Annotated in this window: 46 protein-coding genes and 1 riboswitch; of the genes, 34 read left to right on the top strand and 12 right to left on the bottom strand. The window is 71.6% G+C overall.

Annotated elements, in window-relative coordinates; genetic code table 11:
- The first annotated feature begins 202 nt into the window (after positions 1-202).
- The 5 genes from ACIQMR_RS08230 to kdpA all read left to right on the top strand — a co-directional run bounded on the left by ACIQMR_RS08230 (position 203) and on the right by kdpA (position 5,604).
- Positions 203-649 (top strand): SAV_915 family protein, encoded by a 447-nt coding sequence (locus ACIQMR_RS08230; RefSeq protein WP_401384340.1) that lies wholly within the window; start codon positions 203-205, stop codon positions 647-649.
- Between the two features lie 141 nt (positions 650-790).
- Positions 791-880 carry a K(+)-transporting ATPase subunit F gene (kdpF, locus tag ACIQMR_RS08225; protein WP_401384336.1) on the top strand — a complete coding sequence of 30 codons (90 nt, stop codon included), beginning with the start codon at positions 791-793 and terminating at the stop codon, positions 878-880.
- On the top strand, positions 880-3,069 hold the full coding sequence (kdpB, locus tag ACIQMR_RS08220) for a potassium-transporting ATPase subunit KdpB (protein WP_401384333.1): 2,190 nt from the start codon (positions 880-882) through the stop codon (positions 3,067-3,069). The genes kdpF and kdpB overlap by 1 nt, the downstream gene beginning before the upstream one ends.
- A gap of 1 nt (position 3,070) precedes the next feature.
- Positions 3,071-3,952: a potassium-transporting ATPase subunit C gene (locus ACIQMR_RS08215; protein ID WP_401384332.1), complete on the top strand. Its 882-nt coding sequence runs from the start codon at positions 3,071-3,073 to the stop codon at positions 3,950-3,952.
- A 2-nt stretch (positions 3,953-3,954) separates the two neighbouring features.
- On the top strand, positions 3,955-5,604 hold the full coding sequence (gene kdpA, locus ACIQMR_RS08210) for a potassium-transporting ATPase subunit KdpA (protein ID WP_401384329.1): 1,650 nt from the start codon (positions 3,955-3,957) through the stop codon (positions 5,602-5,604).
- A gap of 103 nt (positions 5,605-5,707) precedes the next feature.
- Here the strand turns inward: kdpA and ACIQMR_RS08205 are convergent, their stop codons facing one another.
- Positions 5,708-7,105, bottom strand: coding sequence for a S41 family peptidase (locus tag ACIQMR_RS08205; RefSeq protein WP_401384328.1), 1,398 nt, complete (start codon positions 7,103-7,105; stop codon positions 5,708-5,710).
- Between the two features lie 275 nt (positions 7,106-7,380).
- On the opposite strand from ACIQMR_RS08205, the gene rpe reads away from it, so the two are divergent.
- The gene (rpe, locus tag ACIQMR_RS08200; RefSeq protein WP_401384326.1) at positions 7,381-8,064 is read left to right on the top strand and encodes a ribulose-phosphate 3-epimerase; all 684 of its coding nucleotides are present in this window, start codon (positions 7,381-7,383) and stop codon (positions 8,062-8,064) included.
- Positions 8,065-8,139: 75 nt separating this feature from the next.
- On the top strand, positions 8,140-9,186 hold the full coding sequence (locus tag ACIQMR_RS08195; protein WP_401384323.1) for a sugar-binding transcriptional regulator: 1,047 nt from the start codon (positions 8,140-8,142) through the stop codon (positions 9,184-9,186).
- Between the two features lie 108 nt (positions 9,187-9,294).
- Here ACIQMR_RS08195 and ACIQMR_RS08190 read toward each other — a convergent pair whose 3' ends face one another.
- Both ACIQMR_RS08190 and ACIQMR_RS08185 read right to left on the bottom strand, forming a co-directional pair.
- A complete protein-coding gene (locus tag ACIQMR_RS08190) occupies positions 9,295-10,416 on the bottom strand; it encodes an amidohydrolase family protein (RefSeq protein WP_401384320.1) in 1,122 nt (373 codons plus the stop codon).
- The gene (locus tag ACIQMR_RS08185) at positions 10,417-11,832 is read right to left on the bottom strand and encodes a glutamine synthetase (protein ID WP_401384318.1); all 1,416 of its coding nucleotides are present in this window, start codon (positions 11,830-11,832) and stop codon (positions 10,417-10,419) included.
- A 69-nt stretch (positions 11,833-11,901) separates the two neighbouring features.
- Between ACIQMR_RS08185 and ACIQMR_RS08180 the strand changes: the two genes are divergently transcribed.
- From ACIQMR_RS08180 to ACIQMR_RS08170, 3 genes are all read left to right on the top strand, one after another.
- Positions 11,902-12,366: a ribonuclease domain-containing protein gene (locus ACIQMR_RS08180; protein ID WP_401384315.1), complete on the top strand. Its 465-nt coding sequence runs from the start codon at positions 11,902-11,904 to the stop codon at positions 12,364-12,366.
- Positions 12,363-12,725 carry a barstar family protein gene (locus ACIQMR_RS08175; RefSeq protein ID WP_385472999.1) on the top strand — a complete coding sequence of 121 codons (363 nt, stop codon included), beginning with the start codon at positions 12,363-12,365 and terminating at the stop codon, positions 12,723-12,725. The genes ACIQMR_RS08180 and ACIQMR_RS08175 overlap by 4 nt, the downstream gene beginning before the upstream one ends.
- A 104-nt stretch (positions 12,726-12,829) precedes the next feature.
- The gene (locus ACIQMR_RS08170; protein WP_401384311.1) at positions 12,830-14,272 is read left to right on the top strand and encodes a GuaB1 family IMP dehydrogenase-related protein; all 1,443 of its coding nucleotides are present in this window, start codon (positions 12,830-12,832) and stop codon (positions 14,270-14,272) included.
- Between the two features lie 77 nt (positions 14,273-14,349).
- Here ACIQMR_RS08170 and ACIQMR_RS08165 read toward each other — a convergent pair whose 3' ends face one another.
- On the bottom strand, positions 14,350-15,342 hold the full coding sequence (locus tag ACIQMR_RS08165; RefSeq protein ID WP_401384309.1) for a GDSL-type esterase/lipase family protein: 993 nt from the start codon (positions 15,340-15,342) through the stop codon (positions 14,350-14,352).
- Between the two features lie 254 nt (positions 15,343-15,596).
- On the opposite strand from ACIQMR_RS08165, the gene ACIQMR_RS08160 reads away from it, so the two are divergent.
- The 7 genes from ACIQMR_RS08160 (at position 15,597) to ACIQMR_RS08130 (ending at position 23,842) form a co-directional block, all read left to right on the top strand.
- Positions 15,597-18,059, top strand: a complete 2,463-nt coding sequence (locus ACIQMR_RS08160; protein ID WP_401384306.1) for a nitrate- and nitrite sensing domain-containing protein — start codon at positions 15,597-15,599, stop codon at positions 18,057-18,059.
- On the top strand, positions 18,052-18,525 hold the full coding sequence (locus ACIQMR_RS08155; RefSeq protein ID WP_401384304.1) for a roadblock/LC7 domain-containing protein: 474 nt from the start codon (positions 18,052-18,054) through the stop codon (positions 18,523-18,525). The genes ACIQMR_RS08160 and ACIQMR_RS08155 overlap by 8 nt, the downstream gene beginning before the upstream one ends.
- Before the next feature lie 4 nt (positions 18,526-18,529).
- Entirely contained in the window at positions 18,530-18,910 is a 381-nt protein-coding gene (locus tag ACIQMR_RS08150) for a DUF742 domain-containing protein (protein WP_401384302.1), read from the top strand.
- 251 nt (positions 18,911-19,161) lie between these two features.
- The gene (locus ACIQMR_RS08145; protein WP_401384300.1) at positions 19,162-20,628 is read left to right on the top strand and encodes an amino acid permease; all 1,467 of its coding nucleotides are present in this window, start codon (positions 19,162-19,164) and stop codon (positions 20,626-20,628) included.
- 10 nt (positions 20,629-20,638) lie between these two features.
- Complete coding sequence (locus ACIQMR_RS08140; RefSeq protein WP_401384297.1) at positions 20,639-21,094, top strand: Lrp/AsnC family transcriptional regulator; 456 nt, start codon at positions 20,639-20,641, stop codon at positions 21,092-21,094.
- Positions 21,095-21,294: 200 nt separating this feature from the next.
- Positions 21,295-22,107: a carbon-nitrogen hydrolase family protein gene (locus ACIQMR_RS08135; RefSeq protein ID WP_401384295.1), complete on the top strand. Its 813-nt coding sequence runs from the start codon at positions 21,295-21,297 to the stop codon at positions 22,105-22,107.
- Between the two features lie 40 nt (positions 22,108-22,147).
- Complete coding sequence (locus ACIQMR_RS08130; protein WP_401384293.1) at positions 22,148-23,842, top strand: flavin monoamine oxidase family protein; 1,695 nt, start codon at positions 22,148-22,150, stop codon at positions 23,840-23,842.
- Between the two features lie 123 nt (positions 23,843-23,965).
- Here the strand turns inward: ACIQMR_RS08130 and ACIQMR_RS08125 are convergent, their stop codons facing one another.
- Both ACIQMR_RS08125 and ACIQMR_RS08120 read right to left on the bottom strand, forming a co-directional pair.
- Positions 23,966-24,895: an LLM class F420-dependent oxidoreductase gene (locus ACIQMR_RS08125; RefSeq protein WP_401384291.1), complete on the bottom strand. Its 930-nt coding sequence runs from the start codon at positions 24,893-24,895 to the stop codon at positions 23,966-23,968.
- Between the two features lie 24 nt (positions 24,896-24,919).
- Positions 24,920-25,624, bottom strand: a complete 705-nt coding sequence (locus ACIQMR_RS08120) for a DUF5995 family protein (RefSeq protein ID WP_401384289.1) — start codon at positions 25,622-25,624, stop codon at positions 24,920-24,922.
- A gap of 108 nt (positions 25,625-25,732) precedes the next feature.
- Between ACIQMR_RS08120 and ACIQMR_RS08115 the strand changes: the two genes are divergently transcribed.
- Complete coding sequence (locus ACIQMR_RS08115; protein ID WP_401384288.1) at positions 25,733-26,926, top strand: glycoside hydrolase family 6 protein; 1,194 nt, start codon at positions 25,733-25,735, stop codon at positions 26,924-26,926.
- On the opposite strand, the gene ACIQMR_RS08110 is transcribed toward ACIQMR_RS08115, so the two are convergent.
- Positions 26,905-28,311: a uracil-xanthine permease family protein gene (locus ACIQMR_RS08110; protein WP_401384285.1), complete on the bottom strand. Its 1,407-nt coding sequence runs from the start codon at positions 28,309-28,311 to the stop codon at positions 26,905-26,907. The two genes, ACIQMR_RS08115 and ACIQMR_RS08110, sit on opposite strands and share 22 nt — an antisense overlap.
- A 481-nt stretch (positions 28,312-28,792) precedes the next feature.
- Between ACIQMR_RS08110 and ACIQMR_RS08105 the strand changes: the two genes are divergently transcribed.
- The 3 genes from ACIQMR_RS08105 (at position 28,793) to ACIQMR_RS08095 (ending at position 36,878) form a co-directional block, all read left to right on the top strand.
- Entirely contained in the window at positions 28,793-30,127 is a 1,335-nt protein-coding gene (locus ACIQMR_RS08105; protein ID WP_401384283.1) for a beta-ketoacyl synthase N-terminal-like domain-containing protein, read from the top strand.
- A 100-nt stretch (positions 30,128-30,227) separates the two neighbouring features.
- Positions 30,228-36,638 carry an SDR family NAD(P)-dependent oxidoreductase gene (locus ACIQMR_RS08100; protein ID WP_401384281.1) on the top strand — a complete coding sequence of 2,137 codons (6,411 nt, stop codon included), beginning with the start codon at positions 30,228-30,230 and terminating at the stop codon, positions 36,636-36,638.
- 30 nt (positions 36,639-36,668) lie between these two features.
- Positions 36,669-36,878 carry a DUF5988 family protein gene (locus tag ACIQMR_RS08095; protein WP_401384279.1) on the top strand — a complete coding sequence of 70 codons (210 nt, stop codon included), beginning with the start codon at positions 36,669-36,671 and terminating at the stop codon, positions 36,876-36,878.
- Positions 36,879-37,051: 173 nt separating this feature from the next.
- Here the strand turns inward: ACIQMR_RS08095 and ACIQMR_RS08090 are convergent, their stop codons facing one another.
- Complete coding sequence (locus ACIQMR_RS08090; RefSeq protein ID WP_401384276.1) at positions 37,052-38,275, bottom strand: MFS transporter; 1,224 nt, start codon at positions 38,273-38,275, stop codon at positions 37,052-37,054.
- A gap of 109 nt (positions 38,276-38,384) precedes the next feature.
- Here ACIQMR_RS08090 and ACIQMR_RS08085 point away from each other — a divergent pair, with 109 nt between their 5' ends.
- Positions 38,385-39,560: an ROK family transcriptional regulator gene (locus ACIQMR_RS08085; protein ID WP_401384273.1), complete on the top strand. Its 1,176-nt coding sequence runs from the start codon at positions 38,385-38,387 to the stop codon at positions 39,558-39,560.
- 165 nt (positions 39,561-39,725) lie between these two features.
- On the opposite strand, the gene ACIQMR_RS08080 is transcribed toward ACIQMR_RS08085, so the two are convergent.
- Entirely contained in the window at positions 39,726-42,089 is a 2,364-nt protein-coding gene (locus ACIQMR_RS08080; protein ID WP_401384271.1) for a chitinase C-terminal domain-containing protein, read from the bottom strand.
- Positions 42,090-42,334: 245 nt separating this feature from the next.
- Positions 42,335-42,465: riboswitch (FMN riboswitch) on the top strand.
- 164 nt (positions 42,466-42,629) lie between these two features.
- Between ACIQMR_RS08080 and ribD the strand changes: the two genes are divergently transcribed.
- The 10 genes from ribD (at position 42,630) to ACIQMR_RS08030 (ending at position 51,187) form a co-directional block, all read left to right on the top strand.
- A complete protein-coding gene (gene ribD / locus ACIQMR_RS08075) occupies positions 42,630-43,706 on the top strand; it encodes a bifunctional diaminohydroxyphosphoribosylaminopyrimidine deaminase/5-amino-6-(5-phosphoribosylamino)uracil reductase RibD (RefSeq protein WP_401384268.1) in 1,077 nt (358 codons plus the stop codon).
- 2 nt (positions 43,707-43,708) lie between these two features.
- Positions 43,709-44,317, top strand: a complete 609-nt coding sequence (locus ACIQMR_RS08070) for a riboflavin synthase (protein WP_401384266.1) — start codon at positions 43,709-43,711, stop codon at positions 44,315-44,317.
- A 5-nt stretch (positions 44,318-44,322) separates the two neighbouring features.
- Positions 44,323-44,961 carry a nicotinamide riboside transporter PnuC gene (locus ACIQMR_RS08065; RefSeq protein WP_401384916.1) on the top strand — a complete coding sequence of 213 codons (639 nt, stop codon included), beginning with the start codon at positions 44,323-44,325 and terminating at the stop codon, positions 44,959-44,961.
- The gene (locus ACIQMR_RS08060; RefSeq protein WP_401384264.1) at positions 44,958-46,289 is read left to right on the top strand and encodes a bifunctional 3,4-dihydroxy-2-butanone-4-phosphate synthase/GTP cyclohydrolase II; all 1,332 of its coding nucleotides are present in this window, start codon (positions 44,958-44,960) and stop codon (positions 46,287-46,289) included. The genes ACIQMR_RS08065 and ACIQMR_RS08060 overlap by 4 nt, the downstream gene beginning before the upstream one ends.
- Before the next feature lie 73 nt (positions 46,290-46,362).
- Positions 46,363-46,848 carry a 6,7-dimethyl-8-ribityllumazine synthase gene (gene ribH, locus ACIQMR_RS08055; RefSeq protein WP_401384261.1) on the top strand — a complete coding sequence of 162 codons (486 nt, stop codon included), beginning with the start codon at positions 46,363-46,365 and terminating at the stop codon, positions 46,846-46,848.
- A gap of 33 nt (positions 46,849-46,881) precedes the next feature.
- Positions 46,882-47,154, top strand: a complete 273-nt coding sequence (locus ACIQMR_RS08050; protein WP_401384258.1) for a phosphoribosyl-ATP diphosphatase — start codon at positions 46,882-46,884, stop codon at positions 47,152-47,154.
- A gap of 77 nt (positions 47,155-47,231) precedes the next feature.
- On the top strand, positions 47,232-48,080 hold the full coding sequence (hisG, locus tag ACIQMR_RS08045) for an ATP phosphoribosyltransferase (RefSeq protein WP_401384255.1): 849 nt from the start codon (positions 47,232-47,234) through the stop codon (positions 48,078-48,080).
- 22 nt (positions 48,081-48,102) lie between these two features.
- Complete coding sequence (locus tag ACIQMR_RS08040) at positions 48,103-48,561, top strand: PH domain-containing protein (protein ID WP_401384252.1); 459 nt, start codon at positions 48,103-48,105, stop codon at positions 48,559-48,561.
- A 185-nt stretch (positions 48,562-48,746) separates the two neighbouring features.
- Positions 48,747-50,099 (top strand): hemolysin family protein, encoded by a 1,353-nt coding sequence (locus tag ACIQMR_RS08035; RefSeq protein WP_401384251.1) that lies wholly within the window; start codon positions 48,747-48,749, stop codon positions 50,097-50,099.
- The gene (locus ACIQMR_RS08030) at positions 50,096-51,187 is read left to right on the top strand and encodes a hemolysin family protein (RefSeq protein ID WP_401384249.1); all 1,092 of its coding nucleotides are present in this window, start codon (positions 50,096-50,098) and stop codon (positions 51,185-51,187) included. Before ACIQMR_RS08035 ends, ACIQMR_RS08030 begins: the two co-directional genes overlap by 4 nt.
- 142 nt (positions 51,188-51,329) lie before the next feature.
- On the opposite strand, the gene ACIQMR_RS08025 is transcribed toward ACIQMR_RS08030, so the two are convergent.
- Both ACIQMR_RS08025 and ACIQMR_RS08020 read right to left on the bottom strand, forming a co-directional pair.
- On the bottom strand, positions 51,330-53,231 hold the full coding sequence (locus tag ACIQMR_RS08025) for an AAA family ATPase (protein ID WP_401384247.1): 1,902 nt from the start codon (positions 53,229-53,231) through the stop codon (positions 51,330-51,332).
- Between the two features lie 317 nt (positions 53,232-53,548).
- Entirely contained in the window at positions 53,549-54,229 is a 681-nt protein-coding gene (locus ACIQMR_RS08020; RefSeq protein ID WP_401384244.1) for a uridine kinase, read from the bottom strand.
- A 184-nt stretch (positions 54,230-54,413) separates the two neighbouring features.
- On the opposite strand from ACIQMR_RS08020, the gene ACIQMR_RS08015 reads away from it, so the two are divergent.
- Positions 54,414-55,775 (top strand): peptidase C39 family protein, encoded by a 1,362-nt coding sequence (locus ACIQMR_RS08015; RefSeq protein WP_401384242.1) that lies wholly within the window; start codon positions 54,414-54,416, stop codon positions 55,773-55,775.
- A 153-nt stretch (positions 55,776-55,928) separates the two neighbouring features.
- Positions 55,929-56,075 (top strand): SCO1431 family membrane protein, encoded by a 147-nt coding sequence (locus tag ACIQMR_RS08010; protein ID WP_401384239.1) that lies wholly within the window; start codon positions 55,929-55,931, stop codon positions 56,073-56,075.
- Between the two features lie 64 nt (positions 56,076-56,139).
- On the opposite strand, the gene ACIQMR_RS08005 is transcribed toward ACIQMR_RS08010, so the two are convergent.
- Positions 56,140-57,417 carry a glycoside hydrolase family 18 protein gene (locus ACIQMR_RS08005; RefSeq protein ID WP_401384237.1) on the bottom strand — a complete coding sequence of 426 codons (1,278 nt, stop codon included), beginning with the start codon at positions 57,415-57,417 and terminating at the stop codon, positions 56,140-56,142.
- Positions 57,418-57,671 lie beyond the last annotated feature (254 nt).

Below are 57,671 nucleotides of genomic sequence, written 5' to 3'. Positions count from 1 at the left end.
GGCTGCCTCGCTCTGCGTGCCGTGGCGCGCCGTGGGGAGTTTGGACGTCCGCTGCCCGTAAGGGGCGCGTAAGTGGTGAGGCTCTTGCCGTCAAGCATCCGTCAGCGAGGGGGCCGGTGCGCCGACCGGTGGGCATAGCGTCGCCGGTGCACGTCCGGCCGGCCCGGCCGGGTGGCGTATTGGCCTCCCGAGGAGCGCACCCATGTCTCCAGTCGATCATTCCGAGGACCCCGAACCCTCCGAACGCGTCCCGGCCGGACCTCTCTTCGTGCCCGTCCGGCCGGGCCCCTCGGGCAGCACTGCCAGGTTTTTCCGCACTCCCCTCGGCCGCCGCACGGCCGTGGGCTTCACCTCGCAGCACAAGCTCGTCGCCACCCTGGGCGAGGACCACGCCTTCGTCCGGCTCTCCGAGCCCGCGCTGCGCGCTCTCGCCGAGCCCCTGGGAGTCACCGCCCTCACGGTCGACCCCCAGTTCTCCGCCCCGGCCCCCGCGGCCGGCCCCGGCCGTCGCGCAGCCCTCCGTGTCCCCGCTCCTCCGCGGAACCGGCGGCCCGACCGTGTGGCCCTCGTCGGCCCCCCCCGCCCGCCGTCGCGGTCCTGGACGGTCGTGCCAAGGCGCTCGTACGCCGTGAATCGCCTGCCGGCATGAGCAGCCGCGACATCGGCCTGTAGTCGCCGGGCCCCCGGACACCCCACCTCCTCGGCGGAGGCCTGCTCCTCCCGTACGCGAGCCGTGCCGCAAGCCGCCCGAAAGATCCATGAACATCCCTTATCTGAGGACGAGTTCTCGATGACCGTCGAAAACGCCGTCGGCCTGATCGCCGCCGTCGCGCTACTGGCCTACCTCGTGGTGGCCCTGACCACGCCGGAGCGATTCTGATGTCCGCTCCCACGAAGGTCCGACCCGCGCCCGTACCGGACGCCGTCCCGCCGGTACCCGAGCGCCGGCGCCGCATCGGGGCGGGCATGCTCGATCCGACGCAACTGTGGCGTGCGCTTCCGCAGGCGCTGCGCAAGCTGAACCCGGTGACCCTGTTCCGTAATCCGGTCATGTTCGTCACCGAGGTCGGTGCCGCGCTCACCACCGGCATCGCGGTCTTCCACCCCACGCTCTTCGGCTGGCTGATCACCGGCTGGCTCTGGCTCACGGTGGTCTTCGCCAACCTCGCCGAGGCCGTGGCCGAAAGCCGCGGCAAGGCGCAGGCCGACTCGCTGCGCAGGACCCGGCAGCAGACCACGGCACGCCGGCTGGCCGGCTGGGAGCCCGGCGCGGCGGCCGGCGCCTGGGTCGAAGAGGCGGTCGCCGCCGCGGAACTGCGGCGCGGCGACATCGTCTCCGTACCGGCCGGGGAACTGGTCCCGGGTGACGGCGATGTCGTCGAGGGCGCCGCGAGCGTCGACGAGTCCGCCATCACCGGTGAGTCCGCGCCGGTCATCCGGGAGTCCGGAGGCGACCGCAGCGCCGTCACCGGCGGCACCCGTGTGCTCTCCGACCGGCTCGTCGTGCGGATCACCCAGGAGCCCGGCGGGAGCTTCCTGGACCGGATGATCTCCCTGGTCGAAGGCGCCAACCGGCAGAAGACCCCCAACGAGCTGGCGCTCAACCTGCTGCTCGTCATGCTGACCTTCGTCTTCCTGGTCGCGGTCGTCACCCTGCAGCCGATGGCGATCTTCTCCAAGGACGCCATGGCGGCCGCCCCCGACACCGCGGCCCTCACCGCCGACGGCGTCACCGGCATCGTGCTGGTCTCGCTGCTGGTCTGTCTGATCCCGACGACCATCGGCGCGCTGCTCTCCGCGATCGGCATCGCCGGCATGGACCGCCTCGTCCAGCGCAACGTCCTCGCCATGTCGGGCCGGGCGGTCGAGGCCGCGGGCGACGTGAACACGCTGCTGCTCGACAAGACCGGCACGATCACCTTCGGCAACCGGCGGGCGAGCGCGTTCCTGCCGGTCGGCGCGGTGCCGGTGGAGCGCCTCGCGAAGGCCGCGCTGCTCTCCAGCCTCGCCGACGACACGCCCGAGGGCCGCTCGATCGTCGCGTACGCCTACGAGAAGCACTGGCTGACCGACCGGACCGTGGACGGCGCCGAGTGGGTGCCGTTCACCGCCGCCTCCCGGATGTCCGGCGTCGATCTGCCCGGGGAGAGACTCCGGCCGCAGGGCGGGGGAGGCAGGCAGCTGCGCAAGGGCGCCGCGGCATCGGTCGCGGCCTGGGTGCGCGAGCACGGCGGCGAGATCCCGGCGGCGCTGGACGAGACCGTCGACGAGGTCTCGGCCTCCGGCGGCACCCCCTTGGTCGTGGCGGAACGGGACGGCGACTCGGCCCAGGTGCTCGGCGTCGTCCACCTCAAGGACGTCGTCAAGCCCGGGCTGCGCGAGCGCTTCGACGAACTGCGCCGGATGGGCATCCGTACGGTGATGGTCACCGGCGACAACCCCGTGACCGCCAAGGCGATCGCCGAGGAGGCGGGCGTCGACGACTTCCTCGCCGAGGCCACCCCCGAGGACAAACTCGACCTGATCAAGCGCGAGCAGGCCGGCGGCCATCTCATCGCCATGACCGGCGACGGTACGAACGACGCCCCGGCCCTCGCCCAGGCCGACGTCGGCGTGGCCATGAACACCGGCACCTCGGCCGCCAAAGAGGCCGGCAACATGGTCGACCTCGACTCCGACCCCACGAAGATCATCGAGATCGTCGAGATCGGCAAGCAACTGCTCATCACCCGCGGCGCGTTGACGACCTTCTCGATCGCCAACGACATCGCCAAGTACTTCGCGATCCTGCCGGCGATGTTCGTCGCGGTGTACCCGGGGCTCGGCAGCCTCAACATCATGGGCCTGCACTCGCCGCTGTCCGCGATCCTGTCCGCCGTCGTCTTCAACGCGGTGGTCATCGTGGCGCTGATCCCGCTCGCCCTGCGCGGCGTGCGCTACCGGCCCAGCAGCGCCTCGGCCCTGCTCACCCGCAATCTGTGGATCTACGGACTCGGCGGCATCGTCGCGCCCTTCCTGGCCATCAAGTTCATCGACGTCGCCCTCGTCCAGTTCATCCCGGGGATCTGACATGACACGCATCCCGCACTGGCTCGCCCAGCACATCGCAGCGCTCCGGGTGGTCCTCGTCCTCACGCTGCTGACCGGTCTGGCCTATCCGCTCGCGATGACGGCCTTCGCCCAGGTGCCCGGCCTGGAGGGCAGGGCGGAGGGCTCCCGCATCACCGGAGCCGACGGCCGGCCGGCCGGCAGCTCGCTGATCGGCCAGTCCTTCACCGACGCCAAGGGCGACCCGCTCACGCGGTACTTCCAGTCCCGGCCCTCCAACGCCGGTACGGGCTACGACGCCGCGGCCTCCGCGGCCGGCAACCAGGGCCCGGAGTCCGTCGTGGACACCGCGGACAAGCCGAGCCTGCTCACCCTGGTGTGCGGGCGCAGCAAGGCGGTCGGCGACCTCGAAGGCGTCGACAGCTCGCGTCCGTACTGCACGGACGACGGCGTCGGCGCGGTCCTCGGCGTCTTCCACGACGGCGGCACGAGCGGACGCGTCACCCGCGTCGTCAGCCTCAACCAGCCCTGCCCCGCACGGCCGTTCCTCGGCTCCTACCAGGGCGTTGCCGTCGAATGCGCCAAGGACGGCGCGGACTACGGCCGCGCCATGACCGTGCCCGTACGCGGTGAGGCACCCGCGCACCCGAAGGTGCCGGCCGACGCGGTCACCGCGAGCGCGAGCGGTCTCGACCCGCACATCAGCCCGGCGTACGCCGAGCTGCAGGCGCCGCGCATCGCGCGTGAGCGGTCCGTGGACGAGGCCGCCGTCCGCGAGCTGATCGCGCGGTACACCACCGGGCGGGCGCTCGGTGTGCTCGGTGAGCCGGGCGTCAACGTCGTCGAACTCAACATCGCGCTCGACCGCACCCACCCGGTGCCGTCCCCGAAGCAGGGAGCCTGATCATGGCGGCCTGGATCCAGGCATCGCTCGTTCTCGCCGTGGTGGTGGGGCTGCACGTCCCGCTCGGCGACTACATGGCCCGCGCCCTCGACGGCGGCAAGCACGCGCGGGCGGAGAAAGCCCTCTACCGCGTCTGCGGCATCGACCCGGACAAGGAGCAGACCTGGCGGCACTATCTGACGGCGCTGCTGGCGTTCTCGTTGGTGAGCATCGCCGCGCTCTTCGCCCTCTTCACCCTCCAGGGCCGGCTGCCCTGGTCGACGGGGCACGAGGGCATGCCGTGGCGGCTCGCGCTGCACACGGCCGTCTCGTTCACGACCAACACCAGTTGGCAGAACTACGCGGGTGAGTCGACGACCGGTCACCTCGCCGTCATGGCCGGCCTGGGCGTCCAGGCGTTCGCCTCGGCGGCCGTCGGCATCTGCGCGGCCCTCGCCCTGATCCGGGGCCTGGTCCGCCGTTCGACGGGCGATCTCGGCAACTTCTGGACCGACCTGCTGCGCACGGTCTTCCGCGTCCTGGTGCCGATCGCGGTCGTCGCCGGACTGGTCCTGATGGCCGGCGGCGTGGTCCAGGGCCTCGGCGGCGGCCAGACCGTCACCACGGTCGCGGGGGGCGAGCAGACCCTGCTCGAGGGACCGGCGGCCTCGTGGGAGGGGCTCAAGCTCTTCTCCGGCGACGGCGGCGGTGTCTTCAACGCCAGCAGCGCGCACCCCTTCGAGAACCCCTCGGCGTGGACGAACGCCGTCGAGATCGTGCTGATGCTGCTCGTCCCCACCGCCTGCATCCGCATGTTCGGCCGGATGACCGGCAGCCTGAAGCACAGCTGGACGCTCCTCACGGTCGTCGGCATCCTCTTCGGCCTCCTGCTCGCCGCGGCGTCGCTCGCGCAGAGCACCCACACCGGGACGGTCACCGAGGCGGTCGGCGGTCCGTACGAGGGCACCGAGACACGCTTCGGCATCCCGGGCTCCACGCTCTTCGGCGTTGCCGCCACGGGCTCCGCCGACGGAGCGGCCAACTCCGCGTACGACAGCTTCTCCAGCCTCGGCGGAGGTGTGCTGCTGGCCGCGATGATGCTCGGCGAGATCGCCCCCGGCGGCACCGGCAGCGGCCTCTACGGCCTGATCATGGTGGTCCTGGTGGCCGTCTTCATCGGCGGTCTGATGGTCGGCCGCACGCCCGAGTACCTGCGCAAGCGGATCGGGTTCGCGGAGATGCGGTGGGTCGTCGTGTACGCGCTGATCCCGCCCACCGTGATCCTCGGGTGCGTGGGTCTCGCGCTCGCGCTGGGCCACGGCCAGACGTCGATGGGCAACCCGGGCGCGCACGGCCTGACCGAGCTCATCTACGCGTACACCAGCAACACCAACAGCAACGGCAGCGCGATGGCGGGCTTCAACGGCGCCACCGACTTCCACAACCTGCTGATGGTGGCGGCGATGCTGGCCGGCCGCTATCTGCCGATGGTCTGCGTCCTGGCGCTGGCCGGCCGCCTCGCCGGGCAGCAGCCGGGGATCGTCACCGCGGGCACCTTCCGCGCCCAGGGAGTCAACTTCGTGGTCCTGGCCACGGCGGCGTCCGTCATCCTGGCGCTGCTCAACTTCCTCCCGGCTCTCTCGCTCGGCACCGTCGCCGACGGGCTGCTCTAGCGGCGCTCCCGCCGGGAGGCGGTGACCGGAGCCCCCCGGCCCAGCCCGTCCCCGCCCCGCCCCGACACGAAGCGGGGCGGGGCGGGGCGGAGGCGGCCGTGGGTCAGCCGGACCGGGGGAGTACCTCGCGTGCGCGGTCGAACGCCGAGTCGCGGTTGCCTGCGAACTCCTCCTCCGTGAAGACCGGTTCGCTCAGGTGCGGAGGGATGCCGGGGCCGTCGAAGGTCCGGCCGTCGCGGGTCAGGAACTCCTCGTTCGGGAGGAGGAACTGCCAGCCGTTCGGGAGAGCCCTCGGCAGGACGTCGGAGAAGACGCCCTGCGTGGGCTGCCCGATGCGGATGGTCCGCCCCGGCCGTTCCATCAGCGCCTGAGTGAGGGTCTCGCCGGCGCTCACCGTCGAACCGCCGGTGAGGACCGCGACGGGACCCGTGTAGCGCGGGCCCTGCACCGGGCGGACGAGCTGGGGCTGGGGGCGGGTGAAGCGGGACGGGTCGGCCGCGTCGTTGCGGGCGCGCTTGGCGTAGGCGAAGTGGACGCGGTCGGTGAGGCGGCCGGCCAGCCGCAGGCCGAGGCTGTCGGAGCCCCCGCCGTTGATCCGCAGATCGATGATCAGGCCCGTCAGAGCGGTGGTGCGCTCCCGGGTGAAGACCGTGTCCAGGGCATCGTCCAGAGCGGCGAGGCTGTCGGCGTACGTCTCCGGCCTCGCCTCCGTATAGCCGCCGAAGCCGGTGACACGCAGATAGCCCTGCCCGCCCGGGAGATCCGCGTAGCCGATCCGGCCGCGCGCGAACTCCTGGAGCGGCCGGCCGGCCAGGTCCCGCTCCTGGATGTACGCCTTGATGGGCTTGTCCATGTCCCCGGTCGGAATCTCCGTGCCGGGACGCTTCTCGTAGAAGAAGCCCTGCTCGCCCGCGCTGATACGGACATGCGCGTCGTGCAGGGGCCGGACCATGTCGCTGAGCACCGCGAACAGCTCGGCGTCCGTCGTGCCGGCGTCGATGCGCGGGCGATGGCGGTCGCGGACCGCGCGCCAGTCGATGCCCTTGGCGGCGAAGAACGGATAGTTCTCCTCGAAGGTCTGCCAGAACGTGTCGAACACGGCGACCGGCCCCTGCGGCGCGGGTCGTGCGCACGCGGCGGGAAGCGATTCCAGGCGCCGCAGCCGGCGCTCTCCGGGCGAGCCGGCGATGCGCAGTGCGCCGGGGCGCACGGTCAGTACGGTGCCGTCCGCGGTCCGGTACGAGGCCGAACGGCCGCCGCCGCCAGAGCGCTCGGCGCTCCCGCCGGGCAGACAGCCGGCGGCGCTCGTCTGGTACTGCCGCAGCACGTCCCGGTCGACCGACAGGACCGTCCCGTAACCGTCCGTGCGCCACACCCCCTCGACCGTGTGCGGTGCGGTCGCCGCGGAGGCCGGGGCCGGAGCCACGGCCGTGCCTGCCGCGAGTGCCAGTGCCACGGCGGCCACCACGGTCCGGCGGACGGTGGTCGAACGGTGCGTCATCGTGCTCTCTCCCCGAGTGATCCGAGTGACGGGATCAGCACCACCACGATCGGGGGAGCGGGGACACGGGGACATCCGGCAGACCGGTCGGTCCGGGTGAGGGCAACCCCCGGACGACTCTACGGACAAACCCGCGGGCGGGCCGCCTTCAGACGGCCCCGAATGCCGGGAATGGGCGGACTGCGGCGCTCCGCGCGGCCCCCGGTCGCGAGCAAGGGCCCTCTTCCGTCCCCATCGAGGCCGGGAAGTGCGCGCGAGCATGGCAGTCTTGGCTCATGGCCCAGATCAACCCCAGCATCCTGTCCGCCGACTTCGCCCGGCTCGCCGAGGAGGCGAAGGCCGTCGAAGGCGCCGACTGGCTCCACGTCGATGTCATGGACAACCACTTCGTGCCCAATCTGACGCTGGGCGTCCCGGTGGTCGAATCGCTCGGTCGCGCCACGGACACCCCGCTGGACTGCCATCTGATGATCGAGGACCCGGACCGCTGGGCTCCGCAGTACGTGGAGGCCGGCGCGGGCTCCGTCACCTTCCACGTGGAGGCCGCCGCGGCCCCCGTGCGGCTGGCACGCGAGATCCGGGCCAAGGGTGCGCGCGCCTCGATGGCGCTCAAGCCCGCCACCCCCATCGAGCCGTACGAGGACCTGCTCGCCGAGCTCGACATGCTGCTGATCATGACCGTGGAGCCGGGCTTCGGCGGCCAGGCGTTCCTCGACATCATGCTCCCGAAGATCCGCCGTACCAGGGAGCTCATCACCAAGCACGGACTCGAGCTGTGGCTCCAGGTCGACGGCGGGGTCTCGGAAGCCACGATCGAACAGTGCGCCGAGGCGGGCGCGGACGTCTTCGTCGCCGGTTCCGCCGTGTACGGAGCCGAGGACCCGGCCGAGGCCGTCCGTGCGCTGCGCGAGCAGGCGGCCCGGAGGATCGCCTCGGCACCCTGGGCGTGCAACCACTGAGCCACGCTTACGTGAACGGGGCCCGACTGGGCTGATCAACATCACCCGGATCTGTCAGGATGGCGGTTCCGGAGTGTGAACAGCAGTGAGGAGATCGCGGTGTCTGCTATGTCGGCGGGACGGTCGGCCCTGCGGATGGGACCCGCGGAGCTGGTGCAGGCGGCGGCCATGGCCCGACGCTTCTACCTCGAGGGCAAGTCCAAGATCCAGATCGCGGAGGAGTTCGGCGTCAGCCGCTTCAAGGTGGCCCGGGTCCTGGAGACGGCGCTGGAGCGCGACCTCGTACGGATCGAGATCCGCGTACCCGCCGAGCTGGACGCGGAGCGCTCGGACGCGCTCCGCGCCCGCTACGGGCTGCGGCACGCGGTGGTCGTCGAGTCCCCCACGGAGGGCGAGGACGAGTCCCCCGACCCGGAGAACCTGGGCGAGGTGGCCGCGGAGCTGCTCGGCGAGCTGGTGACCGAGGGGGACGTGCTCGGGCTGGCCTGGGGCCGTTCGACGATCCATATGGCGGCGGCCCTGGACCGGCTGCCGCCGTGCACGGTCGTCCAGCTCACGGGGGTGTACGACGCCGGGACCGCGGAGCGCGGCTCGGTGGAGGCGGTGCGCCGTGCCGCGCAGGTGTCCGGTGGTGAGGCGCACCCGATCTACGCGCCGATGCTGCTGCCGGACCCGGCGACCGCGGCGGCGCTGCGCAACCAGACGGGGATCGCGCGGGCCTTCGAGTACTTCGACAAGGTCACGGTCGCGTGCGTGTCCATCGGTTCCTGGGAGCCGGGCATCTCGACGGTGCACGACATGCTGACCGACGAGGAGCGCTCGCACTACGCCTCGCTCGGCGTCGCGGCGGAGATGTCGGCGCACCTGTTCGACGCGGACGGCCGACGGGTCGGCCGGGACCTGGGCGAACGCTGCATCACGGTCGAGGCCGACCGGCTGCGCCGGATCCCGGAGGTCGTCGCCATCGCCGGCGGCCAGCGCAAGGCGGCGGCGATCGGGGCGGTGCTCAGATCCGGGCTGGTGACCAGCCTGGTGACCGACACGGCGGCGGCGGACTTCCTCCTGACGGAGTCCCGTCCCGCACCCCGCCCCGCCCTGGACCGCGCGGACCCGGACGACTGACCCCACGGCCACGGCCACGGCCACGGCCACGGCCACGGCCACGGACCTGGTCCTGGTCCCCGTTCCGGCTGCGGTTGCGGCCGGGATCCGGGCCGACCCGGCCCACCCTCACGGCTCCGCCGGGACCAGGCCGTACAGCCGGGCCGCGTTCTCCGCGGACACCATGCGGGCGACGCGGGCCGCGTCCGGTTCGGACCAGGCGCCCGACGAGGTCCAGGAGTCGGTGAGGCGGGTGAGCGCGTCCTCGAAGACGCGGGCGCCGACGACGTACAGCTCCGGGAGCCCGTACGCGTCGCTCGAGTAGAGAAGCTTGCCGAACGGGGTGAGCTCCAGCGCCTCGGCGAGGACCGCGGCGGCGCGGGCGCCCGTGTGGGAGAGCGCCAGGCCCACGTCCGCGTACACATGTGTGAACACGTTGGCGAGATAGGCCGCGTGCCGGTGGTACGGGTATCCGTGCAGCAGCACCAGCGGGCAGCCGTGGGGGGCGACCGCCCGGACGAAGTCCGTCAGCAACAGCGGATCGCAGCGGTCCAGGCGCAGATCGGGATCGCCGAAACCGGTGTGCAGCTGGAGCGGCAGCCCCGTGCGGACCGCCGACCACAGCAGATGGCGCAGCAGCACGGGGTCCGTGATCCGGCCGCCCGGAGGCCGGTCCGTCAGCCAGCGCGCCGCGGCGGCGTGCACCTCCGCGGCACCCGGCGGGTCGGGGTCGAGCCCGAGGCCGTGGCGGTACGCGGCGATCGACTTGAAGCCGGCGGCGGTGCGGGCGGCGGCCGTGACGGCGTGGTCGAACACTTCGAGGAACGACGCCGCGTCCTGGCCGGCATCCGCCGTGCGCTCCGCCAACGACTCCAGGCGAACGATCACGCCCGCCTCGCCGCCGCCGAGCCCGGCCAGCTCCCCGGGGCCCGTGAGATCGCCCGGCAGCCCCGTGTCCACCAGATACGTACCGGTACCGCTCGCCCGCAGCAGCAGCCGGGTCGACTCCTCGGCGCCCAGCTCGCCGCGACGCTCCAGATACCTCTCCGCGGGGCAGTGGGCGTCGAGGCCGAGGAGCGGCGGGCACCAGCGCAGCACCGCGAAGCCCAGCTGGGTGTCGAAGAAGCTCGTGCCGGGCGCGGCGGGGGCGTTCGACTCGGTCAGGTACGAGGCGAATCCGTCCGCGTCCACGTCGTGGCGCAGCACCCCGTGGCAGTGGTGGTCGACGAGCGGCGGCAGCGTGAGGGGCATTCAGTACCGCCCGCGCGTCGCGTCGGCGATCTGCTGCGGGGCCCTGCCCGCGAACAGGTCGTTCTCCGCGCGGCGCACCGCGAGGACCGCCTCGAACAGCGCCTCGCCGAGCGCCGCACGCAGCACGTCCGAGCGCTCGAAGTGGTCCAACGCCTCGGGCAGCGACCGCGGCAGTCGCGCGGGCGCGCCCGTGCCGCCCCGCGTGGCCTTGTCGTCCGCCGCCGTGTCGCCGGGCCGGTCGGTCGTCGTGTCGCCCGGACCGTCGGCGCCGGTCACCGCCGGGTCGCCCCGCACCGGGTCCGGCAGCCGAGCCTTCGCCGCGACGCCCGCCAGCCCCGCCGCGATCACCGCACCCGTCACCAGATACGGATTGGCCGCCGGGTCGAAGCACTTCACCTCCGCGTTCGCGCCGTCCGGATCGTCCGGTGCGCCCGTGATGAAGCGGAGGGCGGCCTCGCGGTTCTCCAGGCCCCAGCACTGGAACACACCCGCCCAGCGGGACGGCTGGAGACGGAGATAGCTCGCCGGGGTCGGTGCGCCGATGGCCAGCAGGGCCGGCAGCGCGTCGAGCACACCCGCGAGGAACGACTCGCAGTCGTCCGTCATCCCGAACGGCCCCTCGCCGTCCCGGCACAGATTGCGGCCGTCCCGCCACAGGCTCAGATGCAGATGGCCGCCGTTGCCGACGCCGCCCGCCTCCACCGCCGGGCCGAACAGGGCGGTGAGCCCGTGCCGCACGGACACCGCACGGATCGTCTCGCGGACCAGTACGGCGAGATCCGCCGCGCCGACCGGGTCCGCCGGCGCCACGGACACCTCGAACTGCCCTGCCGCGTACTCGGGATGGATCTGGAGCACCTCCACGCCCTGCGCGGCCAGCGTCCGCAGGACCTCGTTCACGTAGTCGGACAGCTCGACCACCCGGGCCATCCCGTACGCCGGCCCCGCCCACGGATACGTGCCGTCCCGCTGCACGACCCACTCCGTCTCGAAGCCCATCCGCAGCTCGATGCCCCGCTCCGCGGCCCGCCGGGCCATCCGGCGGGCGAACAGCCGCTGGCACGCCGCGTACGGCCGGCCCTGCTGGTCGTACCGGTCCACGGGAGCCCACGCCCAGCCGGGCTGAGCGGCCAGCACCGTGAGCCGCTCCAGGTCCGGTACGAGTCTCAGGTCGCCGTCCGGGCCGCCGATGTGGCGGCTGGTGGTGTACGAATCGTCCACGAGGTAGACGTCGAAGACCGGGGACATCCCGACGCCGCGCGTTGCCGCGTGGGCGAGGCGGCCGACGGGGACGGCCTTGACCCGGGTGAGTCCTGCGTTGTCCACCCAGGTCAGCGCCACCCCGTGGACGCTCTCGGCGGTGAGCCTCGCGGACTCCTGACGGGCGGCGCGCTGTGTCTCGTCACTGTGCTGCACGGGGCATTCCCTACCCGCGGGGACCGATCCTCACCGTCTTCGCCACCCGGGCGTGACAGCATCGGCGGCATGCTGAACCGGCCCTTCCGGCTCTCGTACCTGTTCCGGCTGCTGACGGCGCTGGTGGCCTGTCCACTCCTGCTGCTGGTCGGCTGTTCCACCGGCTCCGGCAGCGACTCGGGCCCGGTCCCCGGGACCCGGAGCCCCGCGTCCACGGTGTCCTCGCCGCCGGCCCCGCTCTCCGCCTCCGCCTCCGGACTCGCCACCGTCCCGGTCGCCGGTCTGCCGCCCGAGGCCAGGGCGACCCTGCGGCTGATCGACCGCGGCGGGCCGTTCCCGTACAAGAAGGACGGCTCCACCTTCGGGAACTTCGAGGGCCTGCTGCCGGACCACAAGCGCGGCTACTACCGCGAGTACACCGTGCCCACGCCCGGCGAGCGCGACCGCGGTGCCCGACGCATCGTCACGGGGCAGGAGGGGGAGGTCTACTACACCGACGACCACTACCAGACGTTCAGGGTGGTACTCCGATGAGAAACGGCCCCCTCGCGGCACTGTTCGGCGCCACCGCAGGCCGGAACATCACGGTCCTCGACCTGCACGGTGTCACGGACAAGGCGGCCTTCATGGAGCGCTGCGCGAGCGACCTGGAGCTGCCCGCCTGGTTCGGCCGGAACTGGGACGCCCTCGCCGACTGCCTCACCGACCTGCCGGGGGAGGAGGGCACACTCGTCCTCGTCCGTCGCTGGCAGGAGTACGCCGCGGCCCGCCCGCGCGACTGGCAGACCGCCCAGGACGTCTTCGCCCAGGCCGTGGACACCATGCCGGGGCAGCTCGCCGTACTGCTCGCCCTTGGAGGATCCGACGAGAGTCCTTCGCGCGGTCCTGGATGATCGGCCCGCACGGATCACCACCCGTGTCATGGGACAATGAAGTACGTGCGTTTTCCTCGGATGAAACCTCCGGGGCCCCTCCGATCGACTGGGATGTTCAGCACGTGCGTTTCCTCAATGACCTCAAGCCGCCGTACGACCTGACGTACGACGACGTGTTCATGGTGCCGAGCCGATCGGCCGTGGGCTCCCGTCAGGGCGTGGACCTCGCCTCTCCCGACGGCACGGGCACCACCATTCCGCTCGTCGTCGCCAACATGACCGCGATCGCCGGCCGCCGGATGGCCGAGACCGTCGCCCGCCGCGGCGGCCTCGTCGTCATCCCGCAGGACATCCCGATCGAGGTCGTCACCGAGGTCGTCTCCTGGGTGAAGACGCGCCACCTCGTGCTCGACACCCCGATCGTGCTCACCCCGCACCAGACGGTCGCCGACGCGCTGTCCCTGCTGCACAAGCGCGCACACGGCGCGGGCGTCGTCGTGGACGAGGAGCAGCGACCGGTCGGCGTCGTCACCGAGCACGACCTGTCCGGCGTGGACCGCTTCACCCAGCTGTCCGAGGTCATGTCCAAGGACCTGCTGCTCATCGACGCGGACATCGACCCCCGCGAGGCGTTCACCAAGCTCGACAACGCCAACCGCAAGATCGCCCCGGCCGTGGACGAGGACGGCCGGCTCGCGGGCATCCTCACCCGCAAGGGCGCCCTGCGCGCCACGCTGTACACACCGGCCACGGACGCCGACGGCAAGCTGCGGATCGCCGCCGCGGTCGGCATCAACGGCGATGTGGCGGGCAAGGCGAAGCAGCTCCTCGACGCGGGTGTGGACACCCTCGTCGTGGACACCGCGCACGGCCACCAGGAGTCCATGATCTCCGCGATCAGGGCGGTCCGCGGCCTCGATCCGCAGGTCCCCGTCGTCGCGGGCAACATCGTGGCCGCCGAGGGCGTCAAGGACCTCATCGACGCCGGGGCGGACATCATCAAGGTCGGTGTCGGGCCCGGCGCGATGTGCACCACCCGCATGATGACCGGCGTGGGCCGGCCGCAGTTCTCCGCGGTGCTGGAGTGCGCCGCCGAGGCCAGGAAGTACGGCAAGCACGTGTGGGCCGACGGCGGTGTCCGTCACCCGCGCGACGTCGCCATGGCGCTCGCCGCCGGCGCGTCCAACGTCATGGTCGGCTCCTGGTTCGCGGGGACGTACGAGTCGCCGGGCGATCTGCAGCAGACCGCCGACGGCCGGCTGTACAAGGAGTCCTTCGGCATGGCCTCGGCGCGTGCCGTCCGTAACCGTACGAGCGAGGAGTCGGCGTACGACCGGGCCCGCAAGGCGCTCTTCGAGGAGGGCATCTCCACCTCGCGGATGTTCCTCGACCCGCAGCGTCCGGGCGTCGAGGACCTGATCGACTCGATCATCGCGGGCGTCCGTTCCTCGTGCACCTACGCGGGCGCGGGGTCGCTGGAGGAGTTCGCCGAGAAGGCGATCGTCGGCATCCAGAGCGCCGCCGGCTACGCGGAGGGCAAGCCGCTGCACGCCAGCTGGAGCTGACACGTCACTCGCCTCAGGGGCCGCGCCGGAGACCGGTGCGGCCCCTGAGGCGTTCGTCGGGCGGACGGCGCCATTCGTCAGACACGACCCAGCGCCGTCACCACGGCAGCCGCGAGGCGGGCGTGGCCCGCGTCGTTCGGGTGGAGCCCGTCCGCCAGGTCGTCCGGGGTGAGCAGGTCCCTGCCCGGCAGCAACGCCAGGTGCTTGTCGCCCGCGGCGGCCAGGTCGCGGGCCGCCTCCTCCATCGCCGTACGGAGCTCGGCGAGTGTGGCGCCCAGGGCGTTGCGCGTCGATTCGGCGTCCGGGCGCAGCACCGGGGAGACCAGCAGCAGCGGTGTCGCGGGGTGGCCCTCGCGGACGAGGGTGACGAAGGCGCGCGTCGTCTCGTACAGCAGGGGGGCCGAGTACGGGACGCACGACCAGCAGTTGGTGCCGAACGCGAGCGTCAGCAGCTCGGCGGGGAGCGCCGCGAGCTGCTGGGCCGTCGGCAGCTCGCCGCGCGCCGCGCCCGCGTACCCGAGGTTCACGCAGTCGAGGCCGAGGGCCCGGCCGGCGGTCGCGGGCCAGGAGTGGGCGGGCCGGGTCGACCACCAGCCTTCCGTGATCGAGTCCCCGTGGACCAGCCATCGGGGCTGTCGCGGCGCGGGAGTCACCGTCCCGCCGAGCCCGCGCAGTCCGAGGATCACCGGGGACTGGGACTCGGGCGGATGGATGGTGAACGGGCCGGGGCCGGCCGGCAGCCCGATCGTCACCGTGGCCTCCTCGGCCGGCTCGGTGAACGACTCGTGCAGGCAGCGGTCGCCCTGCCACAGGGCGAAGCAGTGCGCGAGATCGCGCAGTGCGTCCGTCGGGCCCGGCACCCGGGCCCGGTAGCGCAGTTCGACCGCCCGCGCGCCGTCCGGCGCGGTGAACTCCAGCCGTACGCCGACGGGCAGCGCCGCGCGCTCGCACGTGTCCCAGGGCAGCCGGGCGGTGTCGCCGGGGTCGGCCCGCACCGTGCGCACGCCGTCGTGCCAGGCCACGCCGCGCAGAAACGGTGCGGGATCGAGCCAGGTCGCGTCCGGCGTCACGTGGGTCCTCCGATCGTCGGGTACGGGAACCTCACTCCTACCCCGCCGCCGCGACGTCGTGCCGTCCCCGGTGCCGGGCGGTTCCGCGGCACCGTGCAGCAGAGCTGACGAAGTGTCAATGACCAGCGCCGGCAACGGCTACGGGCGTTACCGGCGGGAGCATTGCGCCATCCATGACGGATCGCGTAGCTTGACTGCCCCTACCGGTCGGTAACCAGCCGCTGACCGCTTGTCCCGAACGTCCTGGGGAGTCCATGCGCCGGCGACGCCGTCCCACGATCCGCGGCCGGATCGTGGCCCTCACCGTCGTCCCGACCGTCGCCCTGATGACGCTGTGGAGTTTCGCCATGGTGTCGGTGACGGGGGATCTCCGGGCCCTGATCCGGCTCCAGAGCATCTACGAGGGCTTCGGCACGCCCGTCGACACGGCCGTGGGGCAGGTCCAGATCGAGCGCCGGCTCGCCGCCGCGTATCTGGGAGCCGGACAGCGCAACGGCGGCACGGCCGACGCCGCGGCGCTGCTGGACCAGCAGCGCTCGACCGATCGCGCCGTCGAGGCCATGCGCGACGCGATCGGCGACCAGGAGCGGCGCGAGGACCTCTCGGCACGGCAGCGGCAGTCGCTGGACGCCATGGACGCCGCGGCCGCGCGGCTCGACCGTCTGCGGGAGCGGGTCGTCGACCGGCGGATCTCCTGGAACGAGGCCGTCGACGCGTACACCACGATCGTCGAGCCCACCTTCGATGTGCAGTCCCAGCTCACCGCGCTGCAGGCCGGACAGCTTGCCCGGGAGGCGCAGGTCGTGGTGGAGCTGGTGCGGGTGCGGGAGTTCGTGTCCCGGGAGGACGCGCTCGTCGCCGGAGCCCGCGCCGCGGGCAACCTCACCGACAGCCAGTACGACACGCTCACCGCGACGATCGAGGACCGGCGCGTCTTCCACCGTACGTACGTCGCCGATCTGCCCGCCGACTCGCGCGAGCTGTTCACGGACTTCCAGCGCACCGCCGAGTACCGGGCGCTGACGTCGGGTGAGGACACCCTGCTGCGGGCGGGTGCGGCGAACGCGGGCGAGGCCATGGCCGCCGAGTCCTGGCGGACCACGACCGACCGCGCGGTCAAGCGGTACATGCTGCTGTGCACCGACTCCGCGCTCAACGCGGCCGAGCGCGGGCGGGCCTTCGCCTACCGCGAGATGGTCAAGGCGGCCGTCGTCGGTGTCGTCGGCCTGATCGCCGTCGGGCTGTCGATCTGGCTCTCGGTCGGCGCGGGACGGCGGATCGCGCGGCGGCTGGAGGAACTGCGGGACGCGGCGGACGTGCTCGCGACCCGCCAGCTGCCCGAGGTGATGGAACGGCTCGGCGCGGGCGAGGACGTCGACGCGGCCGCGGCGGCGCCTCCGCTGGACTTCGGTGACGGCGACCGGGAGCCGGACGAGATCGCGCAGGTCGGGCGGGCTCTGAACGCGGCCCGGCGGGCGGCCGTCGAGGCTGCCGTGAAGCAGGCGACGCTGCGGCGCGGGATCTTCGCCGTGCTGCTGAACATCGCGCGGCGCAACCAGGCGCTGGTGCACCGGCAGTCGAAGCTCGTCGACACGCTGGAGCGGCGTACGACGGACCCGGACACGCTGGAGGACCTCTTCCGGATCGACCATCTGACGACCCGGATGCGGCGCCACGCGGAGGGCCTGATCATCCTGTCGGGCGCGGCGCCCGGGCGGCGGTGGCGGGCGCCGGTGCCGCTCGTGGACGTCGTGGCCGCGGCGGTCGGCGAGATCGAGGACTACGCCCGGGTCGTGGTCCCGCCGATGCCCGCGGTGGGGGTCGGCGCGGACGCGGTGGCGGACGTGGTGCACCTCGTCGCCGAACTCGTCGAGAACGCGGCGGCGTTCTCCCCGCCGCACACCCAGGTGACGATGCGCACCGGCGCCGCGCGCAACGGCTTCGTCCTGGAGATCGACGACCGCGGCCTCGGCATGGACGCCGACGAACTCGCCGAGGCCCACCGCACCCTCGCCCGCCCCGGTGACTTCGACCCGGTCCAGGACGAGCGTCTCGGCCTGTACATCGTCGGCCGCCTCGCCGCGCGGCACGGCATCACCGTCACGCTCACGCGCTCCCCGTACGGCGGCACCACGGCGGTGGTGCTCCTGCCGAATGCGATCATCGCCCCGGCGGCACCGGACCCCGACCCGGCCCCGGGATCGGGATCGGCTCCGGCTCCGGGACCGGCACCTGCGCCTGCACCGGAGCCCACGCCGACCGCCGCTGCCGGCGCCGTCGTCCGCGCGCTGCCCGCACGAGCGGCTTCCCCGCAGGGCGGGCGCGTCGGGCCGGACAACGGGCAGTCCGTGCTCCCCACCCGCACGCGCCACCGTCCGCTCCAGGCGCAGCCGCGCGACGACGGCGGGCCCGGGCCTCGGGCCGGAGTCGAGGGCGGCGCCGAGGCGGACGTCGAGGGTGCCGCGCCCCCGCGGGACGGGGGCGACCCGGGTGTCGGCGTACGGCCGCGGGTGCTGCCCACCAGGATCCGGCAGGCCTCGCTCGCCGCGCCGCTGCGGGAGGGGCCCACGGAGCCGGAGGGACCCGAGCGAGAGGTCGGCGCGGAGGAGATGCGGGCGATCTTCGGCGCGTTTCAGCGGGGGCTCGACCGGGGACGGAAGGCCGGCCCGGCCGGGCGGGAGAGTACGAACGACGAAGGGACGGGCGACCATGGCTGAGCCGCACGACAGAGAGCCGGCGGGGACCGCCGCGAGCGATCTCGGCTGGCTGCTCGACGATCTGCTGGCCAGGACCGATCACGTGCGGCAGGCCGTGCTGCTGACCGCGGACGGCCTGGTCACCTGCGCCTCCCGGGGCATGCCCGCACGGGACGTCGAGCATCTCTCCGCCGTGTGCGCGGGCTTCCACAGCCTCGCCAAGGAAGCCGGTTCCCGATTCGCGGCCGGGAAGGTCCGGCAGACCATGGTCATGCTCGACGGGGCGTATCTCTTCATCACCCCCGCCGGGGACGGCAGCCGCCTCGCGGTGCTCAGCGACGTCCGGACGGACGTCGGACAGCTCGCCCACGAGATGACGCTCCTGGTCAAGCGGGTCGGCCGGCACATGACGGTCCCCTCGCGCGCCGTCACCGGGCCCACCGGATCCACCGAGTCCACCGAGGCCGTCGACGCCACCGGCGCATAGACCCGTGAACGATCACTGGTACGAGGACGAGACCGGTTCGATGGTGCGGCCCTACACCGTGACCCGGGGCCGGACCCGTCCCGCCGCGGACCATCACTTCGATCTGATGTCGCTGGTCACGGCCGTGGAACGGGACGGCGCCGACGAACGGCCCGAGCCAGGGCTCGACCACGCCCGCAGTGCGCTGCTGCGACTGGTCCGCCGCGCGCCGCGGCCGGTCGCCGAGGTCGCGGCGGACGCCGACCTGCCGCTCACGGTCGTCCGCGTCCTGCTCGCCGACCTGGTCGAGGCGGGTCTGGTCCGGGTCTGCGCCCCGACCGCCCCGCAGGGCACGCACGACCCGTCCCTGCTGCGCGAGATCGCCGACCGTCTCCGCGAGATCTGAAGACTTTTGCGCGGCCGTGCAACGTTCCCCCGCCGAGGCCCCCAGCACGCAATGATCTTGCGCAGGTGCGCAAAGCTCATGCATTACGGTTGGGAACGCGAACCTCGTAAGGTCCTCGCTTAGTACGTGGAGTGGCGGGGACCGTCTGCTCGGCGATCCCCCCGCGCTTCGCGCTGCGCTCAGCCGCGCCCGCGCCCAGGGACGCCTCCGGTCGCCGCCTCACCGACAGGCAGCGATAAGGAGCCTCCCCAGTGTTGGACGCAGCGCCCCCCGTCACCCCCCAGCGGGACCCCGGCGGCCCCGCTCTCGGGCTCGGAGCCCGGCTGATGCGGCGCAAGCCCGTAGAGCAGCTCGTCGCCGAGGGCGGGCAGGGCGAGGGCGGCACCCTCCGCCGCTCGCTCACCATGTGGCAGCTGACGATGATCAGCATCGGTGCCACCCTCGGCACCGGCATCTTCGTCGTCCTCGGCGAGGCCACCCCGCTGGCCGGTCCCGCGGTGGCGATCTCCTTCGTCGTCGCGGGCCTGACCGCGCTGTTCTCGGCCCTGTCGTACGCGGAACTGGCCGGAGCCGTCCCCGTCTCCGGCTCCTCGTACTCGTACTCCTACGCCACCATGGGCGAGCTCGTCGCCTGGGTCTGCGGCTGGTGCCTGGTGCTGGAGTACGGCGTCTCCGTCGCGGCCGTCGCCGTCGGCTGGGGCGAGTACCTCAACGAACTGCTCGACGGCACGATAGGCGTGACGATCCCGAGCGCGGTGTCGGCGCCGCTCGGCGAGGGCGGTTTCATCAACCTCCCCGCGCTCGTCGTGGTGCTGCTCGCCATGGTGTTCCTGATGGGCGGCGCCAAGGAGAGCGCCCGCGTCAACACAATCATGGTCATGGTCAAGATCGTGACGCTGGTGCTCTTCATCGGCATCGGCTTCATGGGCATCAAGGCCGGCAACTACGCCCCGCTCGCCCCGCTCGGCGTCACCGGTATCAGCGCCGCCGCGGCCACCCTGTTCTTCTCGTACATCGGCTTCGACGCCGCCTCCACCGCCGGTGAAGAGGCCAAGAACCCGAAGAAGGACCTGCCGCGCGCGATCATGCTGTCGCTGCTCATCGTCACCGTCCTCTACTGCCTGGTCGCGCTCGTCGCCGTCGGCGCCATGCCGTGGCAGGACTTCGAGGGCACGGAGGCGGCGCTCGCCCAGATCATGAAGGACGTCACCGGCCAGAGCTTCTGGGGCGTCGTGCTCGCCGCGGGCGCGGTCGTCGCCATCGCCAGCGTCGTCTTCGCCGTGCTCTACGGCCAGACGCGCATCCTCTTCGCGATGTCCCGCGACGGGCTCGTGCCCAAGGTGTTCGCCAAGGTGAACGAGAAGACCGGCGCCCCGCGCGCCAACACCGTGATCGTCTCGCTCTTCTGCGGCGTCCTCGCGGCCTTCATCCCGCTGGGCGAGCTGGCCAACGCCACCAGCATCGGGACGCTCTTCGCGTTCGCGCTGGTCAACGTCGCCGTGATCATCCTGCGCTACAAGCGGCCCGAGATGAACCGGACCTTCAAGGTGATGCTGTTCCCGGTCACCCCGATCCTCGGCTTCGGTTTCTGCGCCTACATGATGTTCAGCCTCCCGGCCATCACCTGGGTGTGGTTCGGTGGCTGGATGGTCGCCGGGCTCGTGTTCTACTTCCTGTACGGCCTCGGCCGCTCCCGGTTGGCAACAGCAGAGAAGTGATCCACCCCCTGTGCGACTGAACGATCTCGACGAACGCATCGTCCACGCCCTCGCCGAGGACGCCCGCCGTTCCTACGCCGACATCGGATCGCTCGTCGGCCTGTCCGCGCCCGCCGTGAAGCGGCGCGTGGACAGGCTCCGGGCGGAGGGAGCCATCACCGGCTTCACCGTCCGGGTCGACCCGGCCGCCATGGGCTGGGAGACCGAGGGCTACATCGAGATCTACTGCCGCAGCAACACCTCGCCCGAGTCCATCAAGCGTGGCCTCGCGCGGTATCCGGAAGTCGCGTCCGCCTCCACCGTCACCGGGGAGGCGGACGCGATCGTCCAGGTCTTCGCCGCCGACATGCGCCACTTCGAGCGCGTGCTGGAGCGCATCGCCGGCGAGCCCTTCGTGGAACGGACCAAGTCCGTGCTGGTGCTGTCCCCGCTGCTCAGGCGGTTCTCCTCCGGCGCCCCGGCGTAGTCTCCCGGACGGCACACAGGACCCCGTCCGGCCGGAGCGGCCTCCCGCCGGGGATGCGCAACGAATCGCCGCCCGAGGGGGAAATCGCGCAACGGATCGAGTCTCGGAACGCAACGGTCCCGCCTTGTCCCGGCCAACGGCCGGAACGTACCGTTTTGACGTCGTCCTGACACCCACCACACCCCTTCCGAGGTAGGTCCATGCCGCCGCTGCGCACCGCCCTGCTCCAGAGCTCCGGGACACCCGGCGACATCGCGAAGAACCTCGAGATCCTCGACACCCGCGCCGCACAGGCCGCGGCGGGCGGCGCCGGCCTCCTCGTCTGCCCGGAGATGTTCCTCACCGGCTACGCGATCGGCGCCGACGTACCCCGCCTCGCGGAGCCCGCCGACGGCCCCTCGGCCGAGGCCGTCGCCGAGATCGCCGTGCGTCACACGATCGCCGTCCTCTACGGCTATCCCGAGCGCGGCACCGGCGCCGACGAGGAGCGGGTGTACAACGCGGCGCAGCTGATCGGCCCCGACGGCGCCCGCCTCGCGAACTACCGCAAGACCCACCTCTTCGGCTGCTTCGAGCAGGAGTGGTTCACGCCCGGTGACGAGCCCGTCGTCCAGGCCGATCTCGGTGGCCTCCGCATCGGCCTGCTGATCTGCTACGACGTCGAGTTCCCGGAGAACGTGCGCGCCCACGCGCTCGCCGGCACCGACCTGCTGGCGGTGCCGACCGCGCTGATGAACCCCTTCCGGTTCGTCGCCGAGAAGCTCCTTCCGGCCCGCGCCTTCGAGAGCCAGATGTACGTGGCGTACGCCAACCGGACCGGCCCCGAGGGCGAGTTCGACTTCGCCGGGCTCAGCTGCCTCGCCGGCCCCGACGGCGTCACCAGGGCCCGGGCCGGCTACGGCGAGGAGCTGGTGACCGGCGACGCCGACCCGGCCCTGCTGGCCGCCTCCCGCGCCGACAACCCGTACCTGCGCGACCGCCGCCCCGGCCTGTACGCGTCGCTCACCCGCTGAGACCTCTCGACCCGCCCCGCCAGACCAGGAGCAACACCCCATGACGTCCACGGTGCCCACCGCCGTCCCGCACACCGACGCGCAGCCGCCCATCACCATGTTCGGGCCGGACTTCCCGTACGCGTACGACGACTTCCTCGCCCACCCGGCGGGCCTCGGCCAGATACCGGCGACCGAGCACGGCACCGAGATCGCCGTCATCGGCGGTGGGCTCTCCGGCATCATCGCCGCCTACGAGCTGATGAAGATGGGCCTCAAGCCCGTCGTCTACGAGGCGGACCAGATCGGCGGACGGCTGCGCACGGTCGGCTTCGACGGCTGCGACCCGTCGCTGACCGCCGAGATGGGCGCCATGCGCTTCCCGCCGTCCTCGACGGCGCTGCAGCACTACATCGACCTGGTGGGCCTGGAGACCAAGGCGTTCCCCAACCCCCTGGCCGAGTCGACCCCTTCGACGGTGGTCGACCTCAAGGGCGAGTCGCACTACGCCGAGACGATCGACGACCTGCCGCAGGTCTACCGCGACGTCATGAACGCGTGGAACGCCTGTCTGGACGAGGGCGCGGACTTCTCCGACATGAACCGCGCCATGCGCGAGCGGGACGTCCCGCGCATCCGCGAGATCTGGGCGAAGCTCGTCGAGAAGCTCGACAACCAGACCTTCTACGGCTTCCTCTGCGACTCCGAGGCCTTCAAGTCCTTCCGGCACCGCGAGATCTTCGGCCAGGTCGGCTTCGGCACCGGCGGCTGGGACACCGACTTCCCCAACTCCATCCTGGAGATCCTCCGCGTCGTCTACACCGAGGCCGACGACCACCACCGCGGCATCGTCGGTGGCTCCCAGCAGCTGCCGCTGCGGCTCTGGGAGCGCTCGCCGGAGAAGATCACGCACTGGGCGTACGGCACCTCGCTCGCGACGCTGCACGTCGACGGCGAGCCGCGGCCCGCCGTGACCCGGCTGCACCGCACCGCCGGCAACCGCATCACCGTCACCGACGCGTCCGGCGACATCCGCACCTACCAGGCGGCGATCTTCACCGCCCAGTCCTGGATGCTGCTCTCCAAGATCGCGTGCGACGACTCGCTGTTCCCCATCGACCACTGGACGGCGATGGAGCGGACCCACTACATGGAGTCCTCCAAGCTGTTCGTCCCCGTCGACCGGCCGTTCTGGCTGGACAAGGATGAGCAGACCGGCCGTGACGTCATGTCGATGACGCTCACCGACCGCATGACCCGCGGCACCTACCTCCTGGACGAGGGCCCCGACAAGCCGGCCGTCATCTGCCTCTCGTACACGTGGTGCGACGACAGCCTCAAGTGGCTGCCGCTGTCCGCGAACGAGCGCATGGAGGTCATGCTCAAGTCGCTCGGCGAGATCTACCCGAACGTCGACATCCGCAAGCACATCATCGGCAACCCGGTGACCGTGTCCTGGGAGAACGAGCCCTACTTCATGGGCGCGTTCAAGGCCAACCTGCCGGGCCACTACCGCTACCAGCGGCGTCTGTTCACCCACTTCATGCAGGACCGGCTGCCCTCCGACAAGCGCGGCATCTTCCTCGCCGGCGACGACATCTCCTGGACGGCCGGCTGGGCCGAGGGTGCGGTGCAGACCGCCCTCAACGCCGTGTGGGGCGTGATGCACCACCTCGGCGGCACCACCGACACCACCAACCCCGGACCGGGCGACGTCTTCGACGAGATCGCCCCGGTCGAGCTCCCGGAGGACTGAGCCGCTCCGGGCACCCATGAACGAGCCCCCGCCGCCGACCGTGATCCGGCCGGCCCCGGGAGGTCACGCCGGCCGCCGTCGTCCGGAAACCCCGGCCGACGGCGGCTCGCGTGTTCCGGCAGGTCAGATGCCCGCGGCCCGAGCGCACTCGTACACCGCCGCCGCGACGTCCTTCAGCTCCTCGGCGTCGCGCGTGGTGGTCTGAAGATCGATGTGGAAGTCGTCGAGGCCGGGCGCGACATGCGCCGCCAGGTCCTCGACGATCTGGTCCACGCTCCCGTGGAACGGCTTCCGGTCGTCACCGTCGAGCGGCTTCGCGCGGTACCTCGCGTTGGCGCGCACCGACACCTGCAGGGGCCGCTCACGGCCGCGCTCGGCCGCCAGGTCCTGCAGCCGTCGCCATTCGCCGGCCAGCTTCCGCGCCCCCATCGCCACCGGCAGCCAGCCGTCGGCCCGGTCCACCACGCGCCGCGCGGCCTTCGCGCTGTTCGCCGGCAGCAGCACGGGGATCGGCCGGGCGGGCTTGGGCCCGACGACGGACGGGGCGATGGTCGTCAGTTCCCCCTCGTACGCGACCGGGTCCGGGCCCCACACCGCCCGCAGCACGTCCAGCGTCTCGTCCAGGACCGCTCCGCGCCGCTCGAACGGGGCGACGCCGGCCGCGGCGTACTCGTCGAGGGCCCAGCCCGTGCCGAGACCGGCCACGACCCGGCCGCCGCTCGCCGCGTCGAGGGTGGCGAGCGTACGCGCCAGCTGGAAGGGAATGTGCAGCGGCGCGATCAGCACGCTGGTGCCGAGCCGCGCCCGCCCGGTCACGGCCGCCGCGAGCGAGAGCGACACCGTCGGCTCGGCGACGTTCCGGTACTGGTCGGGCCAGGGAAGGCCGGGAATCCCGTACAGCCCCTGGGTCGCGGGCTCGGGGAAGATCACCCGCTCGAACACCCACAGGCTGTCGTAGCCGGTCTCCTCGGCCGCCGCGGCGACCGCGGGGATGTCGCGGCCGATGTCGTACTGCCTCATCTGCGGGAGGCCGAGTCCGAGCCGGATCGGCATGTCCACTCCTTCACGTCGGGTGCGTCAGGACCAGGGGGTGAGCAGACAGCGCCCGACGAGCCCGACACCCGTGTCCAGCCTCTCGGTGAACTCGTCGGCCATTCCCGGGAGTTCCTGGAGCCCCCACAGCAGCCGCGCCGCCGACCATGCGCCGTCGCGGGCCCGCTCCAGGCTCCACGAGCCCAGCAGATGCGTGAGCGGATCGGCGACCTCCAGCACATCGGGGCCGGGCATCAGATCCTCGCGGATGCGCTCCTCCAGCATCATGAGGAGATCGCCCACACGGTCGAACTCCCCCTCCAGGTCCGGTGGTTCGCAGCCGAGCGTACGGCAGGTGTCCACGACGGCCAGCGCGAGATCATGCCCGATGTGCGCATTGATTCCCGCCAGCGCGAACTGCAGCGGGCGTACGCCGGGATGCCTGCGGTACTGGAACAACGGACGCCAGCAGGCGGGCGGCCGGCGCCCCGCGGCGGCCGCGTCGACCGCCGAGAGATAGCGCTCGGCGAAGAGAACGCCCAGCGTGGCGGCGGCGCGGCGGTCCGGGAAGGCGCCTGCGTCGACGCACCGGTCGAGCTCCTCCGTGACCGTCAGATACACGCGGTTGAAGACCGCAACCCCGTCGCCCGCCGGCCAGTCGGACCGGAACCCCCGCATCCGGGTCATCACCGCGTCGACCGAGGGCGGGCGGGTACCGGTACCGGCCGCGGACTGTGCGATCTGCGCCATGGGGGCAGCGTCCCAGCCATAGGCTCGCCCCGGCGCCGCCCGGCCGGACGCGTCCCCGGAACGGGGGAACGCGACGGCCTCGGGCGGCCGGAAGAGGGGGATCGGCACGTGTCAGGCGTACGTACCCGGCGTCGCGCGGTACGCGGCGAGCGGCGCCGTGCCGTACGCCGTGGGGTCATGGCCGCGGCCGCCTCGGCGGTCGTCGTCGTGGGCACGGTCACCGGGCTGGTGTCCGCGAGCGGGGGTGAGGACGGCGACGACGGGGCGCGGCCCGTCGTCACGAGTTCATCCGTGCCCCTTCCGCTGCCCGGCCGGCCCCGTGCCGCCCGGACGACGCCGGCCGAGCCCGCGCCGTCCTCGCCGGCGCCCGGCGTCCATGCCTCGCCCACGGTCCGGCCGCCGGCGACGCGGGTGTCCCCGCTCCGACAGGCGCCGGCCGCCGGTGCCTCGCTGTACCGGCATCCGCGGTCGCAGGTCCTCGACTGGGTACGGGACCACCACGACGACCCGCGCCGGCCGCTCATCGAGTCACGGATCGCCGCCCGGCCCGCCGCGGTCTGGTTCCCCGGTCACGACCCCGCCGGGATCACCGGCGAGGTCCGCTCGGTGACCTCCGGGGCGGCGGCAGCGGGCCGCGTCCCGGTCCTCGTGCCGTACGCCATCCCGGACCGCGACTGCGGAGGCGCCTCACGAGGCGGCGCGCCCGACCTCGCCGCGTACGACACCTGGATACGGGAGTTCGCCGCCGGTCTCGGCGACGGACCCGTCATCGTGATCCTCGAACCCGACTCGATCGCGCTCTCGGACTGTCTCTCCGACGCCGGGCGGTCCGCCCGCTACGCCTCCCTGGCCCGGGCCGGTCGCACCCTGAAGGCCGCCGACCCACGGGCGAAGGTGTACTTCGACGCCGGTCACTCCGGCTGGCACCCGGCCGCGAAGCAGGCCGCGCAACTGCGCGCCGCGGGCGTGGCGACCAGTGGCGACGGCATCTTCACCAACGTGTCGAACTTCCATCGCACCGCCGACGAGGCGCGGTACGCGCGCCGGGTGCTCGACGCCCTCGGCGGCCCCGGCCACCTCGGCGCCGTCATCGACACCAGCCGCAACGGCAACGGCGCACCGGCGCCGGGCACCTGGTGCGACCCCGCCGGTCGCGCGCTCGGCAGGCCACCGACCACCGCGACCGGGGAGGCCCGGATCGACGCGTATCTGTGGGTGAAGCTGCCGGGGGAGTCGGACGGGTGCAAGGGCGCGGCGGGCACCTTCACACCCGACTACGCCTACGACCTGGCGACCGGCTGACCGCCGCCCTCACCCTCGTCGTCGTACGTGGAGGTACCCGCGTCCAGCAGGGGCCCCTGCGGCTTCATGTGCGCGGGCGCGAAGGCCCGCAGGACGTGGTAGCCGGTGATGACGACGATCGTGCCGAGCGCGATCCCGCCGAGCTCGAAGGTGTCGGTGAACTTCAGGCTGACGCCGCCGACCCCGATGATGATGCCCGCGGCCGCGGGGACGAGGTTCAGCGGATTGCGCAGATCCACCTCGGCGTTGATCCAGATCTGCGCACCCAGGAGGCCGATCATTCCGTACAGGATGACGGTGATCCCGCCGAGAACCCCGCCGGGGATCGCGGCGACGACGGCGCCGAACTTGGGGCAGAGCCCGAAGAGGAGCGCGAAGAACGCGGCGGCCCAGTAGGCGGCCGTGGAGTAGACGCGGGTGGCGGCCATGACGCCGATGTTCTCGGAGTACGTGGTGTTGGGCGGGCCGCCCACGGCGGTCGACAGCATCGACGCGGCGCCGTCCGCGGCGATCGCGGTACCCAGTTCGTCGTCCAGCGGGTCGCCGGTCATCTCGCCGACCGCCTTGACGTGGCCCGCGTTCTCGGCGATGAGGGCGATCACGACGGGCAGGGCGACCAGGATCGCCGACCACTCGAAGCTGGGCGCGTGAAAGCTGGGCAGCCCGATCCAGTCGGCGGTGCCCACGCCGGACAGGTCCAGCCGCCAGTGGTCCACGGCCTCGGCGCCGCCGGCCGGTGAGTGGATCCTGCCGAAGATCCGGTCGAAGACCCAGGAGATGCCGTAGCCGAAGATCAGCCCGAGGAAGATGGCGATGCGTGACCAGAAGCCGCGCAGGCACACCACGGCCCAGCCGGTGAACAGCATCACGAACAGCGCCGTCCACTGGTCCTGCGGCCAGTACGTCGAGGCCGTCACCGGCGCCAGGTTGAAGCCGATGAGCATGACGACGGCGCCCGTGACGATCGGCGGCATCGCGGCATGGATGATCCGCGCGCCGAAGCGCCGCACGGCGAGGCCCGCGAGGAACAGCGCGGCGCCGACGACCAGGACCGCGCCGGTGACGGTGGCGCTGTCGCCGCCGGTGGCGCGGATCGTCGCGGCCACGCCGACGAAGGACAGTGAACAGCCCAAGTAGCTGGGGATCCGGCCGCGGGTCGCGAGCAGGAAGATCATGGTCGCGACACCGGACATCATGATCGCGAGGTTCGGGTCGAGGCCCATGAGCACCGGCGCGACGAACGAGGCGCCGAACATGGCCACGACGTGCTGGGCGCCGAGGCCCGCCGTACGTGGCCACGAGAGGCGTTCGTCGGGCCGTACGACGGCTCCGGGAGCGGGTGTTCGTCCGTCGCCGTGCAGGCTCCAGCGCACGCCGAGGTTCATACGGGCTCCAGTTCGCGGGGGGTCGTGCTGATCAGCGCAATGGTACGGGGAGCCTCCCGTTCCGGACCGTCGGCTTCTCGGAGAGTGCGGATCCCGCGGGGCCGGTGCGTGGGGAATGGCCGAGGTGGAAATGCTTGTAGTATTGACGGTTTATAGGATTCGGCATGGCCCGTGGAATACGCCGGTGGAATATCGGCGCACGGTTGTCCCGCTCAGTGCTTTCGAGCGCCGGGAGCGGAGGCCTATCGGTGACTGACCGTAAGGCCCTAACGTGAATACGGCTCTACCAGGGTAAACGCGTTGGTGTTGTCCGCTTCTTCGAGAGGCGGAGGCTCGCACGCGCCGCCATGTTGCTCCCGTGCCGGGGCGGTTCTGAAGCCCGAGTCGCGAGGTCATTCAATCAGCCGGCCCTTGATGGCCGGCGGCACACCCCTGCGTAGGTACCAAATCGGCATGGCCGTTTCCCGTAGGAGGTACAGACATGGGCAGTGAGGGAAAGAGCGCGAATTCGGGGGCCCGGGACGCCGTGGTCACCGGAATGGGATTCTGCTTACCGGGTGAGGGACAACCTGCCTTCAGCGCGGAGGACGTGTGGGACGTCGTCTCACACGGTCGTACGTGCCTCATGCGCGACGGTGTCTACCACGGACCCGTGTACCTCTCGGATGCGATGTTCGAGGCACGGATGCCCGAGTTCCCGGGGGTCTTCGCCCGCCACCTGACGTCGGCACACCGGTTCGGCCTGGTCTCGCTCGCGGAGGCCTGCCTCGACGCCGAACTGGACCTGGCCGCGGGCGATCTGACGAGCGCGGCGATCCTGGCCGGCCGAGGGGGCGTCGATGCCCAGGTCGTCAGCTATCAGTCGGTCATGCAGGCCGACCCCGTGACGATCAGCCCGTTACAGGCCATGGACCTCTTCATCGGCACCGAACTGGCCGTCTCTCCTTCCGACGTGGCCCTGGTGCAAGGAGCGGTGACCCGCTCCACAGGTCCGTGCTACACGGTGTCGTGCGGCTGCGCCTCCTCAGCCGTCCAGCTCGGCCAAGCCCGCCGGATGATCGCCGACGGAGTGGTGGACATCGCGGTGGTGACCGGAGTGGACGTGTTCAACGTGGCTCTGGTCCGCAACGCACAACGCCTGTTGCGTGTCGCGCAGGAGAGCGATGCGACCATCCGTTCCGCCGGCAAACCCGCTCTGCTCCCGTCGTTCGACCGGTTGATGCGTCCCTACGACCGACGCGCTGACTGTGTGAACTACGGCGAGGGCTCGGTGACGCTCGTCCTGGAGAGCCGGGAGCGCGCGGAGCGACGCGGCGCCCACGCCTACGGATGCGTCCTCGCCCAGGCCACGACACGGGACGGGCTCGCCAACCCGTTGTCGAGCGACGAGAGCGGAGTGGGCCTCGTGGCCGCTGTCCGGGCCTGCCTCGGCGACCGCTGGCCGATCGAGGAGATCCCCTACATCCACGGCGCGAGTGATGGCGATGCCGTCGTCACGGCCTTCGAGGTGAACGCGGTCAAGGAGTTGTACGGCCCGGCGGCGAAGGACCTGCTCATGAGTTCCCAGGAAGGCTGCTTCGGACACAACGGCGCTCCAGCCGGCTGCCTCGGCGTGGCATTGACCCTGCTGATGATGGAACGCGGCGAGGTGTGTCCGACGACCAACTGCGAGGAACCCGCTGAGGGCCTCGTGTTCGACCCCGTCCCCGGGGTCGAGACGCGTCCTCTCGATTTCCGGCACGCCCTCAATCTCACCTACCAGATCGGCGGCGTGAAGAGCGTTGTCCTGTTGGGGAGTCCGGACACCCACGGCTGACGAGACCTGTGGATCCACATCAACGTCATTTCACCGGAGCACATTCGATCCGCAATTTGATCCACTGATAGAAGAATCCAGTGATAGAAGAGAGGTTCTCATGATTCAGCGTGAAAACCGTGGCAATGGAGGATACGAGCCCATAGCCGTCGTGGGGATGGGATGCCGACTGCCCGGTGATGTCGACTCACCTTCGTCATTGTGGCAGTTGCTCATCGACGGAAGGGACGCGGTCGGGGATCCTTCCGCCGAACGTGTCCGGTGGGGAGCACTCGCCGGCTGGAAGCCCGGCCGGGCGGCGGGGCGGCAAGCCCGTCAGGGAGGTTTCCTCCGGGACATCGCGGGCTTCGACGCCGGATTCTTCGGTGTCTCCGGCCGCGAGGCGGACGTACTCGACCCGCAGCACCGACTGATCATGGAGGTGGCCCACGAGGCGCTGGAACACGCCGGGTTACCACCGGAGCAGCTTGCGGGAAGTTCCACCGGCATCTATGCAGGCATCAGCTATAACGAATTCTACGAAGGCCTCGCCGGTCAGCCCCTCGAACTCGAGGGCTCTCTCCTGACGAACGGGCACTGCGTCGCAACGGGCCGCGTCTCCTACCTGCTGGGACTGCACGGACCGTCGGTCGCCGTGGACACGGCCTGCTCGTCCTCACTCGTGGCGCTGCATCTGGCTTGCCAGGCGCTGGCCGCGGGCGAGTGCCAACTGGCCCTGGCGGGAGGTGTCACCCTCATCCTCGGGTCCCGGACGACGAGGTCCTTCGCGCGCATGGGCATGCTCTCGCCCACGAACCGTTGTCACACCTTCGACGTCGCAGCCGACGGATTCGTCCGTGGTGAAGGGTGCGGCGTCGTCGTCCTGAAACGCCTGGTCGACGCCCAACGGGATCGTGACCGCGTGCTGGCCGTGGTGCGTGGCTCGGCCGTGAACCAGGACGGCACCTCCGACGGACTGGCCGCGCCCTCCGCGGACGCCCAGGAGGCCTTGTTCCGCCAGGCGCTGAAGCGCGCCGCCGTCGACCCGGGAGACGTGGGGCTGATCGAAGCACATGGGACGGGCACACCGGTCGGCGACCCGATCGAGTTCTCCAGTCTGTCCCGGGTCTATGGCGAAGGCCACGGGCGTTGCGCTCTGGGCTCGGTGAAGACGAACCTGGGGCACCTGGAACCCGCTTCCGGTATCACGGGCCTGATCAAAGCGGTGCTGTGCCTTGACCAGGGGCTCGTACCGCCCAACCTGCACTTCGCCGCGTGGAACGCCGCCATTGACCCGAACCGTGCGCGGTTCTTCGTTCCCACCGCGGTGACGCAGTGGCCGACGAACTCGTCCCCCCGCCTCGCGGCGGTGTCGTCCTTCGGCTACTCAGGCACCAACGCACACGTCGTCCTCGAGCAGGCGCCCGCCGCCACGGCACACCGGCGCCTCGCTCACCGTCCCTCTCCGCAGGGCCCCGACGTCTTTCTCGTACCGGCCGGATCCGCCAAGGCGTTACCGGCCGCGGCCGGGCGCCTCGCCGACTGGCTCGAGCGCGACGGGGCGGAGATACCTCTGGCCGATGTCGCACACACGCTCGCGCTGAGGCGCTCGGCCGGACGTGGCCGCCTCGGTGTGGTGGCCGAATCACGCGCCTCGCTCGTCGCCGCGTTGAGGTCGTTCACGGCCGGGCGAGTACCGCCTGACGGCGTGGTCACGGGAGCCGTGGCCGCGGGTGTTTCCCGCCGGCCGGTCTGGGTGTTCTCGGGCCACGGTTCGCAATGGCCGGGTATGGGACGCACCCTGCTGAAGCACGAGCCCGCGTTCGCCGCGGCTCTGGCCCTGGCCGACGGACTGATCGCAGCCGAGGCGGGATTCTCCGTGCTCGAACTCGTCGCCCGAGGAGCGGCGGTCACCGACTGCGCCCAGGTTCAGCCGCTGTTGTTCGCCATGCAGACCGCGCTCGCGGCACTCTGGCGCGCGCATGGGGTGGAACCAGCCGCCGTACTGGGCCATTCCATGGGCGAGGTGGCGGCCGCGGTCGTGGCGGGAGCCCTCACGCTCGCCGACGGCGTCAAGGTCATCTGCCGACGCTCGTCGCTGCTGGCACGGATCGCGGGCGCCGGCGCGATGGCGGCAGTCGGCCTTGACCGCGTCGCGGTGCAGCGAGAACTCGACGAGGCCGGGCTGAAGGGCTCGGTCTCGGTCGCCGTCCTCGCATCCCCCGACTCCACGGTCGTCGCGGGCGCCACGAGCGACGTGGAGCGGCTCGTCGCCTCCTGGGAGGCGCGCAACATACCGGCTCATACGGTGGCCGTGGACGTCGCTTCCCACTCTCCCCAGGTCGCCCCGCTGCTCCTGGACCTTCGCGAGGCCCTGCGAGACCTCGCACCGCAACGGCCCTCCATCCCGTTCTATTCCACCGTGTTCGACGACCCGCGGCGCACCCCCACATTCGACGCCTCGTACTGGTGCGCGAACCTTCGCCACCCTGTCCGGTTCGCCTCCGCGATCGCCGCGGCGGCCGCGGACCGCCACCTCGCCTATCTGGAAGTCTCGCCCCACCCCGTCGTCGCCCGATCCATCGCCGACAGCCTGCCGGACGTCTCGCCCCACCCCGTCGTCCTGCCCACGCTGCGCCGTGACGAGGACGAGATCGCCACGTTCCGCACCCAACTCGCCGCACTGCACTGCGTCGGCGTACCTGTCGACTGGTCCGCCCTCTACCCGGACGGCGATCTCTGCGACGCGCCCGGTCTCACCTTCGACCGACGGCAGCACTGGACCGATCAGCCCGAACTCGCCCCCGTCGACGCTGCCTCATCGGAACTTCCGGGCACCCACTCCGAGATTCCCGGCGAACCGGTCCGGCACTGCTGGCAGGCGGACGCGGGAACCGCTGTCGTGCCCTGGCTCGCCGACCACCAGGTGCACGGTGAGCCCGTGTTCCCGGGCGCCGGCTACTGCGCCATCGCCCTCACGGCGGGACAGGAAGCCTTCGGGACACTCCCGCAGGACATTCAGGTGTCCGACCTCCGGTTCCTGGAGCTTCTGCGACTGGCACCCCACACCGAGCTGGTCACCACCCTCACCATGACCGCGGCGAATCGCGCGACGTGCGACATCCACACACGGGGCGACGACGGGAACTGGACCCGCCTGGCAACCGCCGAGCTGGAACGCCGTGGCCCCGGGCCCCTGCCGGCGGTTCGGAAACTGACGGACCTTCCCGCACAGCATCCGGTCGTGGTCGATCCAGCCACCCTCTACGCGAGCATGCGGAACCGGGGCATCGAACACGGCCCGGCCTTCAGCGGAATCACCAAGCTCCGGCTGTCACGCGACGGCACGAGCAGCTGGTCCCGCATCTCTCTGCCGCCGGCAGCGGCCCCCGCGCGGCACAACCTCCGGATCGATCCGGTCCTGCTGGACTGCTGTGCCCAGACCCTCGCGGCGGGACTTGTCCGCGAGCACGGCCAAGGGCTCGTCCTCCCGGTGGGCGTCAAGGCCGCACGCATCCTCGGCGACCCCTCGACCGCCCTCTACTGCCACGCCCTCACCACCCAGGAGCGGGCCGACGGCATCACAGGGGACCTGCGTCTGCTGGACGAGGCGGGCAAACCCGTGCTCGCCATCGAGGGCATGGAACTGCTGCGCCACGACGCCAGGTCGGCCGCGAAGCCCACCGCGCCGGGCGGCGTCGACTACTGGTTCCTCGAGCCGCGATGGCACCCAGCACCACGGACGAAGTCGGACCCGGACCCCGCCATGGGCAACTGGATCGTCGTCGGCGAGGACGCCACCTGCGCCCACGAGCTGGCCGACCTGATGCGGAACGCGGGGGCGCGTACCGATGTGCTCGACGTTCCGCCGGCAGGGCGCCCGCTCGACCAGGCGAACGGCGTCCCCGCCGACGCCGGGGACCGTCGTTCGATGGACGCTGACGCCATCGTCGTCCTCTGCGCACCGTCCGCCGGCGGTTCCGCGGGGACCGAGCACGCCCTGCGGCGCACCCGATGGCTCATCGACACCGTCCAGGCGGTGATCCGGGGCGCTTCCCGGCCCGCGCGGCTGTTCGTCGTCACCCATGGCGGCCAGGCCGTGCGGTCGGGAGAGACCGTCGCCCCCGACCAGTCGGCCCTGCGAGGACTCGTACGAGTCCTGGCCTACGAACACCCCGAACTACGAGCCACACTGCTCGACGCCGACGGGGCCCGACCGGCGCTCAACGACATCGCGGCCGAACTCCTTGCCGCCCCGCCCGAGGACGAAGTCGCCCTTCGCAGCGGCTGCCGATACGTCGCCCGGCTGGAGTACGCACCGCTCACCGAAGAAGAACACCGAGCGGCCACCATCCGGCCGGTCCGCTACGGCCACGACCGCTTCCGGCTGCGCGTCGGACGATTCGGCGACCTGAGCGGCCTCGAACTGGTCACCGCCACCAGGAGGACCCCGGGCGACGGCGAAGTCGAGGTGCGGATCGCGGCCGCATCGGTGAACTTCAGGGACGTGCTCACCGCCATGGGCCTGCTCGGCACCGACGAGGACGTACGCGAGCGCATCGGTTTCGAGTGCGCGGGGACGATCACCGCGGTCGGACCGAACGTACGGAACGTCCGCGTCGGAGACTTCGTGCTCGCCATCGACCTACGCGGCGGTGCCTTCGGTTCCTTCATCACCGTGCCCGAACACAGCGTCGCGCCCGTCCCGACCGGCATGGAACCCGCCTGCGCCGCGGCACTGCCCGCCGCGTACGTCACAGCCTGGTACGCCCTTCGCCACGTGGCAAGGCTCGACAGAGGCGAGCGGATCCTCATCCACTCCGCGACCGGCGGCACGGGACGCGCCGCGGTCGCCGTCGCCCGGGCGCTGGGGGCCCGGATACTCGCCACCGCCGGTTCGAGGGAGAAACGCGACCTGCTGCGCAGCCTCGGGATCGAGCACGTCATGGACTCCCGGTCCCTCCACTTCTCCGAGGAGACGCGCGCGGCCACGGGAGGCGAGGGAGTCGACGTCGTCCTGAACTCCCTGTCCGGTCCCGCGATACGCGCCGGCCTGGACGCCTTACGACCGTTCGGCCGATTCGTCGAACTCGGAGTGAGGGACATCCACGCCGACACTCCCGTCGGACTGGCCGCGTTCCGCGACAACATCACTCTCCGCACCGTCGACCTCATCCAGCTCCAGCGCGAGAAGCCCGAACTGTTCACCGCCATGCTGAACGAGGTGCTCGCCGAAATCGGTCACGGCCGGCTGCCCTCCCTTCCTCATCGCGCCTTTCCTCTGGCCAAGGCCACGCAGGCGTTCAGGCTGATGGCCGGAGCGCGGCACACGGGCAAGCTCGTCCTGACCGTCCCGGCCGAGGGCGACACCAGCGCCCGGACCCCCGGAGACGTATCGGCCGTGACTCCCGGCGGCGCCTACATCGTCACCGGCGGGCTCAGCGGGGTGGGCCTCGAAACAGCCCGCTGGCTCGCGGGCCAGGGCGCGAGCCACGTCGTCCTCAACGGCCGCTCCGCCCCCTCGGGGGACACCGAACAGGTCCTGGGCGACATGCGTCACAGCGGCACGAGGGTCACGGTCGTGCTGGGCGACATCGCCGAGCCGGGAACAGCCGAACGCCTCGTTGCGGCTGCCACGGCGGACGCTCTGCCCCTGCGCGGCGTGATCCACGCCGCCATGGTGCTGCGTGACGCGACAGTCACCAACATCACGCACAACCAGCTCCGCGAAGTCTGGCGCCCCAAAGTGGACGGGGCACGGAGACTGCACGAGGCCACCGCCCAGCACACCCTCGACTGGTTCGCCGTGTTCTCGTCCATGGCGTCACTGCTGGGCAACCCGGGACAGGGGGCCTACGCGGCCGCCAACTCCTGGCTCGACGGATTCGCGAAATGGCGCACCCAGCGCGGAATGCCGACGCTGTCCGTCGACTGGGGCCCCTGGGGTGAGACCGGGGCCGCCGTCCACTTCGCGGAACGCGGCTACCGCACCATCCCCACCCAGAAGGGGCTCCAGGCCCTCAACACCCTGCTCGTGCACGGCCGCACCCGTACCGGTGTCATCCCCGGCGATCCGGATACCTGGATCCTTCCAGCAGTCCGGCGCTCGTCGCTGTTCAGCCTCCTCGCCGACGACGGTCCGGCGGTCACGGCAGCGGAAGGCACGGCCTCCGACGTACGCGCCATGTTGCGGTCGGTCCCGGCAGGTCTCGCCCGTCGGGCCGCGCTGGAGGGCTACATCGCCGGCCACCTTCGTGCCGTGCTCCGACTGGGCGAGAGCAGCACGCTCGACCCCGAGACCACCCTCAAGTCCCTGGGGTTCGACTCGCTTCTCTCACTCGAACTGCGCACCCGTCTCGAGACAGGACTGGACATTAGGATCGCGCCCAAGTTCATCCACGAGCACCCGACTCTGGCGGCGCTGGCAGCGGGTCTCGCCGACAGCATGGGCCTCTCGCTCGAGGACCGTACGGGGCTTGAACCAAAGCGGGACCGCGTATCCCGCCCAACGGCACCTCACCCCGGTTCGTGAGGCTTCCGCGAAACGCTGGAGGCAGCAGACATGACCGCTTCGAATCTCGTACTCCTCCAGGGAGGCCCTGACGATCTTCCTCAGGTCTGGCCGATGCCACCCGGTGGATGCACAGAGCCCATCAAGATCCCACGCCGCAACGCATACGAACGCTTTGAATTCGCGCACACGTACCGCACTTTGCATGGCGAATCCATGCCGGTGTATCAGTGGGTCCGTCGCACGTACATCGCGGAGTGAATCCGGCGGGCTCACCACCGCCGCCGGCTCCGACATGGTCGTCGAGGAACTCGTCGAGGACACGTTCAGTCCCGCCGGAAGGGCGTCCAGGTCTGTCGTCACACACAGACCGACGGGCGCCCTTCGTCATGATCAAGACCCGGCACCGTCGACAACGCCCGTGATCAATACACCTAGGCGCGGACGTCCTGGCCCGCCGGTGTCGCGGTCGCGGCGGGCGCCGTCGGGGCAGCCGCGCGGCCGGCGCCCCGCAGTACCCCCGCCCCCAGCACAAGACCGAACGCCAGCACCGTGACCAGCCCGAACGACACCACCAGCGACGTCAGATCGGCGATACCGCCGATCGCGGACGGCGCGATCAGCCCCGACGTGTACGTGATCGTCGCGACCCCCGCGATCGAGAGGCTCGGGTTCGTCCCGCTGCGCCCCGCCGCCGCGAACGCCAGCGGCACAACCACCGCGATGCCGAGCCCGATGCACCCGAACCCCGCCATCGCGGCCACCGGATGCGGCGCCAGCACCACCAGCACACCACCGGCGGTCGCCAGTACGCCGCCGACGCGGACGGTGCGGACCGGGCCGAAGCGGTCCACGACCCGGTCGCCGACCAGCCGCGCCACCGCCATCGTCAGGGCGAACGCGGTCGTGGACGCCGCGGCGAGCCCCGCCGACGTGTCCAGCACGTCCCGCAGATACACCGCCGACCAGTCCAGGCTCGCGCCCTCCGCGAAGACCCCGCAGAACCCGATCGCACCGATGACGACCGCGGACCTCGGCGGCAGCGCGAACCGCGGCGGCGCCGCCTCGCCCTCCGCGCTGCGCAGATCCGGTACGCCCTGGCAGGCCATCAGTCCGATCACGGTGAGCACGGCGGACGCCAGGAGGTGGTGGATCCGCGCGTCGCTGCCGACATGTGCCGCCAGCGTGCCCGCGGCGGAGCCGATGAGCGCGCCCACGCTCCACATTCCGTGCAGCCCGGACATGATGGAGCGGTCCATACGGTTCTCGATCTCGACGCCCAGGGCGTTCATGGCGACATCGGACATGCCGGCCGTCGCGCCGTACACGAACAGCGCCGCGCACAGCGCGTACACGTTGGGGGAGAGCGCCGGGAGCGCCAGGGCCAGCGTCCAGAGCGCGAGCAGCCCGCGCAGCGATGTGCGTGCCCCGAAGCGGTGGCTGATGGCACCGGCGAGCGGCATCGCCAGGGACGCGCCGACCGCGGGAAAGGCGAGAGCGAGACCGAGCTGGCCGGCGCCGACCCCCGCGTGGTCCTGGATCCACGGGATACGCGTGGCGAAGCTTCCCGTCACGGCACCGTGCACACAGAAGACGGCGGCCACGGCATACCGGGCCCGGCTCAGCCGGCGCTTGTCGAAGGCCACTTCAGTCGGCATCGGTGCCGTCCTCCCCGTGAAGCGTGGTCTTTCGCGTAAACTATCAGGAACCCTGCCTGATAAATAGCCCTCCGGCTGTGACACGGCGGGAATCTGGAAGGATTCCGGCATGCCCGCATCCCCGAGCACCGCCAGGGCCATCAACGACGGGCTCGCGCTGCGACTCCTCCAGGAGGAGGGCCCGTTGACGGCAGGCCAGCTGAAGACGTTGACCGGACTGTCCCGGCCGACCGTCGCCGACCTCGTGGAGCGGCTGCAGCAGTCAGGCCTCATCCGGATCGTGGGCGAGGCCGGCGAACAGCGCCGCGGGCCCAACGCCAGGCTGTACGGGATCGTCGCCGACCGGGCGCACCTCGCGGCCCTCGACGTACGGACCCAGGGCGTCTCCGTCGTCGTCGCCGACCTGCTGGGCGCGACGCTCGCCGAGGCGACGCTTCCCATCGACAGCGACACCGGCACCGAACCGGCCGTGGAGCAGGCCGTGGCGCTGCTGGAGCGCACGGCGCGCGACGCGGGCGTGGCGCGGCTGCACAGCGTCGGCATCGGGGCGCCGGGGCTGATCGATCCCGTCACGGGGGAGCTGCGGGACTCCGGCAGTCTGCCCGCCTGGCACCGCAGGCTCGTCGCGGCCCTTCAGGAACGTCTTCCCGCCACCGTCCTCGTCGAGAACGAGACCAATCTGGCGGCCGTCGCCGAGCAGCGCCTCGGCGCCGCGCGCGACCAGGACGACTTCGTCCTGCTCTGGCTCGGCCAGGGGGTCGGCGCGGCGGTCGTCCTCGGCGGGAAGCTGCGCCGCGGCGCGTCCGGCGGCGCCGGCGAGATCGGCTTCCTCCCGGTCCCGGGCACGGGCGGCCTGCCGTCGGCCACGGGCTGCGACGCCGGCTTCCACGCCCTGGCCGGTGCCGCCGCGGTCCGCGAACTCGCCTCGCGTCACGGCATCGAGGCCGACGCCGAGGAGGCCGTGCGCGTCGCGGCGGCGGGCGACAGCGGTGCGCCGGACGGCCGAGGCGGCGCCTTCCTGGACGCGCTCGCCGGACAACTGGCGGTGGGGGCAGCGGCCGTCGCCGCCGTACTCGATCCCGGGTGCGTCGTGCTCGGCGGCGAGATCGGGCACGCCGGCGGGTCGGCCCTCGCCTCCCGGGTCGAGGCACGCCTCGCCACGCTGTCGCCGGTGAGTACGGAGATCCGGCCGGCGGCACTCGGCGGCGAGGCGATCCTCAGGGGCGCCCTCCTCACCGCCCGCGACGCGGCCCAGGCCGAACTCTTCGCCCCGGCGCACGCGTAAGGCCGTCCTGCCTCCGAGGGCGGACGGGCTCCGGCGGCATCGGCGCAGCCCGGGCCCCGGGCCCCGGGCCCCGGGCACGGCGGGCCGGTGCGGTTCCACGGGAGAGATGAGGACCCGGCGGCGGCAAGGGCCGGGAACCGCCGCCGGGCGTTCTCGCGCTGAGGGTCAGCAGGCGCCGAGGTCCTGCCACACCCCCCATTCACCGGTGGTACCCGGCTCCTCGCCCTTCGTCCACCACTTCGCCTTCCAGCTACGGGAGTTGTGGGAGACGACCGTCTCGCCGACGTACTCGCTCGTCGCGTTCCACGCGGGCGCGGTGCACTGCCCGCCGCCCCCGCCCGTCGTGCCGCCGTTGGTCGTACCGCCGTTGGTCGTGCCGCCGGTGTCCGTACCCCCGGTGGTCGACCCCGACCCCGGATCCACCACGGTCGTACCCCGCGCCAGATCGCCCGCCAGCGCATACGTCCTGCCGCCGAAGGTCACCGTCCAGTTCGACGGCGTCGACACCGGCAGGTAGTACACGAAGTCGAGCTGCACGGACGCCCCGGGCGCCAGCGACTGCCAGCTCGGCAGCTTCAGCGAGACGCGGTGGTGGTCGCCCCTCAGCCCGCCCGCATTGCTGCCGGTGTGGTCGCTGCGCACCACGGTCGTGCCGAAGCCGGACTGGTCCTTGGCGTTCCCGGGAGCGGACGTGCCGTAGTCGAACTGGAACTCCGTGCCGCCCGGGAGCGTCGCCGTCGTGTTGTTGGTGATCCTCAGCTTGGGGCTGATCGGGTAGTTGGAGTCGCCGAGCGGGAACTGCCCGAACTCCACGCCCACGTCGACCGCTTCGGCCGGTGTCGCGGTCGACGCACGCCGCGCGCCGTACGGGGCCGCGGACCTGAACTTCTCGTACATGGCGGTGGTGAGCGTGTCGCCCATCTCGTACTGGCCCTTCGTGGCGTTCCAGCCGTAGTCGCCCGCCAGTTCCCAGATCATCGTGCCGCCGATGCCCCTGTTCACCACGTAGTCGGCCTTGGCGTTCACCGACTGCTCGTCCTCCGTCGACAGGAAGACCTTCTTCTGGGCGTTCCACAGCCAGGGAGCGACCAGCGTCGAGTCGTACTTACGGGCGTACGTGCCGGTCAGCGTCGTCCCGGCGGGGAAGCCGTACCGGGTGACGTAGTCGCCGACGACGCCCCGCTCCAGGTTCTTGGCGTGCCACATCGGGTTGGAGCCGGCCGGGGACTCGTTGCCCGCGGTGTCCTTGTCGTGCCAGAGGTTGTCGATGCCGACCGCGCCGTCACCGCACTTGGTCAGCCCGGAGCCGGCCGGACAGCTCGTCGAGGGAGCTTTGCCCCACAGGCCGTCCGTTCCGCCCTGCACGTTCCTGAAACCGCGTGTGTAGTACGGGAGTCCGATGTTGATCCGGCCGGCCGGCATCGACCCGCGGAAGTAGTGGTAGGCCCAGTCGGTGTTGAGATAGCCGATCCCGCCGTACTGGGAGGTCGAATAGACCCCGGCCGCCGCGAGTTCGCCGTCCTTGCCGTCGTCGAAGAGCGAGGCGTTCGGGCCGACGTACTCGTTCCACGCTCCGTGGAGGTCGTACGACATGATGTTGACGTAGTCCAGGTACTTCTGGACCTGGAACGTCTCCATTCCGCGCAGCAGATATCCGGACGACGGCGCCGCCACGGTCAGCAGATAGTGCTTCCCGTCCGCCGCGCCCGCCCGGTCGAGCTTCTCGCGCAGTGTCTTCATCAGGGCGGCGTAGCCCTGGACGAGCCCGGCGCGCCGCGCGTTGGCGACGGTGTGGTCCAGCGGATTGCCGGCGTCCTTCATCGTCGTCGGGTACTCGTAGTCGATGTCGACGCCGTTGAACCCGTACTTCTTGATGAACGTGACGGCGGAGTCCGCGAAGGTGTCGATCCCGGCCTGGTTCACCGAGCCGTCGGCGTTGGTCGCCATCGCGTAGAAGCCGCCGGAGTCCACCCGCCCGCCGGCGTCGTCGAAGTAGCCGCCGGTCTCGGCCCAGCCACCGACCGAGATCAGCGTCTTCACGTCCGGGTGCTGCTTCTTGAACTTGCCGAGCAGGTTGAAGTGGCCCTTGTACGTGTATGCCGGGTCCATCTCCGCGCCCGCCACGCCCGGCCAGGTCATGCCGGTGGCGGCGTTGGCCGGACCGTCGGTGCCGACCGACAGCCTGTTGTCGCCGCCGATGTGCCCGAAGGCGTAGTTGATGTGGGTGATCTTGTCCCAGGGAATGTCGGAGGCGAGATAGGCGGGCTCGCCGTTCTTCCCGGTGCGCCACCCGGTGAAGTAGCCGATCACGCGGCGCTTGTGGTCGGCGCCCATCTTCTCGCGGCCGTCGGTGTCGTAGACGGAGCAGTAGGGCACGTCGACACCGGGGGTGGCGTAGAGCCCGTCGGGGCGACAGGACTCGTTGTCGGCGGCGTGCGATACGCCGCCGGAGAGCGAGCTCAGCAGCAGTCCGGCGGCGGCTGCGCCGGCCGCGAGGAGCGTCGCTCGCGCGCGGGTGGGGGTGAGCACGGTGGTGGCCTCCTGGGGAGGGAGTGGGGATCACACAACTGGCAGGCGAGTGGGTCGTGTTGGGCCCGGGCGTGCGCACGCCGGCTGGGCCGCTCCGCGGAGGTGACGCAGAGATTAAGAGGACTAGACCAGTGCGTCAATAGGTCTGGACCATTCCGGTCCTAGTGGATCCTGTGAGCCAGGACACAGAGTCTCGCCCGTATGGCCCACCGGAGGCCGTGGCACACTGGGCCCTGTATCAGCAGCAGCGCGCTCCGGGGTCGGTGCAATTCCGAACCGGCGGTTACAGTCCGCGACCCGTCCGCATCCAGCGGCCGGTTGACCAGGTGAAATTCCTGGACCGACGGTTAAAGTCCGGATGGGAGGCAGTGCGCGGCGGGCGGCCCTCGTGGTCCGTCGGCCATGGCGGCTGATCGTCCTCGCGGGACACCCGAGGGCGATCCGTTCCGTCGGCGTCGGCGTTCCCCTGAGGCGTTGTCCCGCTTTCTCTGTCGTCATCGACAGCCCCGGAGTCCGTGCCCGAAGAGGCAGGAGGACCCGGTGGCCACCCCGGCCGACACGCACGCCATGCGCCGAGCCGTCGCGCTCGCCGCCCGTGGACTCGGCTCCACCAGCCCCAACCCGGTCGTCGGGTGTGTCATCACCGACGCCGCCGGACAGCAGGTGGGCGAGGGGTTCCATCAGCGTGCGGGCGGCCCCCACGCCGAGATCCACGCCCTCCGGGACGCGGGCGAACGCTCCCGCGGCGGGACCGCCTACGTCACCCTCGAACCCTGCAACCACACCGGCCGCACCGGCCCCTGCGCCCAGGCCCTCGTCGAGGCCGGGATCGCCCGTGTCGTGTACGCCGTCGCCGACCCGACCCCGCAGGCCACCGGAGGCGCCGACACCCTGCGCGCCGCCGGCGTCCAGGTCGAGCAGGGGCTCCTGGGGGACGAGGCCGAGGCCGGCAACATCGCCTGGCTCACCTCCGTACGCCACCGCCGCCCCTACGTCCTGTGGAAGTACGCCGCCACCCTCGACGGACGCATCGCCGCGGCGGACGGCACCAGCCGCTGGATCAGCTCGCCCGAGTCCCGCGCCGACGTCCACCGGCTGCGCGCCGAGGCCGACGCCGTGATCGTCGGCTCCGGCACCGCCCGCGCCGACGACCCGCACCTCGCGGTCCGCGGCATCGACGCAGTGACCCAGCCGCTGAGGGTCGTCATCGACACCGACGCCACCGCCGTGAGGCCCGGCGCCCGCGTCCTCGACGACACCGCGCCGACCCTGATCGCGGTCGCCGAGGACGCCGAGACCGCCCTCCCGGACGTCGTACGGCTGCCCAGGGCGGGCCACGGCCTGTCCGTACCCGCGCTGCTGGACGCCCTGTACGCACGCGGCGTCCGCTCCGTGCTGCTCGAAGGCGGCCCGACGCTGGCCGGGTCCTTCGTCTCCGCGGGAGCCGTCGACGCCGTCGTCGGCTATCTCGCCCCCGTACTCCTCGGCGCGGGCCGCCCCGCCCTCGCCGACGCCGGAATCACCACCATCACCGAAGCGTTGCGGCTCGACGTGACCGAGGCCGTCCGCCTCGGCCCCGACCTGCGCATCACCGCGACCGTCCCCAAGGGAGCCTGAGAGTGTTCACCGGAATCGTCGAAGAGCTGGGCGAGGTCACCGCCGTCGAGGACCTCGGTGACTCGTCCCGCTTCCGACTGCGCGGACCCGTCGTCACCGAGGACGCGAAGCACGGCGACTCCATCGCCGTGAACGGCGTCTGCCTCACCGTCGTGGAGACCGGCGACGGCGAGTTCACCGCCGATGTGATGGCCGAGACGCTGAAGCGCTCCAGCCTGGGCGCGCTCGCCGTCGGCTCCCGGGTCAACCTTGAGCGGCCGATGGTGGCCGACGGCCGGTTCGGCGGGCACATCGTCCAGGGACACGTCGACGGCACCGGCACGATCGTCGAGCGCACTCCGTCCGAGCACTGGGAGCTCGTCAAGGTCTCCCTCCCGGCGGAGCTCGCCCGCTACGTCGTCGAGAAGGGCTCCATCACCGTCGACGGAGTCAGCCTCACCGTCGTCGACGCGGGCGCCGACCACTTCACCATCAGCCTGATCCCCACCACCCTCGCGCTGACCACGCTCGGCATCAAGCAGCCCGGCGACCCGGTCAACCTCGAGGTCGACGTCATCGCCAAGTACGTCGAGCGGCTGCTCGGCGCGGACGCGAAGGAGAGCGGCGAGTGAGCGCCCTGGACTGGCTGAACTCCGAGGCCTTCACGGCCTTCGACCAGCACATCAAGTGGTCCGACATGATCGGCAACGTGATCGGCCTGATCGCCCTCGCGCTCGGCTGGCGCCGCTCCATATGGACCTGGCCCGCACAGTTCCTGTCCGGCCTCATCCTCTTCGCCGCGTTCGCCACGTCCCATCTGACCGGCAGCGCAGGCAAGCAGGTCGTCGTCATGGCCGTCGCGGCCTGGGGCTACTGGCAGTGGACCCGCGGCCGGCAGCAGGCCCAGGACGGCTCGATCGCCGTACGCTTCGCCACCTGGCGCCAGCGCGGCGTGATGCTGGCCGGAGCCGCGCTCGGCACCGTCGCCGTCGCCCTGCTCTTCACCGCCTACCCGTCCCTGTCCTGGGACCCCTGGCCGGACGCGTACATCTTCGTCGGCACGCTGGTCGCCATGTACGCCCAGGCCCGCGGCATGGTCGAGTTCTGGTTCGCCTGGCTGCTGGTCGACCTCGTCGGCGTACCGCTGAACTTCGCCAACGGCTTCGCCTTCTCCGGGTTCGTCTACGTCATCTACGGCGCGCTCGTCCTGTGGGGCCTGCGCGACTGGTGGCTGCGATCCCGTACGTCTCCCGCCCTGGAAGGAGCGGCAGCATGACATCCCGCCCGGCTCCCACCACCCCGACCGAGGCGTTCCACGCCGCACCTTCGATCCACACCACCTGGTACCCGGAGGAGGAGCTCGTGCTCGACCCCGTCGACCAGGCCATCCGTGACATCGCCGCGGGCCGCCCCGTCGTGGTCGTCGACGACGAGGACCGTGAGAACGAGGGCGACCTCGTCATCGCCGCCGAGAAGGCCACGCCCGAGATCGTCGCGTTCATGATGAGCGAGTGCCGGGGGCTGATCTGCGCCCCCATGGAGAGCGACGAACTGGAGCGGCTCCGGCTGCCGCAGATGGTCGAGCACAACACCGAGTCGATGAGCACGGCCTTCACCGTCTCCGTCGACGCCGCCCCCGCGTACGGTGTCACCACCGGCATCTCCGCCGCCGACCGCGCCACCACCCTCCAGCTGCTGGCGAGCGGCACGGCCGAGCCCACCGACCTCGTGCGCCCCGGCCATGTCTTCCCGCTGCGCGCCAAGCCCGGCGGCGTCCTCGTGCGCAACGGGCACACCGAGGCGGCCGTCGACCTCGCCCGGCTCGCGGGACTGCGGCCCGCCGGCGCGATCGTCGAGATCGCCGGCGAGGACGGCGTCATGCTGCGCCTGCCCGAGCTGATCCCGTTCGCCCGCAAGCACGGGCTCACGATCATCTCCATCGAGGACCTCGTCGCCTACCGCCGCAGCTCCGAGCCGACCGTCCGCCGCGAGGCCGAGGTCAACCTGCCGACGGCGCACGGCGCGTTCACGGCGTACGGCTACCGCTCCACGACCGACGGCGTCGAGCACGTCGCGCTGGTCCACGGCGACCTCGGCGACGGCGAGGACGTCCTCGTCCGCGTGCACTCCGAGTGCCTCACCGGCGACATCTTCCACTCGCTGCGCTGCGACTGCGGCCCCCAGCTGGAAGCCTCCATGAAGCGCATCACCGAGGCGGGCCGCGGGGTCGTCGTCTATCTCCGCGGCCACGAGGGCCGAGGCATCGGACTGGTGTCCAAGCTGCGGGCGTACGAGCTGCAGGAACGCGGCCGCGACACGCTCGACGCCAATCTGGAACTCGGCCTGCCCGCCGACGCCCGGGACTACGCGGCGGGCGCCCAGATCCTCGAGGACCTCGGCGTACACAGCCTGCGCCTGATGACCAACAACCCCGACAAGATCAGCGCACTCGTGCGGCACGGACTGAAGGTCCAGGGCCGTGAGGTCATGCCGCTGCAGGCGGGCGAGCACAATCTGCGGTACCTGCGCACCAAGCGGGACCGCATGGGGCACGACCTGCCCTGGCTGGACGGCGCCACCGCCTCCACCTGCGGCAACCAGTAGGACCCGCCGGACCGGCAGGACCGGCGGCACCGGCAGGACAGTCAAGACAGCAAGAACCGGATCGAGGAGAAACGTGAGCGGCAAGGGCGCACCCGAACTGTCCGTACGCAACTGCGGAGACCTCCGCGTGGCCGTCATCGCGGCCCAGTGGCACGAGAAGATCATGGACGGTCTCGTCGACGGCGCCCTGCGCGCCCTCCACGAGCTGGGCATCGACGAACCCACCCTGCTGCGCGTCCCGGGCAGCTTCGAGCTGCCCGTCGTCGCCAAGGTGCTGGCAGGCCGCGGCTACGACGCGATCGTGGCGCTCGGCGTCGTCATCCGCGGCGGCACGCCCCACTTCGAGTACGTGTGCCAGGGCGTCACCCAGGGCCTCGTCCAGGTCTCCGTCGACACCGGCGTTCCCGTCGGCTTCGGCGTACTGACCTGTGACACCGAGGAACAGGCTCTCGACCGGGCCGGCCTGGAGGGCTCCAACGAGGACAAGGGACATGAGGCCGTCACCGCCGCCGTGTCCACCGCGGCCACGCTGCGTTCAGTATCTGAACCCTGGCGCTGAGGAGAGCCCGCTTCCGCGTAGGGTGGGACCACCATGTCCAAGAAGACGTTCGAGGAGCTCTTCGCCGAGCTCCAGCACAAGGCCGCCAACGGCGATCCCGCCACCTCCCGCACCGCCGAACTGGTGGACAAGGGCGTCCATGCCATCGGCAAGAAGGTCGTCGAGGAGGCCGCCGAAGTCTGGATGGCCGCCGAGTACGAGGGCAAGGACGCCGCCGCCGAGGAGATCTCCCAGTTGCTGTACCACGTCCAGGTGATGATGGTCGCGCGCGGGATCAGCCTCGACGACGTCTACGCCCATCTCTGAGCACACTCGTTCCGTACGGACCGAACCGGCTCACCCTCCCTACGCACGCTCCTCCGCACACAAAGGAAGCCCGCCTCATGCTGCGCATCGCCGTCCCCAACAAGGGTTCACTCTCCGGACCTGCGGGGGAGATGCTCCATGAGGCGGGCTACCTCCAGCGCAAGGACTCCAAGGAACTCGTCCTGGTCGACCCGGAGAACGAGGTCGAATTCTTCTACCTGCGCCCGCGCGACATCGCGATCTACGTCAGCTCGGGCCGCCTCGACATCGGCATCACCGGCCGTGACCTGCTGCTGGACTCCGGTGCCAACGCCGAGGAGATCCTCCAGCTCGGCTTCGCCCGCTCCACGTTCCGCTACGCCACCAAGCCCGGCACCGCCTCCGGTGTCGAGGAGTTCGGCGGGCTGACCATCGCCACCTCGTACGAGGGCATCGTCGCCAAGCACCTCGCGGACAACGGCATCGACGCGTCCGTCGTCCACCTCGACGGCGCGGTGGAGACCGCGATCGAGCTGGGCGTCGCCCAGGTCATCGCCGATGTCGTGGAGACCGGCACCAGTCTGCGCAACGCCGGCCTCGGCGTGATCGGCGAGCCGATCCTCACCTCCGAGGCCGTCGTCATCCGCCGCACCGGCGCCAAGGCCGACGACTCCAAGGTGCAGCAGTTCCTGCGCCGTCTGCAGGGCGTTCTCGTCGCCCGCTCCTACGTGATGATGGACTACGACTGCCGCGTCGAGCACCTGGAGCAGGCCGTCTCCCTCACCCCGGGACTCGAGTCCCCGACCGTCTCCCCGCTGCACCACGAGGGCTGGGTCGCCGTCCGTGCGATGGTGCCGGCCAAGGAGGCACAGCGGATCATGGACGATCTGTACGCACTGGGCGCCCGCGCGATCCTCACGACCGCGATCCACGCGTGCCGGCTCTGAGGCTCCGAGGAACGCACCGACCATGACTGTGGAACAACAGGAGCTGCCCGCTCTCCCGGTGACCTTCAGGCCGACCCGCACCCGGGCCGTCCTGCTGTCCGTCGGGACGGTGATGTTCGTCGTCATCACCGCCGTCGCGTTCGCCCTGGACAAGCTCAGTACCGGCGAGCGGATCAGCTTCGTCCTGACCGCGCTGCTCTTCTTCGGGGTGCTGGCGCTGCTCAGCCGCCCCAAGGTCGTCGCCGACGAGCTGGGCGTCACCGTCGTCAACCTGACCCGCAGCCGCCGGCTGGAGTGGGCGGAGATCCTCCGTGTCAACCTCCGTCCGGGTGACCCCTGGGTGTTCCTCGATCTGAGTGACGGCACCAGCCTCCCGGTCCTGGGAATCCAGCCGGGAGTCGCCCGTCGGCACGCCATCCGTGACGCGCGCGCCCTGCGCCTCCTCGCCGAATCGCGCGGCACCGGCACCGACAACGGCTGAGCCCCTGCCCCTCGGGGCAGACTCGTGATTACTCTTGAGGCGGAGGCGCCGAGTGCGCCTCCGCCTCGCACCCGCGCGGCCGACCGTGGCCCGCGAGGCACCCTGCGACCCGAGGAGTGACTCCCTCCAGCAATGGACGGATCGTCCGGTAGTACCTGCGCCGCCCCCTCACAGGAGGCGGCGGCATGATCATCCCGCTACTGCTGCTCTGCGCGGCATTCCTTCTCATCCTCGCCAACGGCTTCTTCGTGGCCGCCGAATTCGGCCTGGTCACCGTGGAGCGCGCGGACGCCGAGCGCGCAGCCGCCGAGGGCGACCGCCGCGCCGGGGGCGTCGTACGAGCCCTGCGCGAGCTGTCGTTCCAGCTGTCCGGCACCCAGCTCGGCATCACCATCACCTCCCTCGTCGTCGGCATGCTCGCCGAGCCCGCGCTCGCACAGCTGCTCGACGCGCCGCTCACCGCGGTGGGCATACCCGACGGTGCCGTCCCCGGCGTCGCCGTCGTGATCGGCATGCTGCTCGCCTCCGCCGTGCAGATGGTGGTCGGTGAGCTCGTCCCGAAGAACTGGGCCGTGTCGCGGCCGTTGCAGGTGGCCCGGTTCGTGGCCGGCCCGCAGCACCGCTTCTCGACGCTGTTCAGGCCCGTGATCACGCTGCTCAACGCCGCCGCCAACCGTCTCGTACGGGCGTTCGGAGTCGAACCGGCGGAGGAGCTGGCATCCGCCCGCACCCCCGGCGAACTGGTTTCCCTGGCCCGTCACTCGGCACGTGCCGGCACGCTGGAGCAGGACACCGCCGATCTGTTCGTACGGACCCTGTCCCTCGGCGGGCTCACCGCACAGCACGTGATGACCCCGCGCGTGAAGATGAGCGCGCTGCAGTCCGACGCGACCGCGGCGGACGTCCTCAACCTCACCCGCGCCACCGGCCTCTCCCGCTTCCCCGTCTACCGGGACCGCATCGACGAGATCGTCGGCATGGTCCATCTCAAGGACGCGCTCGCCGTGCAGGCGCACCAGAGGCAGCGCACCCCCGTCGGCCGGATCGCGGTCCCCCCGCTGCTGGTTCCCGAGACCCTGCCGGTGCGGCAGCTGCTGGAGCGGCTGCGCAGCGAGCAGCCGATAGCCGTCGTCGTCGACGAGTACGGCGGTACGGCGGGGGTGGTCACCCTGGAGGACATCGTCGAGGAACTCGTCGGCGAGGTCCGCGACGAGCACGACCACCACGGCGACGACCGGCCCGAGCTGGCCGCGATCGCGCCCGAGGACGGCAACCCCGCCTGGGAGGCCGACGGCAGCTGCCGGGTCCTCACCCTGCGGCGGATAGGCCTCGACGTGCCCGACGGTCCCTACGAGACCGTCGCCGGGCTCGTCGCCGACCTCCTCGGCCGTATCCCGGCGCCCGGCGACCGGGCCGAGCTGCCCGGCTGGCGCCTCTCGGTGCGGCAGGTGGACCGGTACCGGGCCGAACGGGTGAGGCTGGTCCGTACCGCGGACGGCCAGGCCCTCGCGGAGACCTTCGCGGAGGCTGTGCGATGAGCGTCCTCCAACTGCTGTTCGCGCTGCTCCTCGTGCTCGCCAACGGCTTCTTCGTCGGCGCCGAGTTCGCCCTGGTGTCGGTGCGCCGCAGCCAGGTCGAACCCCTCGCGGCCGGGGGCTCCTCGCGGGCCCGGCAGGTCCTGTACGGGCTGGAGAACCTGCCGCAGATGATGGCGGCGGCGCAGTTCGGCATCACCGTCTGCTCGCTGACGCTCGGCGCGGTGGCGGAGCCGACCGTGGCGCACCTGCTGGAGCCGGTCTTCCACGCCGTCCACGTACCCGAGGCGCTGATCCACCCGCTCGGCTATGTCATCGCCCTCGCCGTCGTCGTCTTCCTGCATCTCGTCGTCGGCGAGATGCTGCCGAAGAACCTCGCGATGGCCGCGCCGGAGAAGACCGCGCTCTGGCTCAGTCCCACGCTGGTCGGCTTCGCCCGGCTGTGCCGCCCGGTGACCGCGAGTCTGGGCGCGTGCGCCCGGCTGGTGCTGAAGCTGTTCCGGGTGGAGCCGAAGGACGAGGTCGAGGCGGTCTTCACCAGCGACCAGCTGGGCCAGCTGGTCGAGGACGCGGGCCAGGCCGGTCTGCTGGACCGGGAGGAGCAGGAGCGGCTCGGCGACGCGCTGGAGCTGGGCAGCCGCCCCGTGAGGGACGTCCTCATAGTCCGCTCGGCGCTGGTGAGCGTGCCGCCGTCCGTCTCACCGCGGCAGATCGAGGAGCTGACCGTCCGTACGGGCTACTCCAGGTTCCCCGTCCGCGGCGAGGGCAGCGGGCCCTTCATGGGCTACCTCCACGTCAAGGACGTCCTCGACCTGGAGGACGGCGAGCGGGCCGTACCGCAGCACATCTGGCGGCCCATGGCCACGCTGCGGGCGGAGCTGCCGCTGGACGACGCCCTCACCGTGATGCGGCGCGCCGCCACCCATCTGGCGCAGGTCGCCGACGCGTCGGGGCGGGTGCTGGGTCTCGTCGCCCTGGAGGACGTCCTGGAGAAACTGGTCGGCGAGGTCCGTGACCCCGCCCACCGGACGCCCGTCGTCCCCGTCCCGGCCGCGCCGGCTCCGGACCCGGAGCGCGCGATGGCGGGCTGAGCTCGGGGGAGGGGCGGGGGATTCCTGCCCCTCCCCTCCTCGGGCCGGGGCCCGTTCGGGAGATCGGTCCGGGGCTCGGTCCCGGCCCTCGTGTCCTCGCACCCGGACCATGCCGTGGCCGCCCCGGAGGCGGCGCGGGACGTCACGGACCCGGCGGGTCCTGGGAGCTGCGGCCCGAGAGGACCTCGCCGTAGGCCTGCATCAGGTCGGGCAGCCGGAGCGTCGCCAGGTCCTCGCGCGTCGGGGTGCCGGCGTATCCCGAGAGCCGCAGGTCGCGGTACGCGCAGCTCTTCTCGTACAGAGTGCGCAGGAACCGGCCGTTGCCCAGCTCGTCGATCCAGTTCTGGTCCACCACATGACCGCTGATCGAGCGCAGCTCGTCCAGCGACTCCTCGTCCCACAGATCCCCGTTCGCCGCCGCGAGGACCTCACCGATGGCGGTCAGCTCCAGCGGCCGGTACGAGGGGAAGTCGACCCGGGTGGTGAAGCGGGAGGACAGTCCGGGGTTGGTGGCGAGGAGGCGGTCCATGCCCTCCGGATAGCCGGCGAGGATGACCACCAGATGGTCCCGGTTGTCCTCGGCGCGCTTCAGCAGCACCTGCAGCGCCTCGTCGCCGTACGCGTCTCCCTTGCTGTAGCCCGTGTTGGAGAGGGAGTACGCCTCGTCCACGAACAGCACACCGCCGAGCGCGGAGTCGATCAGCTCATTGGCCTTCACGGCCGTCTGGCCGAGGAACTCGCCGACCAGGTCGGAGCGCTGGGCCTCCACGAGATGGTCGCCGCCGAGCAGCCCGAGCGCGTAGAAGACCCGGCCGAGGATGCGGGCCACCGTCGTCTTTCCGGTGCCGGAGGGGCCCGAGAAGACGAAGTGCCGTTTCGGGGGCTGCACCGGAAGGCCCTGCCCCGACCGCAGCCGTGCCATGTTCAGCTGGGCGGAGAGCGCCTTCACCTGGCGCTTGACCGGCTCCAGGCCCACCATCCGCTCCAGCTCGGCGAGCGCCTCGGCGAGGAGCACGGGATCGGTGGGGCCGGACGGGAACTGCGGCGTGGCCGCGGCGGGCGCGGCGGCCTTCTCCCGTACCCCGTCGGGCGGCCCCGCGGCCGTGGCCGGTGCCGGTGCGCCCAGCGGGGCTTGCGGGTCGCCGCCGAACCGGGGCTCGGGCACGAACGGCGGATCGGCCTCGGCGGGCTGCGGATCCATCGCGTCCTGACCGAAGCCCGCGCCGGCGCCCGCCAGAGACACCGCCGCGAGGCCGAGCGCCTCGTCCGTCCCGTCGATGCCGTCGTACTCGGCGATCGCCGCGAGCCGCGCAGAGGTGTCCATGAAGGCCGGGTCGACCCGGTGCACCGCCCGGTACAGCGGCAGCGCGGCGGCACTGCGGCCGGTGCCCTCGTGGGCCCGCGCCAACCAGTACCGGAGTTCCTTGCGCTGCGGCTGCTCGCTGCGGCAGCGCATCAGGGCGGTGGACAGCAGGGGTTCGGCCTGCCCGTACATCTCCAGCCGCACCCGCGCCATGCCGCCGAACAGGCCGGCCTCGATGCCCAGCAGCGGATCGTTGACGAGTGGCTCGGTGTACCGCAGGAGCTGGTCCCAGTCCTTGACCAGATACGCCCGGCAGGCGTGCAGGAACCGCACCTGCGGATCGGCGTCGACGGGCGGCAGCCCGGCGAGCGCCCGGTCCAGCTCCGGCACATGGCGCCCGTCGAGCCAGTGCGAGGCGTGTGCGAGCAGCAGGTCGCGCGGACTCTCCAGCACCGGCTGCACCCACCAGCCGAGCCAGTACCAGGAGTTCAGCGTGCGGCGGTGCCGGGTCCGCTGCTCACCGAAGCGCTCCCGGTTGCGGTACATCCGCAGCAGGGCGGTGGTGGTGTCGACCCGCAGCGCGTGCAGGCCGAGCCAGCCGTCCGCCATTCCGGGGTCGAGCCGCACCGCGGTTCTGAACTCCTCCTCGGCCTGCGGATACGCGCCCATGGTGTAGGCGTCCACGCCGCGCACCCAGGCGAGGTCGGCCGGGGCCGGTGAGCCCTGCGTGCCGATGTCCATCGGGTCCCCCACATACCGTGCCCCCGTGCTGTCCCGACGGGCGGATGCCCGTCGGAGCGTGCCGAACCACCTTGTCGCGGACGGGATTTGACCGCACCGAGATGCATCGTACCTGCGCAGGGGGCAGCTGATTAAGGGTGGCGCGAGCGTCCGGCGGACGGTGACCCTGGGTGAGCGTGGGGTGCCGGGACGGCGCTGAAAAGGGGTGCTGAGGGCAGAACGAAGCCCCCGATCACGGGGGAACAACCGGGGGCTTCGCGTCCGGGCGGCTCCGAAAAGCCGCACATTGAGAACGTAAGACCTGTAAGGGCCCTGGGTCAAGCGGAGTTGGGCCCTCGGCGGGGTGGATTTCCGACTGCTCGGTACGGCGGTGTGAGGTGCTCACGCTCCGTGACGGAATGATTCGCTCCCGCTGTCGCGTTCGGCCCCGGGAGCCACTCGTAACCCTCGGGCAACTCCCGTACCAGCGTGTCGGCGAAGGGCCGCGAGGGGTCCCCGGCGAAATGGCGCGTCTCCGCCACCGTCCAGCCGTCCCAGAAGCCGGACAGCGCCGGCCCGTCGCGGCGCCGGCCCCGGAGCCATGAAGCCTCGGGCTCCCGGTCCATCCACAGGAGCCGGGCGAGATGAGGCCGCAGCGCCCGCCGGCCCGACCCGACTCCCTCGACCAGGACCACCTCCGCCGCGGGCAGCGGACGGGGGGTGCCGAAGCGGCGCAGCGTCCAGTCGTAGGGCCGGTACCGCGCGCTCTCGCCCCTGGACAGCGGCGCTATCACCTGGTCGAGCAACCGGCCCGTCCACTCGAAGAGTTCGTCGTGGGTGGCGAGATCGTCGAGACGGAGCACGGGTGCCCCGCCGAGCGCCGCCGCGAGCAGCGTGGAGAAGGTGCTCTTGCCCGAGCCCGCGTGACCGTCGACCGCGATCAGCCGCACCGGCCCGCAGGACGGCGGCAGGGTGCGCAGGACCGCGGCGGCGCGGTCAAGGGAGACGAGGGGGCTCATGGGGTCACCCTAAGGGGCCGGTTCGGTGGCGGGCCGGGACCGTCGCAGGTCATATCACTGGTCGAGACCAATATTGGTGGGGGCGACGCGGTGCGAATCACTGGCCGAGGCCGCCGGGGACCCGCGATAGTTGGCCCACTGTCGCCCCCACCGTCCGCGTCCCACGACCGCTTCCGGAGGTCCCATGAGCACTCCCGCCTCGCGCAGAACCGTACTGACCGCGGGCCTGGCCGCAGCGGCGGGCGGGAGCGCCCTGTCCTCCGCCGCCCCCGTGGCGGCGGCGGCCGCCGTCCCGGCCCGTTCCGGCGGGCCGCGTCCGCTCGTCGACAACCGTTTCTGGAACTCGTACACCGACTGGCGCAGCGGCTCGGCGGCCGGAACCCGGGCCGTGGCGGGCCGCCGTCCCGGACTGGTCGTCGACACCCCCGCCGGGCGCACCGAGTACGCGGATCCGCACACCGGGCTGACGAGCACCTGGGAGTACGCGACGTGGACCTCGCCCGTCCACCGGCCGCGGGTTCCCGCGACCGAGGTCATCGCCTCCTGGAACGCCCGCACTCCGTCCGGCACCTGGCTGCAGACCGAGCTGTCCGGCACGTACACGGACGGCACCAGGACGCCGTGGTTCGTGATGGGCCGCTGGGCGGCGGGCGACGGGGACGTCCGCCGCACGTCCGTGGACGACCAGACCGACGGCCGGAGCACCATCTGGACCGACACCTTCTCGGTGGACGATCCGGTCGGCGGGCTGCGGCTGGCCTCCTACCGCCTGCGCCTCACCCTCTACCGCACGCCCGGTACGGACCTGACCCCCACGGTGTGGCGTGTGGGCGCCATGGCCTCCGACATCCCGGACCGCTTCACCGTGCCGGCCTCCACGCCCCGGATGGCCCGTGAGCTGGCGGTGCCCCGCTACTCGCAGAACATCCATGTGGGCCAGTACCCCGAGTACGACAACGGCGGCGAGGCCTGGTGCAGCCCCACCTCCTCGCAGATGATCATCGAGTACTGGGGGCGCAAGCCGTCGGCGCAGGAGCTCGCGTGGGTGAATCCCGCCTTCGCCGACCCGCAGGTCTGCCACGCCGCCCGTCACACCTTCGACCACCAGTACGACGGCTGCGGCAACTGGCCCTTCAACGCCGCCTACGCGGCCACGTACCGGGACATGAACGCCGTCGTCACGAGGCTTGAGTCCCTCGACCAGCTGGAGGCGCTCGTCAGGGCCGGAATCCCGGCCATAACGTCCCAGTCCTTCCTGAAGGAGGAGCTCACCGGCGCGGGCTACGGCACCTCCGGCCATCTGATGACCGTGATCGGCTTCACGGCCGGCGGCGACGTGATCGCCAACGATCCGGCCTCGCCGAGCAACGAGGCCGTGCGCCGGGTCTACAAGCGGGCCGAGTGGGAGACGATCTGGCTCCGTACCAAGCGGTACAACGCGAGCGGGAACGTGGCGTCCGGCACAGGCGGTGTCTGCTACCTGTACTGGCCCGAGCACCCGACGGCCGCGCAGCGCAAGGCTCTCGCCGCCCTCGGCATCGACTGAGCGGCTCCTCGGCGTCCCGTGGGCAGTGAGCGGTGTCACTGCCCACGGGCCGTCGGGCTGGCACTGTGGTCGGGTCACCCCCTACGCCCCCAGGGCGTGGAGGGACCGTCACGGGGGGCGTCCACGACCACGACGACGACCGAGTGAGCAGCCATGACCGCGACCACAGCCAACGCCACCGACGCCCGGGCCCGCACGGGCGGCCCCAAGGACGACGGCCCCAAGATCGTCGAGCACATCGTGGGCTGGGTCCTCGTCGTCGTCTTCGCGATGCTGGTCACCCAGGCCGGGCTCCTCTGACCTTCCGGGCACATGAGTGAGGGCGGAGAACCGGACCGGTTCCCCGCCCTCCTCACCCGGTGACTCAGCCGATCGACCTGATCAGCTCCCCGTCGGTCGTGTCACCGCTGAGCTCCCAGAAGAACGTGCCGGCGAGCCCCTGCTGGTTCTTGTACGCCATCTTCCCGGCGATCGTGGCGGGCGTGTCGTAGCTCCACCACTGGCTGCCGCAGTGCGCGTACGCCGTCCCCGCGACCGTGCCGTTGGCCGGGCACGTGGTCTTGAGCACCTTGTAGTCCTCGATGCCCTGCTCGTACGTCCCCGGGGCGGGCCCGGTCGCCGTACCTCCCGGCGCCGACTGCGTCACACCCGTCCAGCCGCGCCCGTAGAAGCCGATACCGAGCAGCAGCTTCGACGACGGGATCCCGAGACCCTTGAGCTTCTGGATCGCGGCGTCCGAGTCGAAGCCGGCCTGCGGGATGCCGGCGTACGAGGTGAGCGGGGAGTGCGGCGCCGTCGGGCCCTGGGCGGCCCAGGCGCCGAAGAAGTCGTACGTCATCGGGTTGTACCAGTCGACGTACTGGGCGGCGCCCGCGTAGTCCGTCGCGTCGATCTTTCCGCCGCTGCTGGCGTCCGCGGTGATCGCCGCGGTGACGAGGTTCGAGGAGCCGAACTTCGCGCGCAGCGCCGACATCAGGTTCCCGAAGGCGTCCCGCCCGCTGGTGTCGCAGGAGAGGCCGCAGGCGTTCGGGTACTCCCAGTCGATGTCGATGCCGTCGAAGACGTCCGCCCAGCGCGGGTCCTCGACCAGGCCGTAGCAGGACTCGGCGAAGGCCGCGGGGTTCTTCGCGGCCTCGGTGAAGCCGCCCGACCACGTCCAGCCGCCGAACGACCAGATGACCTTGAGGCCGGGGTGCAGCTTCTTCAGCTTGCGCAGCTGGTTGAAGCTGCCGCGCAGCGGCTGGTCCCAGGTGTCGGCGACGCCGTCGACGGACTGGTCGGCGGTGTACGCCTTCTCGTGGTCGGCGAAGGCGTCGCCGATGACGCACTTGCCGCCGGTGACGTTGCCGAAGGCGTAGTTGATGTGGGTGAGCTTGCTCGCGGAGCCGGACGTCTCGATGTTCTTGACATGGTAATTGCGCTGGTAGACGCCCCAGTTGGTGAAGTAGCCGACCACGTTGGAGCCGGCCCTGGGGGCGGCGGCCGGGCCTGCGGTGGCGTCGGTGGCGGTGGCGGTGGCGGTGGCGGTGGCGGTGGCGGTGGCCGTGCCGGCTCCGGCGAGCAGGCCGGCGCCGAGGACGGCCGTACAGACCGCGGCGATCAGGGCCCGGAAGCGGGCGCGTGGGGGTCGGGGTCCGAGCATCGTGTCTCCTCGTGGGGGAGGGAGAGCGGGTGGGGGGAGGTGATGCGGCGTGAAGACCGGTGCGCATGACATGAACCGGTCATGTGCTGCTGGGAACGGTAGGAGGACTAGACCAGTTGGTCAATGGTTCGGACCAACTTCGAGGAGTGTCCGAAGGTGACGCGGGTGGCGAAAGCGCCCCGTGACGGACGCCCCCTGATGGGGCATACTCAACGCGCCACAGCCGCTGGTCAGCCACTTCCGTGATCCGGGAG

Origin of the sequence: Streptomyces sp. NPDC091376, assembly GCF_044757085.1 — a bacterium.
GTDB lineage: Bacteria > Actinomycetota > Actinomycetes > Streptomycetales > Streptomycetaceae > Streptomyces > Streptomyces pratisoli.
Note: the sequence above shows the minus strand (reverse complement) of the source record. Positions and strands in the feature narration are given on the sequence as shown.

Excerpts from the sequence above, each read along its gene's own strand:
- ACIQMR_RS08230 (WP_401384340.1), top strand. The coding sequence starts at position 203 with ATGTCTCCAGTCGATCATTCCGAGGACCCCGAACCCTCCGAACGCGTC.
- kdpF (WP_401384336.1), top strand. The coding sequence starts at position 791 with ATGACCGTCGAAAACGCCGTCGGCCTGATCGCCGCCGTCGCGCTACTG.
- kdpB (WP_401384333.1), top strand. The coding sequence starts at position 880 with ATGTCCGCTCCCACGAAGGTCCGACCCGCGCCCGTACCGGACGCCGTC.
- ACIQMR_RS08215 (WP_401384332.1), top strand. The coding sequence starts at position 3,071 with ATGACACGCATCCCGCACTGGCTCGCCCAGCACATCGCAGCGCTCCGG.
- kdpA (WP_401384329.1), top strand. The coding sequence starts at position 3,955 with ATGGCGGCCTGGATCCAGGCATCGCTCGTTCTCGCCGTGGTGGTGGGG.
- ACIQMR_RS08205 (WP_401384328.1), bottom strand. The coding sequence starts at position 7,105 with ATGACGCACCGTTCGACCACCGTCCGCCGGACCGTGGTGGCCGCCGTG.
- rpe (WP_401384326.1), top strand. The coding sequence starts at position 7,381 with ATGGCCCAGATCAACCCCAGCATCCTGTCCGCCGACTTCGCCCGGCTC.
- ACIQMR_RS08190 (WP_401384320.1), bottom strand. The coding sequence starts at position 10,416 with ATGCCCCTCACGCTGCCGCCGCTCGTCGACCACCACTGCCACGGGGTG.
- ACIQMR_RS08180 (WP_401384315.1), top strand. The coding sequence starts at position 11,902 with ATGCTGAACCGGCCCTTCCGGCTCTCGTACCTGTTCCGGCTGCTGACG.
- ACIQMR_RS08175 (WP_385472999.1), top strand. The coding sequence starts at position 12,363 with ATGAGAAACGGCCCCCTCGCGGCACTGTTCGGCGCCACCGCAGGCCGG.
- ACIQMR_RS08160 (WP_401384306.1), top strand. The coding sequence starts at position 15,597 with ATGCGCCGGCGACGCCGTCCCACGATCCGCGGCCGGATCGTGGCCCTC.
- ACIQMR_RS08155 (WP_401384304.1), top strand. The coding sequence starts at position 18,052 with ATGGCTGAGCCGCACGACAGAGAGCCGGCGGGGACCGCCGCGAGCGAT.
- ACIQMR_RS08135 (WP_401384295.1), top strand. The coding sequence starts at position 21,295 with ATGCCGCCGCTGCGCACCGCCCTGCTCCAGAGCTCCGGGACACCCGGC.
- ACIQMR_RS08130 (WP_401384293.1), top strand. The coding sequence starts at position 22,148 with ATGACGTCCACGGTGCCCACCGCCGTCCCGCACACCGACGCGCAGCCG.
- ACIQMR_RS08125 (WP_401384291.1), bottom strand. The coding sequence starts at position 24,895 with ATGCCGATCCGGCTCGGACTCGGCCTCCCGCAGATGAGGCAGTACGAC.
- ACIQMR_RS08120 (WP_401384289.1), bottom strand. The coding sequence starts at position 25,624 with ATGGCGCAGATCGCACAGTCCGCGGCCGGTACCGGTACCCGCCCGCCC.
- ACIQMR_RS08110 (WP_401384285.1), bottom strand. The coding sequence starts at position 28,311 with ATGAACCTCGGCGTGCGCTGGAGCCTGCACGGCGACGGACGAACACCC.
- ACIQMR_RS08105 (WP_401384283.1), top strand. The coding sequence starts at position 28,793 with ATGGGCAGTGAGGGAAAGAGCGCGAATTCGGGGGCCCGGGACGCCGTG.
- ACIQMR_RS08100 (WP_401384281.1), top strand. The coding sequence starts at position 30,228 with ATGATTCAGCGTGAAAACCGTGGCAATGGAGGATACGAGCCCATAGCC.
- ACIQMR_RS08095 (WP_401384279.1), top strand. The coding sequence starts at position 36,669 with ATGACCGCTTCGAATCTCGTACTCCTCCAGGGAGGCCCTGACGATCTT.
- ACIQMR_RS08090 (WP_401384276.1), bottom strand. The coding sequence starts at position 38,275 with ATGCCGACTGAAGTGGCCTTCGACAAGCGCCGGCTGAGCCGGGCCCGG.
- ACIQMR_RS08085 (WP_401384273.1), top strand. The coding sequence starts at position 38,385 with ATGCCCGCATCCCCGAGCACCGCCAGGGCCATCAACGACGGGCTCGCG.
- ACIQMR_RS08060 (WP_401384264.1), top strand. The coding sequence starts at position 44,958 with ATGACATCCCGCCCGGCTCCCACCACCCCGACCGAGGCGTTCCACGCC.
- ACIQMR_RS08050 (WP_401384258.1), top strand. The coding sequence starts at position 46,882 with ATGTCCAAGAAGACGTTCGAGGAGCTCTTCGCCGAGCTCCAGCACAAG.
- hisG (WP_401384255.1), top strand. The coding sequence starts at position 47,232 with ATGCTGCGCATCGCCGTCCCCAACAAGGGTTCACTCTCCGGACCTGCG.
- ACIQMR_RS08040 (WP_401384252.1), top strand. The coding sequence starts at position 48,103 with ATGACTGTGGAACAACAGGAGCTGCCCGCTCTCCCGGTGACCTTCAGG.
- ACIQMR_RS08035 (WP_401384251.1), top strand. The coding sequence starts at position 48,747 with ATGATCATCCCGCTACTGCTGCTCTGCGCGGCATTCCTTCTCATCCTC.
- ACIQMR_RS08030 (WP_401384249.1), top strand. The coding sequence starts at position 50,096 with ATGAGCGTCCTCCAACTGCTGTTCGCGCTGCTCCTCGTGCTCGCCAAC.
- ACIQMR_RS08025 (WP_401384247.1), bottom strand. The coding sequence starts at position 53,231 with ATGGACATCGGCACGCAGGGCTCACCGGCCCCGGCCGACCTCGCCTGG.
- ACIQMR_RS08020 (WP_401384244.1), bottom strand. The coding sequence starts at position 54,229 with ATGAGCCCCCTCGTCTCCCTTGACCGCGCCGCCGCGGTCCTGCGCACC.
- ACIQMR_RS08015 (WP_401384242.1), top strand. The coding sequence starts at position 54,414 with ATGAGCACTCCCGCCTCGCGCAGAACCGTACTGACCGCGGGCCTGGCC.
- ACIQMR_RS08010 (WP_401384239.1), top strand. The coding sequence starts at position 55,929 with ATGACCGCGACCACAGCCAACGCCACCGACGCCCGGGCCCGCACGGGC.
- ACIQMR_RS08005 (WP_401384237.1), bottom strand. The coding sequence starts at position 57,417 with ATGCTCGGACCCCGACCCCCACGCGCCCGCTTCCGGGCCCTGATCGCC.